This is a genomic window from Mesorhizobium sp. M0909 (genome assembly GCF_040319515.1).
Lineage (GTDB): Bacteria > Pseudomonadota > Alphaproteobacteria > Rhizobiales > Rhizobiaceae > Mesorhizobium.
On sequence record NZ_JAMYOA010000001.1, the window covers coordinates 390,280 to 444,169 of the forward strand.

The window sequence follows — 53,890 nt, forward strand, 5'->3', positions numbered from 1 at the left end:
GGAGATGGTCCGCTGAAACCGGCCATAACTGCGTTCGCTATAGGTGCGGCCGCCAACGCCTTCCTTGTGCTCCGAACGCTTCTCGCCCGTGATGGAGAGGGTGTTGTCGCGCAGCTTGAGCTCAACGTCCTTCTGCTCGAGCCCCGGCAATTCGGCGGTGACCTTATAGGCTTGGTCTGTTTCATATACGTCGACGCTCGGCCAAAGATCGCCGGCCGTAGTCGCTTCGGCCATTGGCGCAAAGAAGTCGTCGAACAGGCGATCGATCTGCCGGTGGAATGACGTAAGCGGATCTCGTCCGGATGGATAAAGACTTCGCGATGGCGTCCAGGACGCCAAGTCACGGTTTGCCATGGTTCTTCTCCTGTTTTTCCTGTTTGCATCGCTCGCCGCCATGTGATCGGCGACAGCAAATAAAACTCGTCCGCCCATGAGGATGTTCCGCACGCCGGCCGGGAAAGGCGGTCCGAAAAACCGCGGAATGCGCATCGGGGAACAACCGGCAGGTAGGACTGTTTGGTCACATCCGCCGTAATCGGATTTGAACGGAAGGAGGATTCGATGAACGCCACTGGACTCGACGTATTCGACAAAACACTGCAGACCACGAACATCTGGCTCGACGAGATCATGGACGAGATTGGACCGGATCGGCAGGTCGCCTGGCACGTTCTCGGAGCGGTGCTACACGCCCTGCGCGACCGTATGCAGCCGGATCTTGCAGCCCACCTCGGCTCGCAGCTGCCGATTCTGGTGCGTGGCGCCTTCAATGACCAATATCAACCTTCCAAGGCTCCCGAGAAGATGCGGTCGCTCGACGAATTTCTGGCCAAGATCAAGGCGGAGCTTGAATTCACCCGTCCGGTCGATTCCAAGGATGCATTCAGGGCCGTGTCCAAGGTGCTTGCCCATCATGTCGGAGAAGGACAGATGCACAAGGTCTGGGAATCCCTGCCAGGAGAGATCAGACGCGTCGCCGAAGCTCAGCAAGCGGCGTGAACGGCGCCGGCGCGGGTTTCTTGGTCGCAATCTTCTTGGGGAAACAGCAATGCCACTCACCCTTATCAGCCCGGCGTTCCCGGCAGGCGGAAAAATTCCCGAAAGGTATACGCGTGACGGCCAGAACGTCTCGCCGCCACTGAAGTGGTCCGGTGTTCCGGATGGTGCCAAGAGCCTTGTTCTTGTCGTGCTGGATCCCGATGCGCCAAGCGGGACTTTCGGACATTGGGCGGTATTCAACATCTCGCCCGATGCCGGCGAACTCGCCGAGGCAGCAGACGGCAAGCCCGGTCCGTCGGCACTCAGGCAAGGCACCAACGATTTCGGCAATGCCTATTACGATGGCCCGCAGCCGCCCGTAGGGCATGGCGTCCATCATTACCATTTCCGGCTGGCCGCGCTTGATGTGCCGAGCCTCAGCGTACCGGGACAGGCGGGCGTGCATCAGGTCTGGAAGCAAGCCCAGAAACACGCATTGGAGGAGACGGAGTTGGTCGGAACCTACGAACGGCCGGCGTGACGCGGAGGGCGTCGGTCGCCGCCTTCACAGCGTAATCTGGGCAAGCGGTTTTCGGGCAGGGCCGTGGATGACCGAACCATCGGCCGCGAAGATCGAGCCGTGGCAGGGACAATCCCAGGTGTGGTCCGCAGTGTTCCAGGTTACGGTGCAGCCCTTGTGGGTGCAAGTCGCCGAAACCGCCTGTAGTGCGCCTTCGGTGTCTCTCCACGCCGCAATCTTTTCCTCTCCCCTGACGATCACGCCCCCCATACCAGGCGCAATGTCGTGGGTGCTCGAGACGATCGATTGACTGCGGCCGTTCTTGTGGAAGTCCTCAGGATAGGGCCGGGCCGGATCGTAGAGTTTTTGCCATGGGCTCGGGCGGCCGCAGATCAGGTCGGCGATCATCGCGCCCACGGCCGTCCCGTTGGTGATGCCCCAGGCGTTGAAGCCAGTGGCAATGTGGAAGCCGGCTGCCTTGGCGGGATCGGGCTCGCCGGCATATGGAATCCTGTCTGCCGTATCATAATCCTCATTGCACCAGCGCCACGCGACGTCGCCGACCGAAAGGTTCTTTCTTGCCCATTTTTCCAGTTCGACAAACCGTTTGGCCACGTCGCCGTCCCAGCCGGTGTTGAACTTGGGGCCGAGCGTGACCAGCAGCGGCCCTTCGGCATCGTGGCCCGTGCGGATGGAATGCGTCGGATCGTCGATGCCGATGAACATGCCGTCGACAGTAAAGGGATCGTCGATCCGAAAGGCCATGGCGGTGTGGCAGCGCGGCTGCGTCCGGTTCGCCATGCCGATGGGGCTCTTCACCGTCATGTTGGTGGCGACGACGACATGCCCGGCATCAACGGCGCCGCCATCGGTGACGATGCGCCAGCGGCTTGCCTCGTCGATCGACGTGGCGCGGCTGTTTTCGAAGATCCGACCGCCATGGGCCGTCACCGCTTCCGCCAGGCCAACCAGATACATCGCCGGATTGAACTGCGCCTGGTCAGAAAACCGTAGCGCGGCGGCCGTTTCGAAAGGCAGCGGCGCGTGGTCGAGGATCTCGGCCTCCAGCCCGACCTGGCGCGCGGCCTCCGCCTCGGCCGCGACCTCCGCGCGCCGGCTTTCATTGCAGGTGTAGGTATAGGCGTCCTTGCCCTCGAGATCGCAGGCGATGGCGTACTCGCGAACCCAATCGCGGATCTGTCGGGCGCCGGCGGAATTCGCATCGGCGTAGACCTGGGCCAACTCCCGGCCGACAGTGTCGATGAGATGACGATAGATCAGTGCATGCTGCGTGGTGATCTTGGCCGTCGAGCGGCCGGTCACCTGTCCGCCCGTGCGCAGGCCTTCAACGACGACCACCGACCGGCCTGCCTCGCAAAGGCGAAGCGCCGTCGTCAGCCCGACAATTCCAGCACCCACGACAACGGCGTCCGCACGGATCGAACCTTCGAGCTGGGGGTAGTTCGTGGATCTGGCTGCCGCTACCCAACAGCTTCCCGGTTTTCCCAAGAGAATGGCCATTTCAACCGCGCTCCTTGCGTCTCGATGCACTTCCATCGACAACCGCGCCAGCAGGGGAACGTTCCCGAGCTTGGTTGCTTCTTTCAGTCATTGTCCCGCCACCCCGGGTCAGAAAAGCACCGGGAAGGCGCGAGGTGCAGGCCATCACCCAGGTGATCGCCTCGCGGTCGTATTCGTCGCCGGAGCGCCAGTCCTCGAAGAAGGCATTCAGCCTATCGACACGCCCCGGCCAGATGCCGGCGGCTTGCAGGCCGAGCGATACGCCGTAATTGGTGAAGGCGAACTTGGTATCGCGCAGCCATGGCGCGCGGCTGAAATAACCGGGCGGGTCGACCCACATCGTTTCCAGGGTTCGTAGCGAACGCCCCGTCTGGGCCTCGGCCCACGGCTCGTCGGGAAAGAAATGGGCGAGCCACAGCATCATGCCGAGGCCGAGGTCCTGGTCGACGTCGAGTGTGCGCCAATCGCGCTCCATCAGGTCACGCATCTGCGCGATCTCGGGCGCCAGTTCCTCTTCGTCGAGCATGCGATATGAGACGTAGCCGTCATAGGCATCCATGCTGCCGAGGCCGTAGCCGGGGTAAGGACCGCTCAAATCCTCCTGCATCTTCCAGATCACGCCGCGGCCGGGGACCACAAATGCCGGGTGAATGTCCCGCGCCAGCGTAATGCCGCGCTTGCGATATTCCGGCTTCAGATCGCCGAGACGCGCCAGGGCGAACAGCCACATCGCCAGATAGTGGAAATACTGGCCGTCGCGATCCGGCGCTTCGCCGATCCTCAATCCGCGCCGCCGGCCGAGCACACGCTCGACATCCACCACCAGCCGCTCGGCCTCGTCCAGCCAGCGCTCTTCGCCAAGTTCCGCATAAAGCGAGACGTAGAGCACGACCCCGAATGCATCGGTCCACAGATATCGCAAGCCGTTGGGCCAGATGCCTTCGGCGCGCATCCAGTCGAGTTTTTGCAGGACATAATCGACGTCACGCAGCATTGCGCCAAGCCCCGAATCCACGGCAGACTTTGCCGATGTTCGGCTCCATGCGATTGCGAGCATGCGGCATATCTGCCTCGGGTTGATCTGGCCAGATATCGCCAAACGATCTGATCGGCGGCGGGGTTCCTTGGTCGCTTCCACCGCCGCGACCGGGAACCCTCGACCTGATCATGAGTTTCGGGTCCAGGCGCTCACAACGGGATGCGGGAGGTTACCAGTCATTTTCGGAGCCTTTCAATCGAGGAGGCAAAGTTGCGACACCGCCAAATCAGAGTTGACGGAATTACTGTCTTCTTTCGCGAGGAAGGCCCGGCCGACGCTCCCGTGCTTCTGCTGCCGCACGGCTATCCCTGTTCCTCCTATCAGTTTCGAAGGCTGATGCCCGGACTGGCTGATCGCTGGCACACGTTCGCCCCGGACTTTCCTGGCTTCGGCTATAGCGCTACGCCCGACATGGCTGCATTCGGCTACGATTTCGAGACCTATGCCGGGTTTTTGGCGGCTTTCGCGGACACGCTCGGCCTGTCCCACTATGCGCTCTGGCTGCACGATTACGGCTCGCAGATCGGATTGCGCCACGCCATCGCCTATCCGGAGCGCGTTGCCGCGCTTATCATCCAGAACGGCGACATCTACGAAGACGTGCTTGGCCCGAAATACGCAGCCATCAAGGCGTATTGGAACGACAAGACGCCCGACAAGCATAGCCCGCTGGAAGAAGCGGTGAGCGAGGAGGGCTTCCGCCACGAGTTCATCGGTGAGGTTGGCGAGGTCGTGGCCGAGCGCGTGCCACCGGATCTGTGGAAACTCCATTGGCCTCTGATGGACACGCCGCCCCGTCGGCGGCTCGCGGTCGGCCTGATGGAGAAGCTGGAGGCGAACCTCAACTGGTTCCCGAAATACCAGGCTTATCTGCGCGAACGGCAACCACCGACACTGATCGTCTGGGGTCCTGAGGATGGCTACATGCCGGCCGCATCGGCCCGCGCCTACAAGCGCGACTTGCCGCAAGCAGAGCTCCATCTCCTCGATGGCGCCGGCCACTGGCTACTGGAAACCCATTTCGATGAGGCGCTTGCGTTGGTGCGCGACTTCCTCGCACGCGTTCACAGCCGAGCGCCGACGCAACCGTCAGGTAACCTGTTGAAAACGTGGTGATCCCGACAGGGATCGAACCTGTGACCTACAGATTAGGAATTTGGGTGCCGGGGCCGGCGTCCGGAAGCCCTCCAGGGAACGAACGCGCGGGTGGTGATCGCGAATTCGACCCTATGGAGATTTGACGAGAACTGCCAATACTCCTCAATGAGGCCCTCGCCGACATGGTCAGACACGGTCCAGGAACTCGAGCACCCGCCGCGTGAGCAGTGCGGTGGCAGCCGCGTCGTACGACGGGAGCGAGCTGTCGGCGAAGTAGTGCTGGTCGCCGGGATAGAGGAACAGCTCCGCGTCCTCGACCTTCTCCACGATCTCGCGAGCGGCGTCGATGTCGCCCTCGCCGATGAAGATCGGGTCGTTATCCATACCGTGGATCTGGATCGGGACGCCGTCCGGCCAGGGTCCGAACGCCCACTCGCCGCTAATCGGCAGACAGGAGTGGAAGAGCAGGGCTCCGCAGGCACCGGGTCGTGTCTGTGTGAGCTTCTGCGCCGGCAGTACGCCGAACGAGAATCCGGCGTAAACGAGCTCGGGCGTCAGTTCGCCGGCGACGCGGACGCCGCGCTCCCGCATGTCGTCGAACCCGATCTCACCGATGTAGGCGAGACCCTCGTCAATACTCTGGAATGTGCGTCCGTCGAACAGGTCCGGCGTATGCACGGTGTGCCCGGCTGCCCGCAGGTCGTCAGCGAACGCGCGCACGCCGGGAGTCAACCCTTGTGCGTGGTGGAACAGCAGGACCTCGGCCATGGGAGCCTCCAGGTGGGACGTGGATTGCGGCGACAATTGCGAATCGCTTCGCAGAACTGCAAGCGATTTCGGTGTGCATCGAAGAACTTCCAAATGATGACAAGCCTCGGCGCATCGTCTTTTCCCGGTGTGACGACGCGACGGCCGATCTACACCAACAGATAGGCGGCGACGAAAATGCTTCCGGCGTTACCCGCGTCCGCCAGACGGACGCACCGCGACGGTAGTGTCTGGTTCGAATTTCCGCCAAGGTCGACTCCGGCCGATGCGCGAAAGGCAGCTTGAAGGAGCGCCATGAAAGTCGCTTTAAGTGCCACGGGCGACCGCGACGCCGACTTTTTCAACATATCGGTGGAAACCGGAAGTTCGACGCGAACCCAACAGAGAGCTCGCCGGCTGTTCACAGCTGCTCTACGCGCTCGGTCCTCGACAAGCCGGCCAGAGAACTATCCTTCCTGAAGCGACGCGGGATCAAGGGGGCGCGTCGCCTGGCCGGACGTGACGCGCAGGAGCGGGCATCTTTGCAACCGCGACGATCACTCCGGCACGCCGGCAATACCCAACGCTTCGACGTAGTGCTCGGCGAACACCTTGTCCCGCCACGGGTTGATCTGCTTCTGCAGGCCGAGCGTGTAGGTCGGGAACGCCTCCATCAGCCGCCGCGCCGCCGCCTGCGCTTCGTCCAGCCGGTTGAGTTTGACCAGCGCCATGATCACCACCCGGTGCGAGGAGCCGTAATTCGGCATCTCGCGCAGCGCTCGTTCTCCCCAAGCCAGCGCCTCCTCGTAGCGTTCGAGCATCAGGTAGCTCATCCCGATGCCGGAGAGCGCGATGCCCTTCTCGGGGTCGACCGGACTCAGCCGCATCGCCCTGTGGAAGTGCTCGATCGCAACGAGGGGGTGGCCGGAATGGGCGTTCACCCAGCCGCTGCCCGTATGGCCCTGCGCGGAATTGGGGTTGAGGAGCAGGGACCGTTCGATCGTGTCCAGCGCCGTCTCGTAATCCTTGGCGCTGTAGGCGATCACCTGCGCGGCGAAACGCAAGCTTGTCGGGTCGTCTCGCGCGTCCGCCAGCACCTCGCGGGCCATGCGCACGGCGACGCGGATATCGTCGGGCTCGTGCCAGCACTGACTCACCGACAGGCTGCGGATATAGGCACCGAGTGCCTTCGCCAGGGTGAAGTCTGGGTCGATGCTGAGCGCCTCGTTGGTGAGCCGGCGCACGTCGGCGAAGCCTTCGCGCGTCATGCTGTAGAAGCGCGGCAGCGCACGAAGGTAGAGGTCGTAGGCACCGATGTAGTCGGTCGGCTTCATGCGCGCCTGCTTGATCTCCTGCAGCCGGATGCTCGGTTCGACAGCGCCGACGACGCTCTCGGTAACCTTGTCCTGCAGGTCGAAGATGTCGCTCACGTCGCCCTCGAAGCGGTCGGCCCAGACATGGTGTCCGCTGATCGCGTCCACCAACTGCCCACTGATGCGCACCCGCGATCCTGCTCTGCGGATGCTGCCTTCGAGCACGTAGCGGACGCCCAGTTCGCGCCCGACCTGGCGCAGATCCACCGCCCGGCCCTTGTAGGTGAACGACGAGTTGCGGGCGATCACGAAGAAGGAGTTCACCCGGCTCAATCCCGTGATGATGTCCTCCACCAGTCCGTCGGCGAAGTATTCCTGGTCGGGATCGCCGCTCATGTTGGTAAAAGGCAGAACCGCGATCGAGGGTTTCGCGGGCAGCGGAGGCGATGCAGCCAGCGAGGCGCCGGCGTCGGTCTCGACGCGGTAGGCGCGCACAGGCCGCTCGATGTTCTTGAGGCGCAGGTTGCCGAGCGGCGTGAAGCTGCAGTCGAGCTTGCCCTGAAGGTGGTCGTAGGCGGTGCCTGAGACGACCACGGTGCCGGGGTCGGCGATGCCGTCGAGGCGGGCTGCGATATTGACCCCGTCGCCGTAGAGGTCGCCGTCCTCCTCGCAGACCACGTCGCCGAGATTGACGCCGATGCGAAAGCGAATCCGCTCTTCCTCGGGCATCTCCGCCTCGTGTTCTGCCAGGGCCTGCTGGATCGCCATCGCCGAGGCCACCGCGTTGACGACGCTCGCGAACTCACACAGCATGCCGTCGCCGGTGAGCTTGACGATCCGACCCTGGTGCTCAGAGACCAGCGGTTCGAGCAGGTCCTTGCGGTAGATCTTCAGCCGCTCGAGCGTGCCGCGCTCGTCGCGCTCCGTCAGGCGGGAATAGCCGACCACGTCGCAAACCATGATCGCTGCGAGGTGGCGCTGCGTGGTCATTGCACCGCTCGACCAAGCGCCTGCGCGCGGGCCGCCCCGCGTCCATGTCCTGGCACCTTCCAGACGCCCCATGTGCATGGTATCCGTCTCTCCCAGTCGCCGCCCGTCGCCGATACAGAACGGAAAACGCAGCTCGACTTTGCCTTTACGAGATTTCGCTATCCCGCTTGCGAGGCGTGGAGCGATCCAGTCGCCGCGCTAACAGCCAACCGGGGATACGCCCACGCAGCCTCTGGGGACGCTGACACGCCACTCCTCCCAGAAGGCCGGAGATATTTACTGCCCTTGGTAACCGGTTGACGCCACCGTGGCGGTGTTTTTGTCACCGCGATGTAACAGCGAGATGCCTACGAACGCGCATCGGGCATCACACCAGACGTTCGCGCTTGGCTAGCGCGGAACGTCTGCCAACGAGCTTAGTGCCCGGCGGATAGAATCGCGCGAAAATGGCTTCTCGACAACTGGTCGACCGGCCCGTTCAAGGAAGCGCGCCGCAGCGCCGCCGAGCGTGTCGCCGGTAACGAAAACGAATCGCTCCGCCATGCCCGGGGTTGCCTGACAGGCCCAGTCGAACAAGGCGGGGCCGTCGATGTTCGGCATCCGCAGATCGCAAAAGATCACATCGAAAACAGCACTCATCAGCGCTGCCTTGGCACCGGCACCGTCCTCGACGATCCTGACGGCAAAACCTTCAGCCTCTAGTAGTTCTGCCACCGTTTCTCCAACCTCCCGCTCGTCATCGACCACAAGGGCGGTACAACCGATGTCCGCGACCGAGTGAGCCGCAACACCTTCGACTGAATCTGACGAAGTGCAGGCCTCCACCGGCAACAGCAATCGGAAATGCGCGCCGTCCGCACGGTCAAGCAGGGTCAGCCGTCCATTGTGCGACTGCACCACGCCGAGCGAGAAAGCGAGGCCGATCCCGGTGCCCGCACCCTGAGCCTTAGTGGTAAAAAACGGATCGAAAATGCGGTTCCGGATCTCGGCGGGCACACCGGGGCCATTGTCGGCGATCACGATCTGGAGGTCATTGCCTTCAAGCGACGTTTCGATCTCGATCCGCCGCGGTGCCGGTATCTCCTGCAGGGCGTGTTGCGCGTTGACGATCAGGTTGTAGAACACCTGATGCATCTGGTCAGGGTCGACTTCCAAAGGCGGCAGGCCCTCGGCGAGCCGGCACTGCACCTCGATGCCTGCCGTGCGCAAACCGTAGCCGGCGATGTCAAGAACTGCGCGGATCAGATCGTTGACGTCGGTACTGCGGCGTTCCGGCTGGCGTTGTCGCGCCATTGCCAGGAAAGTCTTCACGATGCGCGCGCAGCGCTCGGCGGCGAGTCTGATCTTGCCGGCCCGCTGTGCGTGGGCGGTTCCGGCTAGAAATTCTTCCAGCAACTGGGCCTGCGCGACGACGACCGCCAAGGGGTTATTGAGTTCGTGCGAAACGCCGGCAAGCAGCGAACCAAGTGCATTGAGCCGCTCGCTCTGCGCCAATGCCTCGCGCGACCGCGCCAGTTCGGCTTCAGCCGCCTTGGTTGCGGTGAGATCAAGAATGCTGCCGACGATCACCGGTCGGTCGTCCATCTCGATGTGGCGCCAACTCAGCGACACGGGAAACACGGAGCCGTCCAGACGCCGAAGTTGAGCCTCCACGCCGTCGGCGCGCGGCTGCTGACGTGAAAGGGCCTTGAGGCGCCGATAGTCTTCCCGTGTGGCGAACCAGCGGTGCTGGCGGAAGCGGTCCTCGTCACGCGGGCCTATACCCATGATCTCGCGGAAGGCGGGATTTGCGGTAATCAGGTGCCTCGTTCGCGAGTCTATGAACACGACCGGAACCGGATGATGGTGAGTGAGGTCTCGGAAGCGCCGCTCGCTTTGCTGCAGGCGCTCGGCCGCGCGCTTCTGCTCGGTGATGTCGATATCGAAGCCGCCGATGCGCGCCTGTTGCTGATCGGCCCACAGCACGGGAAAGCGAACGACAAGGCTCCAGGCATAGTCGACCGCGTTGCTTAGAAATTCCTCGATTGCAATCGCCTGTCCCGATTCCAGCACGCGGCGATCGTTTTCCGCGATCATCGCGGCCTCCTGCGGCCCGAAAATGTCGGCCGCGCTTAGTCCGATCGCGCTCTCGGCTGGCCGGCCGAAGACCTTTCCCATTTCCGGATTGGCGACCAGATAGCGTCCGTCGGTATCCTTCAGATACATGCCTACGGGAGCATGCTTCATGAATGCCGCCAAGCGGGCTTCGCTGGCACGCAGAGCTGCGTCGGCAGCGTGGCGCTGCGACAGGTCGCGCAAGCTCGCCGTGAAGAAACGACGTTTGCCGCTCCGGGCTTCGGTGATCGTGAGTTCCACCGGAAACTCGGTGCGGTTCGCTCGCATGGCAGTCTGCTCTGTGCGACGCCCGAGCAACCGCGGGGCGCCACCCGCAAGATAGGCGGCAAGCCCGTTTGCGTGCGCCTTGCGCAGATGCGGCGGGACAATGAGCTCCGAGATCTGTCTGCCGACCGCTTCAGCGCGCGAATAGCCGAAGGTCGCCTCGGCCGCCGCGTTGAATTCCACAACCAATCCGGCTTCGTCCGTGACGATCACGCAGTCGAGCGATGAGCGAACCACCGAAGCGAGGATCGCCTCTTGGAATGCGTTTCCGTCATCGTCTTCTTGCAAGGGCGAGCACTCCGTGACGACCGGTCGGAACGCTGGCCGTCGGGCTGGCAAGGATGACGATTATCGTGAGTTCCGGCAAGATGCCTGAATCCGACCGCAGTACGGTGCGGGGGTGGGGAAACGCTTGCACCAGCAGGACAAGGAGCGCCATTTGCTGACCCTCATGGCGCTTTTCGAAACCTGCCGTTCGCGCTATGACCTGATGCGACCCTTCTTTGCTCCGAGTGCCTGACCGCGATGCCGCGATCTCATGGTACACCGGAAAGCTGGATTTCAGCGTCGTGGATACCGTACCTTCTGGCGACGATATGACCTTCGTCTTTCTTTCGCCGGCAGTGGATGACGGCTTCCGCCTTGAGCTTCTGGCAGGCCCCGGCGCTGCCGAGCGCCCCGTATACGCGGATCTTGGCGCCAGCCTCGGCCTGTCGGGGTGGCATCACCTTTGCCTTCGCCTGGACGACGTCGACAAGGCCGTTGCCGAGTTGAAGCGCCGTAGCGTGAAAAATCGTGCATGAGCCATTCGATGTTCCGGCGATCAGCAGCCGCATCGCGTTCTTCTCCGATCCCTGGGGCAACATCTTCGAACTGATGCAGCCAGTCACCGCCTGATTATCGGCCAAGGAGTTAGCGTCAAAGGCGTCCTTTTCCTGCGCCATGTCTTACACAGTGGGTAGGCGCCCACACAGCCCAGCTCAGACACACGGACTAACTTCAGACGCGTATGGCCAAGGAACCGGTGGCGAGGGTAGCTTTGTCCGCAGAGCGGCTGTTCCGCGCGAGGGCGTCGGCTTCGTGATCCAGTTAAGGTTCTTTCTTCCGCAGGTCTTTGACTACGTCGAGAAAAGCTCGCAGTGCGGGCGGTACGGCTCGATGTCCGGGGTAGTAGACCGCAACTTCTTCCGGTGCTGGCGTCCACGCGGTCAGGACCTTGCGCAGCCGGCCATCGGACAACGCCGCTTCGGCGGCCCAATCCGCCACATAGGCGATGCCCAGACCCCCTATTGCAGCTTCGACCATCAGTTCCTCGTCATCAAGGACGATGGGGCCGTTTGCCCCGATCACCAGTTCCTGGCCTGCGCGTTCGAACTCCCATCGATAGAGCTTGCCGCTGGGCATACGGTGGCCGATGCAATGGTGGCGTTGCAATTCCTCGGGCGTTCCCGGCTCCCCGAAGCGATCGAGATAGGCGGGCGACGCGATACAGATGAACGTCAACGCGCGTGCAAACGGCACGGCGATCATGTCTTTGGGAATTGATGTGATGAGGCGTACGCCGGCATCGAACCCGCTGGACACGATATCGATGAGCCGCCCCTCGACGACGATGTCCACGGTCACGTCCGGATGGCGCTCCGCCACCTGCGGAAGGACCCGGCGAACGAGAAGCCCGGCCACCAATCGCGGTGCGTTGATGCGGACCGTGCCCGCGACATTGCCCCGGAACCCCGCGACGCTGTCGAGCGCCTCGTCCAGCGAGGCGAGCGCCGGCTGAAGACGGTCGAGCAACCGGAACCCGGCTTCTGTCGGCGAGACGCTGCGTGTGGTGCGGTTCAGAAGTCGCACGCCCATGCGTTCCTCGAGCGCACGCATCGCATGGCTCAATGTGGAAGGTGCCGTGCCGATTTCGTCCGCTGCGCGGCGGAAGCTGCGATGTGTGGCAACGGTGACGAAGGCGGTGAGATCGTTGAGCGACGGGCGGGGCATTGATGGGGATTTTGCATTATCCCATGCCGATTTCAACGGCTAATGCGCGCAATGCGACTGCCCTATCTCCCGCCTGGATCAATTGGAGAAATGAGAAATGGAAAAGACCTGGCTCATAACGGGTGTGTCTTCTGGTCTAGGCCGGCTGCTGGCGGAGAAGGCCCTGATCAGGGGAGACCGCGTCGTCGGTGCCAGCCGCAGCGAGGACGCACTTCCCGACCTGCGTGCAAGTTACCCCGAACGGCTCCGCATCGTCGCAATGGACCTCAAGGACCAGAGCTCGGTCCGCGCCGCGGTCGACCGCGCCTTCGCGGCATCCGCTCGGATCGACCTCGTCGTCAGCAATGCTGGCTATGGCCTCCTCGGCGCGGCTGAAGAGGCTGGCGATGTGCAGGTCCGGGACATCATCGACACCAATCTCATCGGCTCGATCGCACTCATCCGGGCGGCGGTGCCGCATCTGCGCAGCCAGGGTGGCGGCCGGATTTTACAGGTATCGAGCGAGGGAGGCCAGATCGCCTATCCGGCTTTCAGCCTCTATCACGCGACCAAGTGGGGTATCGAGGGATTCGTCGAGTCCGTGGCGCAGGAGGCTGCTCCCTTCGGCATCGAATTCAGCCTTGTGGAACCTGGGCCGGCGCGGACCGGGTTCGGCGGCAATCTCGCGCGGACCAAGCCGCTCGCGGCCTATGAGGGAACACCCGCCGGTCAGATCCGCGAGGCGCTGGGTGTCTCATGGGTGATCAAGGGCGACCCCGACCGCATGACGGACGCAATGATCCGGCTTGCCGATCAGGATGGTCCACTCCCGAAACGGCTGGTGCTTGGTGCCGAGGCCTATGCCGGCATCCGCAAGGCACTCGGCGGGCGCATCGAGGAGCTCGACCGGCAGAAGGACATCGCGGTTGCGGCGGATTTCACCGACGAGGAGCTGGCGCGGCTGTGACCCAACCTGTGCCGCCGATCCAGAGCCGCAGGCCACCGGCATGCAGCTCCGCCCGTTGATGCCCCAGGCTCCGGCCCGGCGCCGTTATTAAGACAGAAAGGAATACGAAATGCCTGCACGTGACGCCATTTTCCCGGCCAAACGCCACGCGTTATACGATATTCATCGATATTCCGCGGCCATTCGCTCTGGCGATCTTCTCTTCGTGTCGGGTCAGGTCGGGAGCCGTCAGGACGGCTCGCCTGAGCCCGTATTCGAGGATCAGGTTCGGCGGGCCTTCGCCAATATGCGTGAGGTCTTGGCCGCCGCCGGGTGTAGCTTCGATGACGTTGTCGACGTCACCACCTTCCACACCAACCCGGACGAACAGATCGAAACGGTGCTGGCTGTCCGCGCGGAAGAGATCGGCGCACCTCCCTACCCGAACTGGACGGCAGTGGGCGTCAATTGGCTCGCGGGTTTCGATTTCGAGATCAAGGTCATCGCCCGCATCCCTTTGACGACAAGCGGTCAGCCAGCGGACAAGGGATGATCGTTCACCCTGCAATTTCTGCATCGGCGATTTGGGCCGGTTTCAGACCGTCCGGTCAAAGGGGCTGGTTCAAGGATAGCTGCCATTCAACTCCCAACCCGGAGCGGACGTTAACTCCAATCAGCCGCAAGGGAGTTTTGATGGGGCGATTGCTGTTATTGACCCGCCAAGCGTGATCGTCCCTTCGTGCGAACAGTAGACAATCCAATCAACTTCCTCAGAGGTCCAATAACCCTCGCCGCTCGTGCCATAGACGAGGTGCCGTACCAATTGGCAAAAAAGTACGGCACCAATTCACTAAGTTATTGAAAACTTTGGTGATCCCGACAGGAATCGAACCTGTGACCTACAGATTAGGAATCTGCCGCTCTATCCTACTGAGCTACGGGACCACGCGGCCCGACACATAACCGCTTCGGATCGTTTCGCCAAGAGGCAGTTAGGCCGCTCGCTTCGGCTCCACCGCGAACGGACTCAGGCCGAGCCAGGTCTGCATTTTGCGCGCGATATCCCGGTCGCCCGTCAGAACGACTTTCGCCCCGGCCTTCTCGACGGTGATCAGTCCCATCCAGATTTCGGTCATGGTGTGCAGGTCGGTCGAGACGTAGAGATCGACATCGAAGCCCGGATCGTACCAGCAGAGGTCGACCTCGCCGTGCTTCTCGACGATCAGCCACCATGACCGCTTGGAGGCGGGGAGCTCCTGATACAGAAATTGTATCACCGTGCGCCCGTCGGGCAGCGGCGACGCGTTGAGATTGCGCCGCATGTCCCACATCAGCAGCGACGGATCGAGGTTCTTCAAGGACAGCCGGGACTCGACCCATTTCTGGCCCCAAAAACCCATTGCCTCGACGACGGAACGCAGATCCCTGCCTGCCTCGGTCATCCGGTATTCGAAGATGCCTTTCTCGCCGCGCACCTCCTTGCGCTCGACGATCCCGGCCAGCTCGAGCTCCTTGAGGCGTTGCGACAGAAGGGTCGGCGACATTTTGGGGACGCCGCGGCGCAGATCGTTGAAACGGGTCGAGCCCGCCACCAATTCGCGAAGCAGAACCATGGTCCAGCGAGTGCACAGCACCTCCGCGGCCATCGATAACGGGCAGAACTGTTTGTATCCGGACTGGGTCACGATGTTGCCTTCCCTCAAACTCTGGCGGAACCATAGGCCTTTCCCGGCAACGCCGCGAGTACAGAAACTGTACCGGCCCAGTACAGATGGCGGACTGGCTGGCGCCGGCCCTGACATGCGACCCCTCTGCCGCTGCACGGGATACCCCTGTGCACGACCAGGAGACATAACCCATGACCGCTTACGTTATCGCAGACATCAAGGTGAGGGACCCAAAGTGGATGCCGGCCTATGCCGCGTCGGTCCACGACCTCGTCCACAAGCACGGCGGCAGATATCTGTCGCGCAGCGGCAATGTGAAGACGCTCGAAGGCAAGCCGCTCGACACCACCCTGATTGCCTTGATGGCGTTCCCGACCGAGGCCGCGGCGCGCGCCTTTACCGACGATCCTGCCTACGCACCCTTCGTTTCGGCCCGTCAGGGCGGTAGCGACAGCCGTTTCCAGATGATCGACAATTCCGATCTGGCCGGAACCATCCCGTATTTGCCGAAGGGATGATCTCCCCCTGCATTCGTCGCATCGGGGCAGGGATCTCCCAGCAACAACAGCCACAGCGCCCACCTGCCGGACCTCCTTACTTCCGGCGGCCGGCCGGGCTGTGCTTTTCAAGAAGAATGGAATGACTATGACAATCAACTTTCGCAACAAGTTCCTCGCTGCCGTGGCGCTGCTGTCGGCCTGCACTGCGTTGGCGCAGGCGCATCAGGCAGCCCCCACCTCCGGTCCCAATCCGCTGGCCGACAAGGTGCGCGCCGCCAACAGCCGCTTCGAGAATGTGGCGGCGGCGACCGCCGAGGGCTATGCGCCCATTCCTTGCGCCAGCGGCATCACCGGCGGCGCCATGGGCATCCACTACGTCAATCCCGGCTACCTCAAGGACGACGCGGTCGATGTCGCCAAGCCTGAAGCCGTCATGTACGAGCCGATGGCCGACGGCACGCTAAAACTGATCGCGGTCGAATACATCACCTCGAAAGGCCCGGCCTCGCTCGATGGACATCTGTTCAATTTCAACAGCGCGCCCAACCGCTATGGCCTCGGACCTTTCTACGAGCTGCATGTCTGGGCCTGGAAGGGCAACCCGACCGGCGCGTTCGCCGATATGAACCCGAACGTGTCGTGCGAACCGACGACTGCTGCCAGCCAGTAAGCAGCCGAGCCAGGCGGCGCCATCGCCGCCTGGCCGCTCTGAATTGCGGGACAGCCAGCAACGGGCGCAAAGACGGCTCAGATAGCGGAACCTTCGGGATGCCAGCGCGCTTTAGTGTCCCGAAGGAGAGACCCGCATGAGCGCCACCAAAGAGTTCTTTGAAACCTGGCTGCAGGAGAATGTCGGCAATCTACCGGCCGAGAGCGAAGTGAGCGTCGCCGTCCTGGCGCAGCAATTCGAGCAGGATGCCGACGCTGCCGGCTATGGCCACGAGGTTCGCGAAGACGAACTCGGCAATATCCAGGAGGCGATCGAGGCAGCCCTGAAGAAGGCGAGGACAGGCGAAGAACCGCAACCCGCCGACGACAACGAGCTGGCGCCGGTCATGGAAGCGCTGGAGGTCGAGGATCCGAAGAGCGGGCCGTAAGCCAATGCCGAACGGCTATGCCGCCAGCGCCGTTTCCGCCAGCTTCACCCAATAGCTCATGCCGTGCGGGATGACCTCGTCGTTGAAGTCATAGGCCGGGTTGTGCAGGCCGGCGGTATCGCCATTGCCGATGAAGATGAAGGCGCCCGGCCGGGCTTCCAGCATGTAGGAGAAATCCTCGCCGCCCATCACCGGCTGGATGGCGCGGTGAACATGACTGTCGCCGGCGACGTCGGCCGCGATGTCGCTGGCAAAGACCGTCTCTTCGGGATGGTTGAAGGTGACGGGGTAGTTGGCGTTGTAATCGACCTCGATTGTCGCGCCGAAGGCAGCGCCCAGGCCTTGGCAAAGCGCGCGGATGCGTTCTTCGGCCTTCTTGGCAACCTCCTTCTTCAGCGTGCGTACCGTGCCGGCGATCTCGGCGCTCTCGGGAATGACGTTGTAGGCGTCGCCGGCATGGAATTTCGTCACCGAGACGACCACCGCCTCGACCGGATCGGTGCTGCGCGAGGCGATCGTCTGCAATGCGCCGACGAGCTGGCTGGTGATGACGATCGGATCGATGGTGCCGTGCGGCATCGCCGCGTGGCCGCCCCGGCCCTTGACGGTGATGGTGAATTCGGCGGTCGCCGCCATGATCGGGCCCGGCCTGATGGCGAACTGGCCGACCGGCAGGCCCGGCATGTTGTGCATGCCGAACACCTTGGAGATGCCGAAGCGCTCCATCATGCCGTCCTTGACCATCTCGTTGCCGCCGCCGCCGCCCTCTTCGGCCGGCTGGAAGATGACCGCGACCGAGCCGGCGAAATTGCGCGTTTCGGCGAGGTATTTGGCGGCACCCAAAAGCATCGCGGTGTGGCCGTCATGGCCGCAGGCGTGCATCTTGCCGGGGACCGTCGAGGCATAGGGTTTGCCGGTGATCTCGTTGAGCGGCAGGGCATCCATGTCGGCGCGCAGGCCGATGGTCGAGCCTTCGCCGTGGCGACCGCGGATGATGCCGACGACGCCGGTCTTGCCCAAACCCGTCACGATGTCGTCGCAGCCGAACGCCTTCAGCTTCTCGGTGACAAAGGCGGCGGTCTTGAAGACGTCGAAATTCAGCTCCGGCGTCTGGTGCAAATGGCGGCGCCAGCCGGCCACCTCGTCCTGCATTTCGGCGGCTCGGTTCAGGATCGGCATGATGGTTCCATTTCGCTGTTGGAGCAGGCGGTCTTGGCCTGCTGCTTTGCAATTGTGCCTGCTGCCTTGCAACCATGCACGCTGGTTTGCATTGTGCTGCTGCTTCCACATTGTGATCGGCAGCACTTTGCCATGTTGACGTCACATAGAGTAAATAGCACCGCGACTGTGGTCCGGGAACAGAGAGCCGGACCATTATCCTGGCGATCGTGTAACGAAATCTTACGGAGCCAGGTGCGACTGCGGCAAGAGGCTATTCGGTTTTCATGATGCGCTACAGGCATTTCCTCAAACTGTTGGTGGCGGGCGCGGTGGTGCTTCCGGCGCTGGCCGGGCCTGCCTTGGCCAATCCGACCATCCTGTTCGACCTGAACAGCGGCAAGATCCTGCAGCACCAGGAGGCGTTCAGGCGCTGGTACCCGGCATCGCTGACCAAGCTGATGACCGCCTATGTGGCGTTTCGGGCGATTGCCGCGGGTGAGGTCCAGCTCGATTCGCCGATCAAGGTAACGAAACATTCGGCCGGCGAGCCGCCGAGCAAGATGGGCTTCAAGCCGGGCTCGGTGATGCGGCTCGACAACGCGCTGAAGATGATGCTGGTCAAATCGGCCAACGATATCGCCATGGCGGTCGGCGAGAATATCGGCGGTTCGCAAGCAGCCTTTGCCGAACGCATGAACGCCGAGGCGCGGCGGCTCGGCATGAGCGGGTCGCATTTCGTCAATCCGAACGGGCTCTATTCGCCGGACCAGTATACGACAGCGCGCGATCTCGCTTTGCTGGTGATGGCGATCCGCAAGGACTTCCCGCAATATGCCCCCTGGTTCTCGATCGAAGGCCTTGCCGTCGGCAAAAAGGAAATCTCCAACTACAACCTCCTGATTGGCCGCTATCCGGGTGCCGACGGCATGAAAACGGGTTTCGTCTGCTCGTCCGGTTTCAACATGATCGGCTCGGCGACCCGCAACGGCCGCACCCTGGTCGCCGTGGTGCTCGGCGAACGGTCAGCCATTACCCGCGCCGAAACGGCGGCAAAACTGCTCGACCAGGGCTTTGCAACGCCGGCGCCGAGCTGGCTGACGGTCGCGGCGCTGCCCGCCTATGGCGACACGATGTCGGCCAACGACATGAATGACGAAATCTGCAAGAAGAAGCCGGTCGCGGAGCAGTCGGAAGCCGCGCCCGCGGTTGGCGACAAGGGCAAGGACGTGCCGAAATCGCCCTATCAGGAAAAGCTCGACCATGTGCCGACGCTGATCGCTGTCGGCCTCGGGGGCGCCACGGGACCGACGCCGAAGGCGATGCTCGACGCCTCCGGGCAGGAATATGCCGACGTGCCGCTGCCGACATGGCGGCCGGACCGGGCGCCGCCGTCCGGCGCCGAGCCTGTTGTGGCCGGATCCGCCACCGCCGCGCAGGTCCAGCAGCCGGCCAAGGCGTTGAACTAACCTGATGGCCGGCTTCCCGATCCCCGTTTCGGTGCTCACCGGCTTTCTTGGTGCGGGCAAGACGACGCTGCTCAACCGGCTGCTGCGGGATCCCGCGCTCGCCGACACCGCCGTCATCATCAACGAGTTCGGCGAGGTGGCGATCGACCATCTCCTGGTCGAGCAGGCCTCCGACGGCATCATCCAGCTCTCCGATGGCTGCCTCTGCTGTACGGTGCGCGGCGAGCTGGTCGACACGCTGGCCGACCTCGTCGACCGGCTGCAGACCGGCCGCATCGACCGGCTTGCCCGCGTCGTCGTCGAGACCACCGGGCTCGCCGATCCCGCCCCCGTGCTGCAGTCGATCATGGCGCATCCGGCCCTTGTCCAGGCCTTCCGGCTCGACGGCGTCATCACCCTGGTCGACGCCGTCAACGGCAATGCGACGCTCGATGCCCATGTCGAGGCGGTGAAGCAGGTGGCCGTCGCCGACCGCATCGTGCTCAGCAAGGCCGACCTGGCCACGGATGCGGGCGATGCCAAGGCGTTGCGGGCGCGGCTCAGGCAGCTCAACCCGGGCGCCGTGGTGCTCGACGCGAGCCAGGCAAGCGTGGCGACCCTGTTCGATTGCGGCCTCTACAATCCGGCCACCAAATCCGTCGATGTGCAGCGTTGGCTCGGCGAAGAAGCCGGCGACGACCATGACCACAGCGGACATGACCACAGCGGGCATGATGACGAGGGGCATGATGACGACGGGCATGACGGGGGCGATCACCATCACCATGGTCATGGTCATGGCCATAGGCACGATTCCCGCGTGCGTTCGCATTCGTTGGTTCACGACGGGCCAGTGCCGTTTTCGGCAATCGAGATGTTCCTCGATCTGCTGCGCTCGGCGCATGGCGAGCGCCTGTTGCGGATGAAGGGCGTCATCGAGCTTGCAGAAGACCCGTCGCGGCCGCTGGTTATCCATGGCGTGCAGAAGATCCTGCATCCGCCGGTGCAATTGCCGGCCTGGCCGGACAGCCAGCGCGGCACCAGGCTGGTGCTGATCACGCTCGACATGCCGGAAGACTATGTCCGCCGGCTGTTCGCCGCCTTCACCAACCAGCCGTCGATCGACACGCCGGACCGGGCGGCACTGGAGAGCAATCCGCTGGCCATCGCCGGATCGTGATCTCCCCCCTCGAGGGGGAGATGGCCGGCAGGCCAGAGGGGGTTGCCGCGCGTGAAGCGCCAACTTTCTCTTTGGTCGTACATGGCGTCGCGCCAGCCGAGGCAACCCCCTCTGTCGCCTTCGGCGAGATCTCCCCCTCAAGGGGGGAGATCACGCGCTCAGCCGCGCTCGACCAGGAAGCGGCGGCCGCCTGCGATCGCCGTCGTTTCGATCAGCCGATGGCCGCTCTCGGTGCAGAAGGCGGGAATGTCGATGACGGCGAGCGGGTCGGTGGTTTCGAGCCACAGGCGGCTGCCCGGCTGCATTGCAGCCAGGCGCTTTTTTGCCTTGAGCACGGGCAACGGACAGTTCAAGCCTTTGAGGTCGTAGACGGCGGCGGGGCTGGTTGAGGGCCTGTCTTCTTGGCCCCCATCTTCCTGTTCAACCATGAACCTCAGCCGCCAAACATGCCGAGCAGCTTCTTCTTCAGCCGTGTCGCCGTGCTTTCGGCGTCCGCAGCCTGCGTTTCCGCGACCGGAACGGCCTCCGCGGATGGCGCGACGGTTGCGGTCGCGACAGGCGCTTCGGCCGCCGCCTTGGCAGCATCCTTTTCGGCCAATGCCTGCGCCTTGGCGGCTTCCTTCTCGGCCAGGGCTTGCGCCTTGGCTGCGGCTTTCGCTGCCTTCGCCGCTTCTATCGCGGCAAGCCGCTGTTCCTCGGCCTTCTGCTTGGCAGCCTTTTCGGCGTCGAGCGCCGCCATCTTGCGGCCCGCCGGCGAATCGACGCGGCCCATGCGCGCCGTTTCGGTCACCGTGCCGTCCGGGTTGAGCGAGGGCGGCTCGATCGGCACGCGTTCGCCGCGCGCACGCCGTTTCGACCAGTCGGAAACGATGCTGGCTTCCTTGATCCCGGCGATGGTCGGCTTGGGCGCCGGCACGCTGGCCTTTATGGCGCCGTTGAAGGCCGCCTCATAGGTGCTCTGATAGGCGTTGATGGCGCTTTTCAGCGAATCGGGCTGGGTGGTCGGCGGACAGGGGCCGGTCGGATTGAAGGTCGAGCCGTCGGCTGCAACCTGGTTGAACACGTAGCGCTTCTCGCAGACGTCGACTTTCGGCGGCACCTTGGTGACCTCGAAATTGTCGTAGCCAACCTTCAGCATCTTCCAGAATTCGTAGTTCGGGTCGTTGCGATAGCGCGCCATATTGGCTGCAGTCATGCGGAACGGAAAAGCCTGGATCTGGAACTCGGTCTGGCCGCCCTGGAAGGCGTCTCGGCCGAAAGCGTAGATCTGCTCGATCTGCGCGTCGGTCATCGAATAGCAGCCAGACGACGAGCAGGCGCCATGGACCATCAGGTTGGAACCGGTGCGGCCATTGGCACGGTCATAGGCGTTGGGGTAGCCGATATTGAAGGACAGGTGGTAATTCGACCGCGGGTTCATCTGTGCCGGGCGGACCGTGTAAAAGCCTTCCGGCGCCTGCCGGTCGCCTTCGGTGAATTTCGGGCCGAGCTTGCCCGACCATTTGCAGATGTCGTAGCTCGCGACCAGGTCGTAGCGGCCGTTGGTCTTGGCCTTCCAGATTTCGAGCTTGCCTTCTTCCTTGAAGATGCGGGCCATCACCGAGGAGGTGCGGACCATGCCCTTGGCTTTCATTTCGGCCAGGATCTTGTCCGGCAGCGGCTTGTTGGCTTGCGGCGCAAAATCCTTCATCGAAGCGTCATTGCAGCCGGCGACGCCGATCGCAGCGATCAGAACTCCGGTGCGGGCAAGCTTGGCAAACATGGATATGGCTATCGTCTTCATTTCTGCGCCGCGGATGCCGCAGCTGCTAAACCGACCACTGACGGACTCTAAGCCCGTTAACCTTGAAAATTCCTTACCGCAAGCATGCGGCGCGTCCCCTTACGGCAAGCCCACTGAGCCGAATGCAGCGGCATTTTTGTGGCGAAACTGGTTCACGCCGCCACATTTCAGGCCGCGTGCCTGGGTTGGTTACAGATTGCGGCCCATCGCCAGGTATTTCTCGCGGCGATGCTCGCGGAAGTCGGTGTTGGCGCCGGAGAATTCCCTCATCGTCCTGGCGATGAGGTCGCCGGTGGCGGCGATCACCGTTTCGGGGGCGCGATGGGCACCGCCGAGCGGCTCGGCAATGATGGCGTCGATGATCTTCAGCTCCAGCAGATCCTGCGCCGTGATCTTCATATTGGTCGCCGCATCCCTGGACCGCGTGGTGTCGCGCCACAGGATCGAGGCGGCGCCCTCCGGCGAGATCACCGAATAGATGGCGTGTTCGAGCATGTAGACGCGGTTGGCGGTGGCGATCGCTATGGCGCCGCCCGAGCCGCCTTCGCCGATCACCACCGAGATCGACGGCACCTTCAGGCCAAGGCAGGCCGAAGTCGAGCGGGCGATGGCCTCCGCCTGGCCGCGCTCTTCGGCATTGACGCCGGGATAGGCGCCGGCCGTGTCGACCAGCGTCAGCAGCGGGATCTGGAAGCGGTCGGCGAGTTCCATCAGCCGCACCGCCTTGCGGTAGCCCTCCGGCCGCACCGAGCCGAAATTATGCTTCAGCCGGCTTGCCGTGTCGGAACCCTTCTCCTGGCCGATGATCGCCACCGGCTCGCCACGGAAGCGGGCGAAGCCGCCGACGATCGCCTGGTCCTCGCCGAAGTTGCGGTCGCCGGCGAGCGGCGTGAAATCGGTAAGCAGGCCCTTGATGTAGTCGATGCAGTGCGGCCTGTCCGGATGGCGCGCCACCTGCACCTTCTGCCACGGCGTCAGCGCCTTGTAGGCGTCGCGCAGCGCATCGCGCGAGCGCTTCTCGAGACGGGCGATCTCATCGCCGACATCGACCGCCTCGCCGTTCTCGGCAAGCTTCTTCAGCTCGAGGATCTTGCCTTCGAGATCCTGTACAGGCTTTTCGAAATCGAGGTAATTGTACATTCTTGGGCGGACCGGCAAGTCGGAAGGCAATGACTGACGCAAGCCTGAAAATGCAGGCTGGGCGCGGTGGAACGTCGTTCTCACATAGCGACATGACGCCTAGTCGGCAAGCGGATGATGATCGTTGACCAGACGCACCAGCCGCTCCTCCAGCACATGCGTGTAGATCTGCGTCGTTGAAATATCGGCGTGGCCAAGCAGCTGCTGCACGGCCCTGAGATCGGCGCCGTTCTGCAGCAGATGGCTGGCGAAAGCATGCCGCAGCACATGCGGCGATATCTTCGCCGCGGCAATGCCGGCCCGCGCGGCAAGCGCTTTCAGCTCGCGGGCAAAGACCTGTCTCGAGAGATAGCCGCTGTCGGCGGCGGCCGGAAACAGGAACGGGCTGTCGGCAAGAGCCGGCACCGCCGCCCGTGCGGCAAGCCAGGTCCGCATCGCCGTGCGCGCCTTGGCCGACAGCGGCACCATGCGCTCCTTGTTGCCCTTGCCGCGCACCATGAAGAAGCGGTCGTCGCGCTGCGCCACCGCCACAGGAAGGCCGACCAGCTCCGAAACGCGCAAGCCGGTGGCGTAGAGCACCTCGACCAGTGCGTGGAGGCGCAGCGCCGCGAGCGTGTCGCCGTCATGCATGGAGGGGTCCTTCGCCTCTTGCGCGGCGCGGTCGAGCAGCCGGCCGGTATCGGCTTCGCTCATCGTCTTCGGCAGCGGCCGGCCCTTCTTCGGGCTGTCCAGCGTGCCGGTCGGATCGTCGCCGCGCAGGCCCTCGGCATAGAGGAACTTGAAGAACTGCCGAATCGCCGACAATTTGCGCGCCTGCGAGGTGGCGGCGAAGCCGCGCGCGGCGATGTCGTCGAGATAGGCGCGGATGTCGGCGCTGGTGGCACCGGCAAGTCCGCCGGCGATCCCGGCGGAAGCGTCCTCGAGGTCGCGGCGATAGGACGAAAGCGTGTTTTCGGCGGCGCCGCGCTCGGCGCTCATCATTTCCAGGAAGGCTTCGATGCGGGCGGCGCTGTTCATTTTTTCGGATTGAGCTTTTCCGGAGGGATACGCACGCTCATTTCCGCCTTTCTCGGCTCGACGAACATGACCAAGGCGAACATCGCGCCATAGACAATGCCGGCCAGAATCGCGAGCGTCACGACAAAGCGAAACAGTGTTGGCATTAATTTTCGCCCGTCGTCTTATTCTGCATTTCCAACCCTGTGCCCTTATGAGACGCCAATCCGGGCAATTCAAGGGAGAAGCCATATCCGGTCTTGGGCGCGTTACGCTTGACGCAAACAGGCTTTTGATGTCGATACGCCGGCAAAGAGGCCCTAGAAGCATGAACGCGCTACCAGCAAATCCTTCGGGCGAGAGCCATGCCGCGCTGCTCGGCCGGCTGGGCGGCCGTTCCATCGTCTTTGTCGGGCTGATGGGCGCCGGCAAGACGGCCATCGGCCGCAAGGTGGCGGCGATGCTGGCGCTGCCCTTCATCGACAGCGATCAGGAGATCGAAACTGTTTCGCGCATGAGCGTCCCGGACCTGTTCGAGCGCTATGGCGAGGCTGAGTTCCGGGCACTGGAGCAGCGCGTCATCCTGCGTGTGCTGGAGCACGGGCCGCAGGTGCTGTCGACCGGCGGCGGCGCCTTCATGAACGCGCAGACGCGCGAGGCGATCGCCAGCCATGGCGTTTCGGTATGGCTGAAGGCCGAGATCGATCTGTTGATGGAGCGCGTTTCCAAGAAGCAGAACCGGCCGCTGCTGAAAAGCGCCGATCCGCGCGCCGTGCTGGAACGGCTGATGGCGGAACGCTACCCGGTTTACGCCGCGGCCGATGTCACCGTGCCGACCCGCGACGACCGCAAGGAGATCATTGCCGCCGAGGTGGTGGACGCGCTGCGCGGCCATCTCGGTGTTGCCGACATCGATGAGGTGCGGTCGTGAGCGCTGATGCAACGGTCTCTGTCGAAGTCGGGCTTGGCGAGCGTGCCTACGACATTTTGATCGGCCCCGGCCTACTGTCACGCGCCGGCGCCGAGATCTCGCGCCGCCTGCCGGGCACAAGGGCGGCGGTCGTCACCGACGAAAACGTCGCAGCCGCGCATCTCGCAACGCTTGCGGCCGGCCTGGCAAGCGGTGGCATCCAACATGCCGTCATCACGCTGCCGCCAGGCGAAAAGACCAAGAGCTTTGCGCATCTTGAAGAGGTGGTCGACGGCGTGCTGGCCGCCAAGCTGGAGCGCGGCGACGTCGTCATCGCGCTCGGCGGCGGCGTCATCGGCGACCTGGCCGGCTTTGCCGCCGGCATCGCGCGGCGCGGCATGAATTTCGTGCAGGTTCCGACCTCGCTGCTGGCGCAGGTCGATTCCTCCGTCGGCGGCAAGACCGGCATCAACAGCAAGCGCGGCAAGAACCTCGTCGGGGTGTTCCACCAGCCCAAGCTGGTGCTGGCCGATACCGAAGTGCTCGACACGCTGCCGATCCGCGAGTTTCGCGCCGGCTATGCCGAACTGGCCAAATACGGGCTGATCGACCGGCCGGAGTTCTTCGCCTGGCTGGAAGAAAACTGGCGCCAAGTGTTTGCCGGCGGGCCGGAGCGGGCTGCCGCCATCGCCGAGGCCTGTCGCGCCAAGGCCGACGTCGTTGCCCGCGACGAGTTCGAGACCGGCGACCGCGCCCTGCTCAATCTCGGCCACACTTTCGGCCATGCACTGGAGGCGGCGACCGGCTATGACGGCGCAAGGCTCGTGCATGGCGAAGGCGTCGCCATCGGCATGGCGCTGGCGCACCGCTTTTCCTCAAGGCTCAATTTGGCGAGCCCCGACGATGCGGCGCGCGTCGAGGCGCATCTTCGCGCCGTCGGCCTGCCCTGGCGCATGGCCGACATTCCGGGCGAATTGCCCGACGCCGAGCAGCTGTTCTCCTTCATCACCCAGGACAAGAAGGTGTCGCGCGGCGCGCTGACCTTCATCCTGACGCGCGGCGTCGGACAGGCCTTCATCGCCAGGGATGTGCCGGCCTCGGAAGTGCTGGCGTTCCTCAGGGAGAACCATCCGGGTCGGCAGGAAAGCCGCCCGGGATGAGTCAGGCCGGCTGGATCGCGGCAGCAGTGCTCGCCGGCCTCGGCCTGCTGGGCTTCGTCCTGCGCCGGCACCTGCTCGCCGCCTTCGGCTATGAGCTGCAGCGCATCGAGCCGCAGCGCTCGGCGCGCGAGGAACTGCGCGGCGCCGTCGACGATTTCCGCCGCGACGGCCAGGTGGTGCGCGAGGACCGCGCCCGCATCGGCGGCCTGTTCGACCTCGAGGAGCTCGAAGTGTCGGACGTCATGGTCCACCGCACGAATATGCGCTCGGTCAATGCCGATGACCCGCCCGAAGCGGTGGTTCGCGAGATCCTGCAGAGCCCGCACACCCGCATGCCGTTGTGGAAGGGTTCGCTCGACAACATTGTCGGCGTGCTGCACGCGAAGGATCTGCTGCGCGCCCTGAACGAGGTCGGCAACGATTTCTCCCGGATCGACGTGATGAAGATCGCGTCTAAACCGTGGTTCGTGCCCGACACCACGACGCTGCAGGAGCAGCTCAACGCCTTCCTGCGCCGCAAGGCGCATTTCGCCATCGTCGTCGACGAATATGGCGAGGTCGAAGGGCTGGTGACGCTGGAGGACATCATCGAGGAGATCGTCGGCGAGATCGCCGACGAGCACGACATCGACATCCAGGGCGTCAAGCAGGAGGCCGACGGCTCCGTCGTCGTCGACGGCACGGTGCCGATCCGCGACCTTAACCGGGCGCTGGACTGGAACCTGCCGGACGAGGAAGCCACCACCATTGCCGGCCTTGTCATCCACGAGGCGCAGTCGATCCCGGACGAAAAGCAGGCCTTTACGTTTCACGGCAAGCGCTTCGTCGTCATGAAGCGCGACAAGAACCGTATCGCGCGGCTGAGGATCAAGCCGGCGATGCTTGGCGAATGACAGTGCGCACCGTGTGGCAGCCTTGGGCAGTCAGGAGTCTATGACAATCGATCGGCGAAGCCTGCTTCTGGTGTCGATGGCGGCGCTGTTGCCGGGGCAGGCGGCGGCATTGCAGCTGCGTTCGCCGTTGCCCGAAACCTTCGACTATGGGCCGGCCAAGCTCGACATCTATTCCCGCGCGGGCGCAAGCGGCCTGCCGGTCGTCTTCTTCGTCCATGGCGGCGCCTGGCGGGTCGGCAGTCGCGGCAACGTCAATGCCAAGCCGCAATTCCTGCTCGACAATGGCTTCTGCTTCGTCTCGATCGACTACCGGATGCTGCCCGAGGCCGACGTCGCCACCCAGGCGGCGGATGTCGAACTGGCCTATCGCTACGTCCGCGCCAACATCGCCAGGCATGGCGGCGATCCGGACCGGATCGTCGCGATGGGCCATTCGGCCGGCTGCCATCTCGTCGCATTGACCGGCCTGCGCGGCGGCCTGCCCGGGGTCGCGGCGCTGATCCTCGACGACACCAGGGCTTACGACCTGGAGGCATTGGCCAGGAGCGGCGGCATGGCAGGGGTCTATGCCCGCGCCTTTCCCGATCCGGCGCAGTGGCGCGCGCTGTCGCCTGTCACCTATGTGGAAGGCCGCAAGCACCCGCCGACCTTCATCGCCCATTCACGGGCGAAAGCCCGCGCGGCGGACGCGCAGGCCTTCGCCGGGCGTCTGCGCGCCACCGGAACCAGGGTCACGCTGTTCGACGGCAGCGCCTATTCGCACATGTCGATCAATCGCGACTTCGGCACCGAAGGCGATGCATTGACAGCGGCGGTGATAGCTTTCCTGAGGGCGAGCCTCGGCTGATCTACCAGCGGGTCTTTTCGCCGGGCGCCGCCGGCTCGATCGCCAGGGCGTGGACGCCGGATTTCAACTCTTCGGCCAGCAGATCGTTGACTGCACGGTGACGCTCGACGCGGCTCATGCCGGCAAAGGCTGGCGCGACGATGCGGACGCGGAAATGCGTCTCGCCGGCGCCGTCGAAGGCAGCGTGATGGCCGGAATCCACGTGATGATGACCGGCATGGAGATGGCTTTCGTTGATGACGTCCAGCCGTTCCGGCGAAAACGCCTTTTTCAGCTTATCTTCCATCGTTGCCTGTATGGACATCGCCGCTTCCCTTCACCACATCTATGTCATCGCACAAATTCGCCATTCGCCGGTTTTATGCCGCGATTCAGCGGTTAGGGCGATCATCGCGAAAATGTCAATTCTTGTTTCGCATCCGCGAACGGCCCATAAATGGGTGAGATGAAGCCGTACCCAAAATATTTCGAAAAGATTCGTATCCGCCCGGAGAAGGACGCGGAGCTGAAGTCGCGTTCGCCGATCTGCCAGTGGGATGGCTGCAAGGAGGCCGGTACCCACCGCGCCCCGGTCGGACGCATGAAGGAAGGCGAGTATTTCCAGTTCTGCTTCGACCACGTGCGCGAGTACAACAAGGGCTTCAATTATTTCTCGGGCGTTCCCGACACCGAGATCGCGCGCTTCCAGAAGGAAGCCATGACCGGCCACCGGCCGACCTGGAAAATGGGCGTCAACGGCGCCTCGACACGCTCCTCGCCCGACTTCGCCCAGGCGCGTTCCGGCCGTGCCGGCTACTACAATCGCATGCGCGATCCCTTCGACCTGTTCAAAGGCCCGAAGGACCCGCGCGAAGCACGCGAGCGCAAGGCCAAGCCGCTTGAGGCCAAGGCACTGGAAACGCTTGGCCTTGATACAAAGGCAAGTGGCAAGGATATCAAGGCGCGCTATAAGGAACTTGTGAAACGCCACCATCCGGATGCGAATGGCGGCGACAGAGGTTCGGAAGACCGGTTCCGCGATGTGCTCCAGGCGTATCGCGTGCTCAAGCAGGCAGGTTTGTGCTGAGCGACCTTACGGTTCGTGTCGCTTTCCAACTTTCATAGGGTTGGAAAAGGCTCTAAGACCGCCCCCGAACAAAATCGATTACCAGCGAAACGCGGCGTTTCGCTTGTGGAGACGTGATAGAGATGAACAAGGTCGATCGCGACATCGCCAACTTGCCCGACACCACGGTGTCGGTGAAGGAGACATTCGGCTTCGACTCCAAGATGGTGGTGCCGGCCTATTCGGTGACGAGCGAGCATGTGCCCGACATCGATCCGGACTACCTGTTCGACAAGAACACGACGATGGCGATCCTCGCCGGCTTTGCCTATAACCGCCGCGTCATGGTGTCGGGCTATCACGGCACCGGCAAGTCGACGCATATCGAGCAGGTCGCCGCCCGCCTCAACTGGCCTTGCGTGCGTGTCAACCTCGACAGCCATGTCAGCCGTATCGACCTCGTCGGCAAGGACGCCATCGTCGTCAAGGACGGGCTGCAGATCACCGAATTCCGCGACGGCATCCTGCCCTGGGCCTATCAGCACAATGTCGCGCTGTGCTTCGACGAGTACGATGCCGGCCGCCCGGACGTGATGTTCGTCATCCAGCGCGTGCTGGAATCGTCGGGCCGGCTGACGCTGCTCGACCAGAGCCGGGTTATCCGCCCGCATCCGGCCTTCCGGCTGTTTTCGACCGCCAACACGGTTGGCCTCGGCGACACCACAGGCCTCTACCACGGCACCCAGCAGATCAACCAGGCGCAGATGGACCGCTGGTCGATCGTCACCACGCTGAACTATTTGCCGCACGACAACGAAGTGAACATCGTGCTGGCCAAGGCCAAGCACTATCGCGACGGCAAGGGCAAGGAGATCGTCAACAAGATGGTCCGTGTCGCCGACATGACGCGCTCGGCCTTCATCAACGGCGATTTGTCGACGGTTATGAGCCCGCGCACGGTTATCACCTGGGCCGAGAATGCCGAAATCTTCGGCAATATCGGCATGGCGTTTCGGCTGACCTTCCTCAACAAATGCGACGAGCTCGAACGCTCGCTGGTCGCCGAATTCTACCAGCGCGCCTTCGGCGAAGATTTGCCGGAATCGGCGGCGAATGTGGTGCTGGGCTAAGCAGAGTCTCGATGGCGGGTCCGGGCGACAACACGCGAAACAAATCCAAGACCGGCGCTGAGGCCGACAGCTTCAAGCGCGCGGTTACCGTCTGCATGCGCGCCATCGCCGGCGACAAGGATCTCGAGGTCGGTTTCGCCAAGGACCGGCCGGCGCTGGCCGGCAGCCGCGCCCGGCTGCCGGAACTGCCGAAGAAGGCATCAAAGGCGGACATCGCCATTACCCGCGGGCTCGGCGATTCCATGGCGCTGAAGCGCGCCTGCCATGATACGCGCATCCACACCAGGCTGGCGCCGGAAGGCAAACAGGCCCGCGCCATCTACGACGCGGTCGAGCAGGCCCGGGTCGAGGCGATCGGCAGCCGCGCCATGCAGGGCGTTGCCGACAATATCGGCTCGATGCTCGAGGACAAATACGCCAGGGCCAACCTCGCCGACGTCAAGGACAAGGCCGACGCGCCGATCGAGGAGGCGCTGGCGCTGATGGTGCGCGAAAAGCTGACCGGCCGCACTGTGCCGAAGAGCGGCGAACGGCTGGTCGATCTCTGGCGCCCTTGGGTCGAGGAAAAAGCCAGTGCCGATCTCGACGGGCTGTCGGCAAAGCTCGACGACCAGCAGGCGTTCGCCCGCGTCGTGCGCGAGATGCTCGCCTCCATGGAAATGGCGGAGGAGCTCGGCGACGACCAGGAGACGGAAGACTCCGAGGACAACGACGAAAACCAGCCGCAAGGCGAGGAGCAGAGCGAGGAGGGCGGCGAAGACGATTCCGGCTCCGAGCAGTCGCAGTCAGAGGATACCGAGGCATCGTCCGACGACGAGCAATCGGCCGAGACCGAAGCCTCCGACGCCTCCGCCGAGGATCTCTCCGACGACGACGATGCCGATGCAGAGACGCCCGGCGAGGCGCGCCGCAACGACAATCCCTTCACCAATCTGCCGAAAGAGATCGACTACAAGGTCTTCACCACCGCCTTCGACGAGACCGTAGGTGCGGAGGAACTGTGTGAGGAGGAGGAGCTCGACCGGCTGCGCGCCTTCCTCGACAAGCAGCTCGCCAACCTTTCGGGCGTGGTCGGGCGGCTGGCCAACCGGCTGCAGCGCCGGCTGATGGCGCAGCAGAACCGCTCCTGGGATTTCGACCTCGAAGAAGGCTATCTCGATCCGGCACGGCTGGTGCGCGTCGTCATCGACCCGATGCAGCCTCTGTCCTTCAAGCAGGAGCGTGATACAAAATTTCGCGACACCGTGGTGTCGCTGGTGCTCGATAATTCGGGTTCGATGCGCGGCCGGCCGATCACGGTCGCCGCGACCTGCGCCGACATTCTGGCGCGCACGCTGGAACGCTGCGGCGTCTCGGTCGAAATCCTCGGCTTCACCACCCGCGCCTGGAAGGGCGGACAGGCGCGCGAGAAATGGTTGAAGGAAGGCAAGCCGCCGAACCCCGGCCGTCTCAACGATCTGCGCCACATCATCTACAAATCCGCCGATCATCCGTGGCGGCGGGCGCGCCGCAATCTCGGGCTGATGATGCGCGAGGGCCTGCTCAAGGAAAACATCGACGGCGAGGCGCTGCTGTGGGCGCATAACCGGCTGATCGCGCGGCCGGAGCAGCGCAAGATCCTGATGATGATCTCGGACGGCGCGCCGGTCGACGATTCGACGCTGTCGGTCAATCCGGGTAATTATCTCGAGCGGCATCTGCGCGCCATCATCGAGCTCATCGAGACGCGCTCGCCGGTCGAGCTTTTGGCCATCGGCATCGGCCACGACGTCACCCGCTACTATCGCCGCGCTGTAACCATCGTCGATGCCGAAGAACTGGCCGGCGCCATGACCGAGCAGCTGGCCTCGCTGTTCGCCGAGGAAACCGTGCGCGACACGCGGCGCGGCGGCATACGGCGCGCCGGATGATTTTTTCCCGCGGCGGCTTTTGGCAGAAGCTTTTGGCCGCCATTGCGTTGTTAGGCATCGGTTTGGCGCCGGCTGTCGCTGCCGGCCCGGCCTCGGTCGAGCCGGCCGAGATCACGGCACGGCCGATCAGCGAATTCCACATCGGCCGGCCGGACAAACAGTTCGGGCCGCTTGAATTCGTCGGCGGGCTCGAAATGACCTCGTCGACGCGCGATTTCGGCGCGCTGTCGGCGCTTCGGTTCCTCAAGCCCGGCAGCGATTTCATCGGCGTCGCCGACACCGGCTTCTGGTTCTTCGGCACCCTCGTCCACGATGCCGACAAGCGGCCTTCCGGCATCCAGAATTTTCGCATGCAGCAGATGGTCGATGCGGCCGGCCAGCCGATCGACGAGAAATGGGCGGTCGATGCCGAAGGCCTCGCGGTCCAGGACGGCATTGCCACGGTCGGTTTCGAGCGCGATCACCGTATCGCAGAGTTCAAGATCGATCCGGATGACATGAGGGCGCCGTTCAGGCAATTGGACTTCCTGATCCCGGCCTGGGAACTTCGGCGCAATCGCGGCTTCGAGACCGTCACCCGCGCCCATCCTTACGGACAGCACGCGGGCGGGCTGGTCGTGGTGTCGGAAAAGAGCCTCGACAAGGCCGGTAACATCTTTGCCGCGATCATCGAAGGGCCGCACAAGGGCGTCTTCACCGTCAAGCGCAATGGCGATTTCGACATCACCGACGGCGCCTTCCTGCCGGATGGCGACCTGTTGCTTCTGGAGCGCAGTTTTTCGATGGCCGGCGGCGTCAAGATGCGGCTGCGGCGCATCTATGGCGAAAGCGTCGAGAAGGGCGCTGTCGCCGACGGGCCGGTGCTGCTCGAAGCCGACATGGGTTACCAGATCGACAATATGGAAGCGCTCGACGTCTGGACCCGCGACGATGGCGCGCTGATCGTGTCCATGATGTCCGACGACAATCACTCGATCCTGCAGCGCAATCTTTACCTGGAATTCATCCTGCACGAGGATTGACGCGCGATCGCGGGCTGCTGCAGGCGCTCGTCGCCGAGCTTCAGAAACCGCAGTAGTCGGTGTGCCGGGCGGAGCCCAAACAGCAATCCGCCCAAATTGCTTCCGCTAGGCTTTGCTCGCGAGCCAGATGACGTGACGGGCGCCGCGCTTGCCGTGAGCCCGCGCCTTGACCTCCTCGACCGTGAAGCTCGCCTGCTTGAGCCGCCGGGTGAAGCCTGCGTCAGGGCCCTGCGACCAGACCGCCAGCATACCGCCGGGCTTGAGAGCTGCTCTCGCGCTGTTCAGGCCGGCGCCGCCGTAGAGCGCGTCGTTGCCCTTGTAGACGATGCCCTGGGGGCCGTTGTCGACGTCGAGCAGGATCGCATCCCAGGCCGAGGCTTGCGATCGGATGAGCTGACCGACATCGGCCTCACGAATGCTGACGCGCGGGTCGTCAAGGCAGCCGCCGAACAGCTCGGCCATCGGGCCCCGAGCCCAAATCACGACTGCCGGCACCAGTTCGGCAACGGTGACCTGGGCCTCGTCGCCAAGCTCGGCCAGCGCCGCACGCAAGGTAAAGCCCATGCCGAGGCCGCCGATCAGGATGCTTGGGTTCCGGCGGCCGGCAATCCTTTGACAGGACAGTTTCGCAAGCGCCTCTTCGGAACCGCTGAGCCGGCTGTTCATCAGCTCGTTCGCACCAAGCATGATTGAGAATTCGCCGCCGCGCCGTTTCAGGCGAAGTTCCTGTCCGCCGTCAGGCGTTTTTGCCGAATCCAGTTGGAGCCAGGGGATCAAAGACTGCCCCTTTGTTCGACCATGATCTTGTCCGAAGACCGGTTCCCACTTTCCGCTAACGCGGACCTTCGGTTCCGGGTCATGGTCTAGGCCGCCAGTGCCGGCTGGCTCCAGCGGGCGGCAAGCAGCCGGTAGGGGATCAGCGCCACCACCGCTATGACCAGTTTGACGCTGAGATCGCCGAGCGCCCAGGATACCCAGCGCATCGTCTCGACCGGCAACACACCCATCAGCGGCGCGGTTTCCAGCGCAAAGCCGTCGTTCGGTCCGGCGAAGGCGAAAGCCGCCGCAAAGGCGACGGTGAAAAACACCACCGTGTCGAAGACAGAGCCGACCAGCGTGCCGACAACCGGCGCGCGCCACCAACTCTGCCGGCGCAACCGGTTGAACACGGTGACGTCGAGCAACTGCGCGGTGAGGAAGGCGGCGCCCGAGGCCGTGGCAATGCGCACCAGCCGGTCGGCGGCGGTCTCGAATTCGATCAGGCCGTGGCGAAACAGCAGCGGCGGGATGACGATCGAGCAGATCACCGCTGTCATGAAGCCGACAAAGACGATCCTGCGCGCCACCGCCGGCCCATAACGGCGATTGGCGAGATCGGTGACCAGGAATGAGAACGGATAGGTGAAGGCGCCCCAGGTCAGGATGTCGGCCAACGACAACCCGCCGATTGCACCCTGCATCGGGAACTGCACAAGGATGTTCGAGGCCACGACGACGAGCGCCATGGCCGCCACGAAGGGCAGGTACCGCGAGAGGAAGATCATTTTTTTATCCTGGGTAATGGAACCAGCGGAACGCGATCCGGAACCCCGGTCACGCCCTGGAAGGCGGCTGCCGCCGAAAAACTCAGGCGGCCGGCTGTTCGGCGAGCTTCTTGGCGATCTGCTTCTTCAACAGGCGGGCGCGCTGCGACAATTCCTTGGCATCGGCCTTGGCCAGGAAGGCATCGAGACCGCCGCGATGCTCGACCGAACGCAGCGCGTTGGCCGAAATGCGCAGGCGCACATTCTGGTTCAGCGCTTCCGAGATCAGCGTCACATTGACGAGATTGGGCAGGAAGCGACGCTTGGTCTTGTTGTTGGCGTGGCTCACATTGTTGCCGGACATGACTGCCTTGGCAGTGAGTTCGCAAGTGCGGGACATGATACTAACCTTCGGTTCTCGGTCCTGGCCAAACATTCGACCCGCGCCGGGTGGCGCGCGGTTTCGGTCAGGCGGCCTCATGGAAAAAGTTGGCGTTCCATAGTTGCATTTCGCCGAGGCGTCAAGCTTGGGGGTTGCTTCGGGCATGGGGAATCGCACTTTCGGAGTAGGTGTCGTCAGTGAAGCTGCTGATCGCCCTCTTCTGGAGGAGATGTTGCTGTCCCGCAGTTGTCTCAAGACCTGGGTTCCTCGCCCACCGCATGATGGTTGCGCTCTCCCCACTTTCGTGGGGCGAGGAGCCCAAGCCGGAGTGAAGCCGCAACCCTTTCCCTCATCCGGGCCGAGGCAGATCCGCAAATTCGTCGATGGCCGCATTTTGTTCTTGCTTTGTGCCGGCAGCTATGCTACTAATTTAAGTATGGTGCTGATTCGCACCGACGACCCGCCCGCCGAGGCGGGTTTTTTTCTGGCCCTGGACCCTCCCCAGCGTTCCCTGCCGACGCCGCCTTTCACATTAAGGCCGGAATTCAGCCTATAAGCGGTCGCACAGGGACATGCCAGACCGGAGCCGCCCGTCCGGTCGACAACCAAGGACCCGCCATGCCTCGTTCTTTCCTCCATGCCCTGGTCGTGCTGATGGCCGTCGCGCTGTCGACGACGGTTTCGGCCGCTGAGCCGCAATCCTTCACGGGCGAGTATTCGGTATCGTTCCTCGGCCTTTCCGTGGCCAAAGCGAAATTCTCCAGCCACTACGAGGGCGACACCTATTCGATCGAGGGCAGCGTCTCCGCTGCCGGCCTCGCCACTTTGTTCGACGATACGCGAGGTACGATCTCGTCGAAGGGCAAGATTTCGGGCAAGCGGTTGCAGCCGCAAGCGTTCCACGCCGACTACACGTCCGGCAAGAAGGCATCGATGATCGACATCCGGTTTGCCAACGGCGTCGTCACCTCGACCAAGGTCGTGCCTGAGCCGAAGAAGCGCAATCCCAACAACTGGATACCGCTGGCCGGCAGCGATCTCGTATCGGTCCTCGATCCGATGGCCGCGACCGTCATCCATGCCGACAGCCTCGACCAGGTCTGCGGGCGCACGGTGAAGCTCTATGACGGCGAAATGCGTGCCGATCTCAAACTGACCTACGAGTCCAAAGGGTCGATCTCGGTGGCCGGCTACAAGGGCGATACGGTCACTTGCAGGCTGGGCTTCGAGCCGGTGGCCGGTTACCGCAAGAACCGCAAGGCGCTGAATTACCTGAAGAAACGCAGCCGCATCATGGTGACGTTTGCACCAGTCGGCCAAAGCGGCGTATATGCGCCGATCCGCGCCACGGTCAGCACGCAAATCGGCCCGTTGACGATCAGCGCGGAGCGGTTCGAAGCAAACGAATAGGCGTGATGGTGCGCCGCCAACGATGGGCAGGGGGCGACGGCTATGGCGCGCGCAACACTGATCGGCTTCTCCGCGGTCGCCATGTGGGCGCTGCTGGCGCTGCTTACGGATGCTTCGGGCGCCGTGCCGCCGTTCCTGCTTTCAGCAATCACCTTCACGATCGGCACTTGCGTCGGGCTGGTTGCCCGGCTGTTGATGCCGGCAGCCGATGGCGCCGCGAAGATACCGCGCCAGGTCTGGGTGATCGGCATTGCCGGCCTGTTCGGCTACCACTTCTTCTACTTCACCGCGCTGCGCAATGCGCCGGCCGTCGAGGCCAGCCTGATCGCCTATCTGTGGCCGCTGCTGATCGTGCTGGGGTCGGCGCTGATGCCGGGCGAGCGGCTGGCCTGGAACCACGTCGCCGGCGCGCTGCTCGGCCTTGCCGGCACGGTCCTGATCGTCACCAAAGGCGGCGGGCTTGCCTTCGACGCGCGTTATGCCTTCGGCTACGCCATGGCCGGCGTCTGCGCGGTGCTGTGGTCGTCCTATTCGCTGTTGTCGCGGCGCTTCCCGTCGGTGCCGACCTCGATCGTGACCTGGTTCTGCGCCGCCACCGCGGCCCTTTCGCTGGTCTGCCACCTATTGCTTGAACAGACGGTGCTGCCCGCCGGCGCCGGCCAGTGGCTGGCCGTGCTCGGCCTCGGTCTGATGCCGGTGGGGGCGGCGTTCTATGCCTGGGACATCGGCGTCAAGCGCGGCAACATCCAGGTGCTGGGGGCGGCGAGCTATGCCGCGCCGCTGCTGTCCACCCTCGTGCTGATCGCCGCCGGCTTCGCCGAGCCGTCATGGCGCATCCTCGCCGCCTGCGTGTTGATCACCGGCGGCGCGGCACTGGCGGCGAAATCGCTGTTCCTGCGCAAGAGGGCTACGAGCGAGGCAAACGCTTGATGCCGTTTCCCGGCGGCATCGATGCCAATGCCAATGCGACGCTGGTATTTTCGCTGGCGGCGGCGGTGATTTACGCGTTCAGCCTCGGCATGCCGCCCCGCCTTTCGCGGTCGGCGGCAAGGACATTGGCGGTGGCGATGCTTGCGGTGCTGGTCGTGCAGCAGGGCGGTCCATGGCTGCTCGTCGCAGCACTCGGCGTCAGCGCCGTGGGCGACGCCCTCCTGTCGCGCGACGGCGAGAAGGCATTTCTCGGCGGCACCGCCAGTTTTCTTGCCGCGCATGTGCTTTACGTCGTGCTGTTCCTGCGTGCCGGCGGCGGCCTCGGGCTGCTTTTGGCCGAGCCGTGGCGAGCAGCGATCGTGCTGGCGATGGCCGTGTCGGTGCTGGCGATGGTTTTCGCGCTCCGGCGCCGCGTCGGCCCCGCCTTGCGTTTGCCGATCGGCGTGCATGCCGCGGCACTGCTTGCCATGGGCATTGCGGCGCTCACCCTGAACAGCGTCGGGGTCATCGGCGGCATCGTCCTGCTCATGCTGTCCGACGGGCTGCACGCCGCGGAAAAGTTCCTGCTGCCCGCCATCTCGCCGCATCGCATTTGGGTGCGCCATGCGGCATGGGCGCTGTATTACGTCGGCCAGCTGGCGATCACGCTGGGTTTCCTGCTGGGCTAGGTGCCTATGGCGTTCCCGGCAGCCAGCCTGGTTCGGCAAGTTCGAAGGCGGCGAAATCGAAACCCGGCGCCACGGTGCAGCCGACCAGGGTCCATTCGCCGAGGCTGCGTGCCGACTGCCACCAGCCTGCCGGTACGACGATCTGCGGCCGCTCGCCTGCGGCAAGCGACGTACCGAGGACCTCCTCGATGACGGGACCGCCTTCTCGATGTATCGACAGCGCCAGCGGCGCACCGTCATAGAAATGCCAGACCTCGGCCGCGTCCTTGACCCGGTGCCAGGCCGACAATTGGTCCTTCTCGAGGAGGAAATAGATCGCCGTCGAATGGCCGCGCGTGCCTGCCGCGCCGTCGCGAAAGGTCTCGGCATACCAGCCGCCTTCCGGATGCGGCTTGAGGCCGAGCAGAGCGATGATTTCGGCGGAACTGGTCATGACCCTAGCTCCTGGCGCCGCTCAGAAATTGTCCTTGCGCTTGCGGATCTCGGCGAACACTTCGGCGTCGGAGGCCTTCTCCAGGCCGAGATGTCTGCGGATCGCCGGATCGTGCCAGCGCAGGAACGGATTGGTCGACAGTTCCTCGCCGATCGTCGTCGGCAGCGTCGGCTTGCCGTCGGCGCGCAACGCCTCGACCTTGGCGGCGCGCTCTTTCAGCGCCGAATTGGTCGGGTCGAGGGTCAGCGCGAAACGGGCGTTGGCCAGCGTATATTCATGGCCGCAATAGACGACCGTGTCGGCCGGCAGCGCCGCGAGCTTCTTCAGGGATTCGTACATCACCGGCGGCTTGCATTCGAGCAGCCGCCCGCAGCCGAGCGCAAACAGCGTGTCGGCGGCGAATGCCACTTTCGACGCCGGCAGATGATAGGTGACATGGCCCGCAGTGTGGCCGGGCGTGGCGATGACCTCGATCCGCTCGTCGCCGAGGCGGACAACCGAGCCCTGTTCGACGGTTTCGTCGATGCCGGGAATCTTTGCCTTTTCGGCTTCCGGACCGACAATGCGCAGCTTGAAACGCTCCTTCAGCGCCAAATTGGCCTCGACATGGTCGAGATGGTGGTGGGTGGTCAGAATCATCGTCGGGGTCCAGCCGGTGCGCTTGATCGCCGCCAGGATGGGCGCCTCCTCGGGCGCATCGATGAGCGCCGTCTGGCCGCTTTTCGGGTCGTGCACCAGCACGCCGAAATTGTCGCTGCGGCACATGAATTGTTCGATCTCGACCGGCATCGCATCTCTCCCTTTGTTGCCGCAGACATAGGGCGCCTGCCAGCCGATGTCATCTGCCTTTGTTGAACTTGGACTGCTTCGAAGCTACCGTTCCGCGCATGCATTCAGACATTGTCGATCTCCGTTCTTTTTATTCGACCACGCTCGGCCGCCTGGCCGAACGCTCGATCACCATGGCGCTGTCCTCGATATGGGCCGTAGTGCCCAACGAGCGGCTGGTCGGTCTCGGCTATACCTTGCCGTGGCTGGAACGCTTCGGCAGCGATGCCGAGCGTGTCTTTGCCTTCATGCCGGCAACACAGGGCGCGGTGGTCTGGCCGGCGACGGGGCCGACGGCGACCGCGCTGGTGTTCGACGAGGAACTGCCGCTGGTCGATTCCTGCATCGACCGCATGCTGCTCGTCCATTCGCTCGAACATGTCGAGAACCCGCGCGAGACGCTGAACGAGATCTGGCGGGTGCTGTCGCCGGCCGGCCGTGTCGTCATCGTTGTGCCCAACCGGCGCGGCGTCTGGGCGCGCTTCGAGCATACGCCTTTCGGCAATGGCCGGCCGTTCTCGCGCGGCCAGCTCACTGAATTGCTGCGCGAAGCGAATTTCACGCCGGCGGCATGGTCCGATGCGCTGTTCTTCCCGCCGTCGCCGCGACGTTTCATGATGCAGTTTCACAATGTGCTGGAACGCGCCGGCCGGCGCTTCTGGCCGATCTTTTCGGGCGTTATCGTCGTCGAGGCGCAGAAGCGGCTTTATCAAGGCGTGCCGGTTGCCCAGCGCGCGTCCCGCCGCGTCTTCGTGCCGGTTCTCTCGCCGCATGGCGCGCCGACGCTTGGCCGGACTGTCGCGGGCCAAACGTCCGGCGCCGCCAGATGACGCGTTCGTGATCCGACGCAGGCTTTTTCTCACCTATCTGTCGCGGACGGGTTCGCTGCCCGATTGAAGGCATACGCAATCGGTTCTATGACCGGCGATTTCTATGACCGGGCTTCAGCACCGCTTCCGAATGCAAGGATTCACTCATGGCTGATCATCCGGATGTCGAGGCCAGCGCCCAGAAGCTTGCCACCTCGATCGAAGCCAGCAGCCTGCGTGAGCAGCTGGCAACAATCAAGATAGCGCTGACCACCTCGCCGGTGCGAAAGCAATTGTTTTGGGCCGCGATCGGCATCGTCGCCGTCATTGTCGCAACCTCGGTCGGGCAGATTCTGCTCAATCGCTGGAACCAGCCGTTCTTCGACGCGCTGGCGCGGCGCGACATGCCGGCCTTCCTGCATCAGCTTCTGGTCTTTGCGGCAATAGCCGGCGGGCTGCTTCTGTTTAACGTGGGCCAGACCTGGCTCGACCAGATGATCCGCCTGAAGCTGCGCGAGGCGCTGACGCTCGACCTGATCGGCGAGTGGATGCGGCCGGCGCGCGCCTTCCGGCTGGCCCATGCCGGCGCCATCGGCGTCAATCCCGACCAGCGCCTGCAGCAGGATGTCGCGCATCTCTCGGATCTTTCCACCGGCCTCGGCATCGGCCTGCTGCAGTCCTGCATCCTGCTTGCCTCATTCGTCGGCGTCTTGTGGTCGCTGTCTTCCGGCTTCGTCTTCCACATAGGCGCCCATTCGCTGGCCATACCCGGTTACATGGTCTGGGCGGCAATCCTTTATGCGGGCACCGCCTCCTGGTTGAGCTGGTTGGTCGGGCGGCCGCTGATCCGCTTCAACAACGATCGCTATACGCGTGAAGCGGAGCTGCGTTCTTCGGTGGTTCGCGTCAACGAGAATGTCGATGCCATCGCGCTGGCGCATGGCGAGGCCGATGCCAGGCGCCGCCTCGAATTCGATCTCGGCATGGTGCTGGGCGCCATGCGGCACATCTACCGCGCCCAGATCAATCTTTCCTGGGTCACCGACACCTACGGCTGGATCACTGTCGTCGCGCCGATCCTGGTCGCCTCACCGGTCTATTTTGCCGGCGATATCAGCTTTGGCGGTCTGATGATGGCAGTCGGTGCCTTCAACCAGGTCCATTCTTCGCTGCGTTGGTTCATCAACAATATCGGCGGCATCGCCGATTGGCGCGCTACGCTGATGCGGGTCGCCGACTTCCGCATCGCGCTTGGCGACACCGACGCGCTGCACCATACGGAAAGGCGCATTTCGTTCGGCGAAAACCCGGACGGCAGCCTGACCTTCGAGAAACTCGAGGTCGCCTCGCCGGAGGGATGCACCAAGCTTGCCGAGCCGCATGTCGAAATCCGCGCCGGCGACCGGGTCATGATCACCGGAGATCCGGGCGCCGGCAAGACGCTGTTCTTCCGGGCCATTGCCGGTCTGTGGCCATGGGGCAGCGGACGGATCGGCATGCCGGCCGGAGAAGCGCCGATCTTTGTTCCGCGTACTCCCTATTTCCCGCTCGGCAAGCTGCGCGAGGTGCTCAACCATTCAGGCGGCGCGGCGGAGGCGAGCGATGCCGAGATCTCGGAGGTGCTGGCCGATGTCGGGCTGCAACGCCTGTCGTCCTCGCTCGATCGCTCGGCGCGCTGGGAGCGTGAGCTCAGCGACGACGAGCAGCGTCTGCTGGCCTTTGCCAGGCTGGCCTTGCGACGGCCGAAATGGGTGATCATCGACGAGGCGCTGGATGCGTTCGACGGCCCGACGCTGAGGCAAGTGCTGTCGATGCTGGAGAAGCGCCTTCCCGACGCCGCGATCCTCAACATCGGCCGCGGCCAGCACAATGCCCGCTTCTTCCGGCGGGCGTTGACCATCGTCAAGGATGCCGGCCAACCGCCCCTCAAGCCGGTCCGTATCAGGGCAGGTGCCATCGAACCGCCTCCGGCCATCGCCTCGGCCGGCCGCAAGAAATAGAAGGGCAAGCTTTATTTCGCCGCGATCGCGGCGAAAAACTGTCGCGATCGTTTCAGATGGGAACGTTCCGATCGGCCATGCTTGACGCTCTCGCCCTGCTCGCCTGCCTTGCCTGCGCCCCGGCGGCACCTGCGGCCGCGCCGGCCAATGCACTTGCCGTCGATGTCGAGCTGGTGCTGGCCGTCGACATCTCGCAGTCGATGGATGAAAGGGAGTTTGCCCTGCAGCGCGCCGGCTATGTCGCGGCGCTGCGCCATCCCGACTTCATCAACGCCGTGCGTGCCGGCACCTCCGGCCGCATCGCCATCGCCTATTTCGAATGGGCCGGCACCATCCGCGACGACGCGGTCATTGCCTGGCAGGTCGTCGACAGCAAGGAGAGCGCCAACGCTTTCGCCGACAAGATCGCGGCCCGCCCGTTCAGGAGCTTTCGCGGCACCTCGATTTCCGGTGCAGTGGCCTTTGGCGCCGAGCTTTTCAATGGCACGGCCTTCACCGGCAAACGCCGCGTCATCGACGTCTCGGGCGACGGCCCAAACAATACCGGCTTGCCGGTCACGACGGCACGCGATGCGGCGCTGGCGAAGGGCATCGTCATCAACGGGCTGCCGATCCTGATCAGCCCGTCACCCACCTTCAGCCATCTCGACCGGTATTATGCCGAATGCGTCACCGGCGGGCCTGGCTCGTTCGTGCTGCCGATCTATGCTGCTTCCGAATTCGCCACCGCCACTCGTCGCAAACTGATCCTCGAGGTCAGCGGCATCGAGCATCCCAAGGTGGATCCGAGGACGATCCGCATCGACGCACCGATCGACTGCCTGCAAGGCGAGCGCGACCGGCGGTTTTTCTCGGACCCATATTTCCCGGAACTCGACCGATAAGGCTGGCCCAGGGGCAGGTTAGGCTGGTGGCAGGCCGAAGGCCGGGAACAGAGATGGCCCGAGCGGTCCTATGAAGATCGTCAAGGAAGCGATCCCGCCCTCGGCCGCGTCGAACACATGCAGGGAATGGGCCCGCCATTCAGGGCCATCGTGGCTGCGGGAATAAACCCCGACCGCCGGCTGGGCATTGGCCCGAGTGGCCAGCGTGCGGAAGCCGCCAAACCTCGGCCAGACGGTCTCGAAGAAACCGCGGATCGCTTCGCGGCCTTGATACCATTCGCGCCAAGGCGGCATTGTATAGATGGCGTCCTCGCGCAGCAGCTCGATCAAGCTGTCGAGATTGGCGGCCTGCCAGGCCTGCATGTAACGTTCGAGCAGCAGGCCTTCTTCGGGGCTGGGCCGTGATCGGCTGGCCGGCCGTCCCTGAGGATAGCGCGCCGCCAGCGTTGCGCGGGCGCGCTGCAACGCGCTGTTGATCGAAGCCGTCGATCCGCCCAGCAAACGCGCCGTCTCGACGGCCGACCATCCCAGGACGTCGGCAAGCAGCAGCGCGGCGCGCTGCCTGGGCGGCAGATCCTGGATCGCGGCGACGAAGGCGAGCTGGACGGCCTCGCGGCTCTCGTAACGGGCTTCCGGACCTGGCTCGCTGCCGGCAATGTCTGGAAGCTCGGCGTCGGGGTAGGGCTCCAGCCAGGCGATGTCGGCCACGGGCCCGCCTATGGCCGCCCCGTGCGAGGGCGGCCGTCCGGGTTCCCGGAGAATGCGATGCGCCCTCGACCTCGCCTTGATGGCGTTGAGGCAAGCGTTGGTCGCGATCATGTAGAGCCAACCGCGAACCGAACCCCGCCCGTCGAACTCCGACCTGGCGCGCCAGGCGCGAAGCAACGTGTCCTGGACGAGGTCGTCGGCCTCGTGCAGCGAACCCATCATGCGATAGCAATGCAGCTTGAGCTCGCGGCGATGGGCGGCCGTGACCTTCTCGAAGGCCAGCCGATCGAGGATCGGCTGGCGTGCTGGTTCCAGAGGTGGTTGAGCGCCTGTCATGCGGGCTGTGCGGTTACGAGTGAGCTTTGCATTACGCGCGCCTCAGGCGGCCGGTGCAAGCCCGCTACCGCTGACCATGAAGGAACTGCCTTGCGGCTGGCCGGTGGCGAGCGCGACCACCGCCCGTCCGACGTCGGCCGGGGTTTGCATGTCGGTCATGGCGGCGATGAAGTCCGCCGGCTGGATGCCCATATAAGCAGCGACGCTGTCGACGCCGGCCTTGCCCACGCCGGTTTCCGGCATGATGCGCATCGGCGCGAGCGCCATGAAGCGAAGGCCGAGGCCGAGCCGGTCGGCTTCCTTCTGGCTATGACCGGCCAGGAACATCTGCATGCGTTTTGCGCCGGCATAGCCGCCGGTATTGGGTGGCCCGCCGGTCAAGGCCGCGCCGCTGGAGATCAGAACGATACGGGTTCCCGGCTTGAGCGGACGCCGCAGAGCGGCCCGGCAAAACAGGAACGATGCCTTGACGTCCGTGTCCCAATTTGCGGAGAACGCCTTCCAGTTCTGTTCGTGCAGCGGCGCGGAAGGGGCCAGCGCGCCTGCACAGATTACCAGCACGTCCGGTTCCAGCTCGGCGAAGACCTTATCGGGGGCGGAGTCCACCGTCGCATCGACCACGAGCGTCTTCACGCCCGAGACCTCCCAGGCAAATTGCGCCAGGGCCTGTTTTCCGCGGGCCACGGCCAGCACCGTCGCCCTTTCCTTGAGGGCGGCCTCCGCGATGGAGCGGCCGACCCCACGGCTGCCTCCGACGACTACAACATTCTGACCTTGCAACGATCCCATGGATCACCTCTCTGCTCCCGGCCGCCGGCCCATCCAGGCGCGCTCATCGATAGGACAGCGCAGGCGTGCGGAAATCATCGGTGCCAGGCGGAAATATTTTTCAGGTGACAGCAGGGCTCGCGCACGGCCCTGTTCGGAGCAGCAACGGCAGAGGCGCGTCGGTTTGTATTCAGTGTCATTACCTCGGGGGTAATCGACCAGCGTGCAAGGTCTCGGCAAACTGCTCCCATCAAGCCGGTTGTCTGGCTTCGACCACCAGGGAGACAGCCATGACCGCCTACGCCGTCGCGCATATGCGCCAGGTCACGCCGGGGCCGCAGATCGTCGAGTACCTGCACAAGATCGATGCCACGCTGGAGCCGTTTGGCGGCCGCTTCATCGTGCATGGCAGCGAGGTGGAAGTCGTTGAAGACACCTAGCCGGGCCACCTCGTCATGATCGAATTTCCAGACATGCAGCAGGCGCGTGCATGGTACCGCTCGCCCGCCTATCAGGAGATCTCGCCGCTGCGCACCGACAATTCTCAGTCCGACGTGGTCCTGGTCGATGGCGTCCAGCACCCGCACAAGGCCACCGACGTTCTCGAATAAGGGGACGATCTGCGACGATTGGCTCTTATCGTTTCAGCAGAAACACCGCCTGCTGGCCGAAAAAATTCCAGAACCACCACGGCATCGAGAAGCCGATCCGCTGGCCATTGGCGTCGAGCGCGGTCGCCTTTTCCACCGTCGCGCCAAGCTCGTCGCACAGATTGACGAAATCGCGAATGGTGCAGAAATGGATGTTGGGGGTGTCATACCAGGAATAGGGCAGGTCCTTGGTCACCGGCATGCGGCCGTTGAACAGTAGCGAAAAGCGCACCCGCCAGTGGCCGAAATTTGGGAATGAGACGATGGCGCGGTTGCCGATCCTGAGCAGTTCGTCGAGCACTAATTTCGGATTGCGGGTCGCCTGCAAGGTCTGCGACAAGACGACGAAGTCGAAGCCCTTATCGGGATAGAATTGGAGATCCTTGTCGGCATCGCCCTGGATGACCGACAGGCCGCGCGCCACGCATTCGTTGACGCCGCGCTGCGACAGTTCCAGCCCGCGACCGTCGACCTTCTTGGTCGCCTGCAGCAATTCGAGCAGCAGGCCGTCGCCGGAACCGACGTCCAGCACCCGCGACTGCGGCGGGATGAGATCGGCGACGACCTCGAGGTCGACGCGCTGGGCGCGGTTGACGCTCATGGGCCCGCCTTCTGCCTGGCGCATGGCCCTGATCCGAAAAGTCTGCAACTTTTCGGGGTCATGCGCTGATGCCTGGCGCATGGCCCTGATCCGAACAGCCTGCAGCTTTTCGGGGTCATGCGCCGAGCCCTCTGGCCCGCGCCGCCGAGGCGATGAAGCCTTTGATGGCGGCGAACAGTTCCGGCTCGTCGAGCAGGAAGGCGTCGTGGCCACGGTCGGTCTCGATCTCAACGAACGATACCGAGGCGCCGGCCGCGTTCAGCGCGTGCACGACCGAGCGGCTCTCCTCGGTCGGGAACAGCCAGTCGCTGGTGAACGAAACCAGGCAGAAGCGCGTCTTGGTGCCGGCGAAGGCATCGGCCAGCCGGCCGCCATGGTCGGCGGCGAGATCGAAATAGTCCATCGCCCGGGTCATGTAGAGATAGGAGTTGGCATCGAAGCGATCGACGAAGGTCATGCCCTGATGGCGCAGATAGCTCTCGATCTGGAAGTCGGCATCGAAGCCGAAGGTCAGCGCTTCGCGGTCCTGCAGGTTGCGGCCGAACTTGCGGTGCAGCGCTGCTTCCGACAGATAGGTGATGTGAGCGGCCATGCGCGCCACCGCCAGCCCCTTTTCCGGCCGCTTGCCGTGCTCGAAATATTTGCCGCCATGCCAGTCCGGGTCGGCCATCACTGCCTGCCTGCCGACCTCGTGGAAAGCGATGTTCTGCGAAGAATGGCGGGCGCCGGTGGCGATCGGCAGCGCCGAGAAAACGCGCTCGGGATAGCTCGAGGCCCATTGCAGCACCTGCATACCGCCCATCGAGCCGCCCAGCACGCTGAACAGTTGTTCGATGCCGAAATGCTCGACCAGCATCAGCTGCGCGCGCACCATGTCGCGGATGGTGATGATCGGCAGGTCGAGCCCGTAGGGCTTGGCGGTGGCGGGATTGGTCGAGGCGGGGCCGGTGGAGCCGAGACAGCCGCCGATGACGTTGGACGAGATGACGAAGAAACGATCGGTGTCGATGATCTTGCCGGGGCCGATCAGCACTTCCCACCAGCCCGGCTTGCCGGTCACGGGATTGGTGTTGGCGACATGCTGGTCGCCGGTCAGCGCATGGCAGACGAGGATGGCGTTGGAGCGCTCGTCGTTGAGCGTGCCATAGGTCTGGTAGGCGATCTGGAACGGCGACAGCAGCGTGCCGGCGTCGAGCTTGAGCGGCTTGTCGGCGCCGAAACGCAACACCGGGCTCGACGGCTGGTCGGCCTCGTTGTTGGTTTTTCGCGCGCGCAAAGCGACCATCACATCTCCTTGCCCGGCCTTCAGTTGTCCACCGCCGGTCTGGGCAACAACCAGCCAGGGCAACAAAAAACCGGCCATGCCTTCGCAAAGCCGGTTACAAGATGCAAACGGCCCTTTAGCAAGTTGTTTAACGTGGCTGCAAGCCGACCGGCCAAATCACCACGGAACTTTCGCTGCTCTTCTAGGACCGACACATGGCTTCGTCAACGGCAAGTTCTTGATCCCGAATTGCCGCCCCTCGACATTCCGGGCCACGGCTTGTATTTCCGCTGCGGCCTCCGGACGGAGGCACTCTCGACGGATTTCATGGAATGAGCCAGATACCGGATCAGACACGTCCAAGGCCCCGCGCCGGCATCATGGACATCGAAGCCTATGTGCCCGGCAAGAGCGCGGCGCCTGAAGGTGTCGCCAAGGTCCACAAATTGTCGTCGAACGAGAACCCACTCGGTCCTTCGCCAAAGGCGATAGAGGCCGCGCGCGCGGTCGCCGACAAGCTCGCAGTCTATCCCGACGGCAGCGCCAGGCGCCTGAGGGAAGCGATCGCCGAGGTGCACGGGCTCAACCCGGCGAACATCGTCTGCTCCAACGGTTCCGACGAGATTCTGGGCCTGCTGGCGCAGACCTACCTCGCGCCCGGCGACGAAGCCATCATCACCGAACACGGCTTCATGGTCTACAAGATCTACATACAGTCGGCCGGTGCCGTCCCGGTGACGGTCAAGGAGACCGATGAACGCGCCGATATCGATGCGATCCTCGCCGCGGTGACGCCGCGCACCAGGGTCATCTTCCTTGCCAATCCCAACAATCCAACCGGCACCTACGTGCCGTTCCAGGAGGTGCGCCGCCTGCATGCCGGCCTGCCGCGAAACGTGCTTCTGGTGCTGGATGCAGCTTACGCCGAATATGTCCGGCGCAACGACTATGAAGCCGGCGTCGAGTTGGTGGGCAGCGCGGAAAACGTGGTCATGACCCGCACTTTCTCCAAATTGGGCCTGGGCGGGGCGCGGATCGGCTGGATGTATGCGCCAATGCACGTCATCGACGCAATCAACCGCGTGCGGGGACCCTTCAACGTCAATGCGACGGCAATCGAGGCCGGCATCGCGGCGATCCGCGACCGTGCCCACATCGAACGCAGCGTGGCGCATAACGAGACCTGGCTGGCATGGCTGACCGAGCAATTAAGCGGGCTTGGGCTGCGGGTGACACCGAGCGTCGGCAATTTCATCCTTATCCACTTTCCCGAGGACAAAAAGCATTCGGCGGCGGCTGCCGACGACTACCTCAGTGCGCGCGGCTACATATTGCGGCGCGTTTCCGGCTACGGCTTTCCGAACGCGCTGCGCATGAGCATCGGCACCGAAGAGGCCAACCGCGGCGTTGTCGCCGCTCTCGCGACATTCCTGAAAAGCTAGAACACCATGACCTCACCGATGTTCGAAAAGATCGCGCTGGTCGGCATCGGCCTAATCGGCTCGTCGCTGGCCCGCGTCATCCGCCGCGAGGGGCTCGCCGGCCAAGTCGCGATTTCGACGCGCAGCGAAGCGACGCTGGCGCGGGCAAGCCTACTCGCCCTCGGCGACACCTACACGACGGATGCGAAAGAGGCGGTTCGCGATGCGGATCTGGTCGTCGTTTCGGTGCCGGTCGGCTCTTCGGGTACCGTCGCCGCGGAGATCGCGCCGGCGCTGAGGAAGGGCGCCATCCTCACCGATGTCGGCTCGACCAAGGCATCGGTGATCGCGCAGATGCAGCCGCATCTGCCTGATGGCGTGCACTTCATCCCCGGCCATCCTTTGGCCGGCACCGAAAAGTCGGGACCGGATGCCGGTTTTGCCGAACTGTTCGAGAACCGCTGGTGCATCTTCACGCCGCTGCCCGGCACCGATGCCGATGCGCTGGAAAAGCTATCCGAATTCTGGCGCCGCTGCGGCTCCAACATCGACACGATGGACCCCCAGCATCACGACATGACGCTGGCCATCGTTTCGCACCTGCCGCACATCATCGCCTATAACATCGTCGGTACCGCCGACGATCTGGAGTCGGTGACCAAGTCCGAGGTCATCAAATACTCGGCTTCCGGCTTTCGCGACTTCACCCGTCTCGCGGCGTCCGACCCGACGATGTGGTGTGACGTTTGCCTGCACAACAAAGACGCCATCCTCGAAATGCTGGCGCGATTCTCGGAAGATCTGTCCTCGCTGCAGCGGGCGATCCGCTGGGGCGACGGCGAAAAGCTGTTCGACCTGTTCACCCGCACCCGCGCCGTCCGCCGCTCGATCATCGAGGCCGGCCAGGATATCGACGTACCGGATTTCGGTCGCCAGGCAGTCGAACACCCGCCGAAGGGATAAGCCGCGGCAGGCCAATCGCAGTCCAGACAGGCTTAGAGCGGTTCATCGTTTCCGCTCTATCTCTTTGTTTTTGCGCAATTCCGGACGGAAAACCGTTCACCCTTTTCCTGGAATTACTCTAGTCGAGCGGCTTGATCTTGCCGAGCGGGATGAAGCCGAGCGAGGCCTTGCCCCTGACGATCTTCAGCGGCATCGACGGCTGGTTGCCGAGCAGCGCCAGTCCGGCAAAGCCGGTTTGGATCTCTTTCTTCTGCTCGGGGATGGCGGTGGCAAGGATCGCCGCGACGGCCTTTGGATCATTGAGCTTGATCGTCAGATCGGCATTTATGAGACCGTCGTCATCGACCGACAGCGGTCCGGAAACGGTGATGCGCGCAGTTCCGGACGACAGATCGAGCTCGTGGATTTCGGCCGCGAGGCCGCGCAGGCTCTTCGGGTTTGCCATGATCAGCGTCACGCCGTTCTTCAGCGTCACATCGCCGCTGCCATCGAGCGGCGGCAAGACGCGCCCGTCGATGGCCGCCGCGTCGATTTCGAGATCGGTGAAATTGCCGGCATAGTCGATGTCCGGGCCGTTTGGGCGCAATTGCCCGCTGGCAGTTCCGGCGCTGAACAGCGAGACGGGATCGGTATCGTCTGCGGGATCGGTCTGGCCGGACAGGCCTTCTGCCTGCAGCGAGAGGCGTCTCGGCAGCGGCCAGGACAGCTTCATGTCGGCCCGCAGATCATCCCAGTCGATCCAGAGCGGGGTCATGCCGGGAACGGAGGTCCTGAGTGGCCCCCTGAGCTCGGCGGCAGGCGACAGAAGCCGCGTGATCTGGGTGGCAGCGTTGATCTTGCCTGTCGATGCCGCGACGTTGCGGCTGTCGTCCTCGTAAGCCAGACTGTCGCAGGAAAGGGTGAAGCTGAAGGGATAGCCGCTGACCGCGAGATTGGCACAGTCGGCCTTGATGCCCTTGTCATCGAGATCGGCGACCGCCTTGTCGGCGGCGCTCTCGACCAGATCCGCCAGGTAGAACCAGCCCGCGCTGTAGATGCCGAACAGCACGAGAATGAAAGCGGCAAGCCACAACAGGCGGCGACGCTGGCTGGGCGGCGGGCGCTCGTCACTTGACGTCATGCTGCGGCTTTCGTTAACGCGGGTGGCACGGGCGGGCTGTCGCTTGCGGCAACAACAGGTAGACGGACTGAAACACCACCGGTGGAGTGGTTCGTTACAATCAGGCTTGGCGATATGGGCGATTTTTGGGTTTTTGGCTACGGCTCACTGATCTGGCGGCCGGGATTTGCGCATGTCGAGACGCGGCGTGCCCGCCTGCATGGCTACCGCCGTTCGCTCTGCGTCTATTCTTTCGTGCATCGCGGCACGCGCGAGCGGCCGGGCCTGGTGCTCGGCCTCGACCGCGGCGGCTCCTGCATCGGGCTGGCGTTCCGGGTTCCAGGCGAGCTGCGCAACGAGGTCATCACCTATCTGCGCGAACGCGAGCTGGTCACCGACGTCTATCTCGAACGTGTGCTCAGCATTCGCCTCGACAAGAGTGAAACGGATGGGGGCGAGACGGTCGACGCCATCGCCTATGTCGTGGATCGCAGCCATGAACAATATGCTGGTGCGCTCGACCCTGCCGAGGCGGCGTCCGTCGTTCGCGGCGCCGTCGGCCAGTCGGGGAGGAATGAGGATTACGTGCTCAGCACGCTGGAGCACCTCGAAGCACTGGGTATAAGCGATCATTGGCTGGAAGACGTGACGAGACGGGTGGCGACGTAGCGCCTTTTATCGTTATCATGATGTTTTCGGTGCCGTGACGCGGGCTACATCCTGAAAATCTGTTTACCAAGATCGGCGCGATCCAGGCTGTTTGCCACCGCAAGCTTGAACTCGGTAAGCGCGTGGAGACCGCCGACAGGAACGTGGAAGCCCGGCTGGCCAAAGATGTCGATGATCTCGCGTAGGACAGGCCGGTCGGCTTCGGCAGGCGGCGAAAAGAAGTAGCGATAGATATTTGCCCTGATTTCGACGCCGCTCAGCAGCACATCGAAATTGTGCAGTTCGAAGCGCTCGGCACTCATTCCGCCATTGATCACCATCTGCCCGCCGAGCGCCAGGGTGCGGATCAATTCGCCGCTGACAGGTCCGCCGACATTGTCGACAATCCCGTTCAATCCGGCGCTGCCGGTGATATCCATCACCGCTTCCCGGATACTTGCCTTCAAGTCCGAAAGGTCAAGAATGGCAGAGGCGCCAAGCGTCTTCAGGTCGAAGCTCTGGTGCGAGCGCCGCACAAGCGCGATGACGTTGATGCCGCGTCGTTGGGCGAACTGCATCACCATTGTTGAAATCGACGAATAGCCGGCCGTGACAGCCAGCCACTGCCTGGGCCGGACACGGGAATCCGTCAGCAGATCCCACGCGGTAATGGGGTTCACCATCTGCCCGGCGCGTTCGACCGGATAGTCCGCAGGTAACGGGATCAGCCATTCGGCGGGAATGGCCGCGTACTCGGCCCAGCTGCCATAATAGCTGAACGCGACAAGCGTGCCCGGTTCCAGCAAGACGTTCGCGCCAACGGCTTCGACGATGCCGGCACCGTGGTTTCCCGCGATCTGCCGGGGAAAATGCGGCTTCTTCGGTTCGGGATAGAGGTCCTGGATAAACAGGAAGTCGCCCGGATTGATGCGAAGCCGAGACCATCCTGACCAGCACCTCGCCGTCGCCGATGCGCGGCATCGGCAGGTCGTCCATGTAGAGCACGTCGCGCGGCGAACCGATGGCGTCAAATACGATTGCTTTCATGCCGTTCTCCATAACAAATGATCCCAGGCCAACAGTCTGGGCCCGGCCGACCGCGTCGGCGCGGCGGAACCTACGGTCGGCTGGCAAAAGTCAGAATTGGCAGATTTGACAATCTATATGCCAAATTTGCCAGATCGTTTCTTCAGAGGCTGCTGGTTTGGATATCCGGGACCAGCGCCTTGAGCCGGACACGGCGCGGCGGGTCGCGGCTTTGTGAAGCGCCGGCGGGTTGGCAAAGAGGCTATGCGTTTGACGTTGCCACGGCGCGACATAGGTTAGCCCGGTCGGCGGCTCCCATCCGCCCCAGCATGAATCACCATGGAGATCAGTCTTGCAGAAACGTCGTCTCGGTCGAACCGACCTATCCATCGCGCCATTGGTTCTGGGCGGCAATGTGTTTGGCTGGACCGCCGATGAGAAAACCTCGTTCGACCTACTCGATGCCTTCATTGAGGCCGGTTTCAACGCCATCGACACGGCGGATTCCTATTCGCGCTGGATTGCCGGCCACCAGGGCGGCGAATCCGAAACCATCATCGGCAGATGGATGAAGAGCCGCGGCAACCGCGACAAGGTCGTCGTCATCACCAAGGTCGGTTCGGACATGGGGCAGGGCAAGAGGGACCTGTCCGCCGCCTATATCGAAAAGGCCGTCGACGCCTCCCTGAAGCGGCTGCAGGTCGATACCGTCGATCTCTATCTGTCGCATTGGCCCGACCCGGCGACGCCGTATGAGGAAACGCTCGGCGCTTATCAGAAACTGCTCGACAAGGGCAAAATCCGCTATGCCGGTGCCTCCAACCTCGACGCCGCCCAACTGCGCGCCGCACTCGACGTAGAAAGCCTGCGCGGCCTGCCGCGCTACGAGGTGCTGCAGCCGGAATACAACCTCTACGACCGCTCGTCCTTAGATGGTCCGCTGCGCGATCTGTGCGTGGCCGAGGACATCGGCGTCATCACCTACTTCAGCCTCGCCAAGGGATTTTTGAGCGGCAAGTACCGCAGCGAGTCCGACCTCGGCAAAAGCCCGCGCGGTGGCGGTGTGAAAGGCTATCTCAACACGCGCGGCATGCGCATCCTCTCAGCGCTCGATGCCGTGTCGGCCAGACATTCGGCCACGCCGGCGGAAG

At 63.7% G+C, this 53,890-nt stretch carries 57 protein-coding genes, 1 tRNA gene, 1 pseudogene and 1 riboswitch (2 of these 60 running past the window's edge); of the genes and pseudogenes, 32 read left to right on the forward strand and 27 right to left on the reverse strand.

Annotated elements, in window-relative coordinates:
* Positions 1–432 carry the 5' portion of an Hsp20/alpha crystallin family protein gene (locus tag NKH83_RS02035; RefSeq protein ID WP_352801851.1) on the reverse strand. 126 nt of this gene lie to the left of the window's left edge, so the window shows 432 of its 558 coding nt (coding positions 1–432); the start codon lies at positions 430–432; its stop codon lies off the left edge, out of view.
* Positions 433–561: 129 nt separating this feature from the next.
* Here NKH83_RS02035 and NKH83_RS02040 point away from each other — a divergent pair, with 129 nt between their 5' ends.
* Together NKH83_RS02040 and NKH83_RS02045 are read left to right on the forward strand one after the other, a co-directional pair.
* Complete coding sequence (locus NKH83_RS02040; RefSeq protein WP_352476225.1) at positions 562–999, forward strand: DUF2267 domain-containing protein; 438 nt, start codon at positions 562–564, stop codon at positions 997–999.
* Positions 1,000–1,048: 49 nt separating this feature from the next.
* Positions 1,049–1,519 carry a YbhB/YbcL family Raf kinase inhibitor-like protein gene (locus NKH83_RS02045; RefSeq protein WP_352476226.1) on the forward strand — a complete coding sequence of 157 codons (471 nt, stop codon included), beginning with the start codon at positions 1,049–1,051 and terminating at the stop codon, positions 1,517–1,519.
* 24 nt (positions 1,520–1,543) lie between these two features.
* Here the strand turns inward: NKH83_RS02045 and NKH83_RS02050 are convergent, their stop codons facing one another.
* Both NKH83_RS02050 and NKH83_RS02055 read right to left on the reverse strand, forming a co-directional pair.
* The gene (locus NKH83_RS02050) at positions 1,544–3,019 is read right to left on the reverse strand and encodes an FAD-dependent oxidoreductase (RefSeq protein ID WP_352801854.1); all 1,476 of its coding nucleotides are present in this window, start codon (positions 3,017–3,019) and stop codon (positions 1,544–1,546) included.
* 1 nt (position 3,020) lies between these two features.
* Positions 3,021–4,013, reverse strand: coding sequence for a hypothetical protein (locus NKH83_RS02055; protein ID WP_352476228.1), 993 nt, complete (start codon positions 4,011–4,013; stop codon positions 3,021–3,023).
* Between the two features lie 204 nt (positions 4,014–4,217).
* Here NKH83_RS02055 and NKH83_RS02060 point away from each other — a divergent pair, with 204 nt between their 5' ends.
* The gene (locus NKH83_RS02060; protein ID WP_352476229.1) at positions 4,218–5,174 is read left to right on the forward strand and encodes an alpha/beta fold hydrolase; all 957 of its coding nucleotides are present in this window, start codon (positions 4,218–4,220) and stop codon (positions 5,172–5,174) included.
* 168 nt (positions 5,175–5,342) lie between these two features.
* Here the strand turns inward: NKH83_RS02060 and NKH83_RS02065 are convergent, their stop codons facing one another.
* From NKH83_RS02065 to NKH83_RS02075, 3 genes are all read right to left on the reverse strand, one after another.
* The gene (locus NKH83_RS02065) at positions 5,343–5,924 is read right to left on the reverse strand and encodes a dienelactone hydrolase family protein (protein ID WP_352476230.1); all 582 of its coding nucleotides are present in this window, start codon (positions 5,922–5,924) and stop codon (positions 5,343–5,345) included.
* Positions 5,925–6,460: 536 nt separating this feature from the next.
* A complete protein-coding gene (locus NKH83_RS02070) occupies positions 6,461–8,206 on the reverse strand; it encodes an adenylate/guanylate cyclase domain-containing protein (protein ID WP_352801857.1) in 1,746 nt (581 codons plus the stop codon).
* A 390-nt stretch (positions 8,207–8,596) separates the two neighbouring features.
* Positions 8,597–10,873, reverse strand: a complete 2,277-nt coding sequence (locus NKH83_RS02075) for a hybrid sensor histidine kinase/response regulator (protein WP_352801859.1) — start codon at positions 10,871–10,873, stop codon at positions 8,597–8,599.
* Positions 10,874–11,097: 224 nt separating this feature from the next.
* On the opposite strand from NKH83_RS02075, the gene NKH83_RS02080 reads away from it, so the two are divergent.
* Together NKH83_RS02080 and NKH83_RS31580 are read left to right on the forward strand one after the other, a co-directional pair.
* Positions 11,098–11,388: a VOC family protein gene (locus NKH83_RS02080; protein WP_352801861.1), complete on the forward strand. Its 291-nt coding sequence runs from the start codon at positions 11,098–11,100 to the stop codon at positions 11,386–11,388.
* The gene (locus NKH83_RS31580) at positions 11,381–11,482 is read left to right on the forward strand and encodes a VOC family protein (RefSeq protein ID WP_502895514.1); all 102 of its coding nucleotides are present in this window, start codon (positions 11,381–11,383) and stop codon (positions 11,480–11,482) included. Before NKH83_RS02080 ends, NKH83_RS31580 begins: the two co-directional genes overlap by 8 nt.
* Before the next feature lie 192 nt (positions 11,483–11,674).
* On the opposite strand, the gene NKH83_RS02085 is transcribed toward NKH83_RS31580, so the two are convergent.
* A complete protein-coding gene (locus NKH83_RS02085) occupies positions 11,675–12,577 on the reverse strand; it encodes a LysR family transcriptional regulator (RefSeq protein ID WP_352801987.1) in 903 nt (300 codons plus the stop codon).
* Between the two features lie 97 nt (positions 12,578–12,674).
* Between NKH83_RS02085 and NKH83_RS02090 the strand changes: the two genes are divergently transcribed.
* On the forward strand, positions 12,675–13,523 hold the full coding sequence (locus NKH83_RS02090; protein WP_352649277.1) for an SDR family oxidoreductase: 849 nt from the start codon (positions 12,675–12,677) through the stop codon (positions 13,521–13,523).
* Between the two features lie 109 nt (positions 13,524–13,632).
* A complete protein-coding gene (locus tag NKH83_RS02095; protein ID WP_352801863.1) occupies positions 13,633–14,055 on the forward strand; it encodes a RidA family protein in 423 nt (140 codons plus the stop codon).
* A 315-nt stretch (positions 14,056–14,370) separates the two neighbouring features.
* Here NKH83_RS02095 and NKH83_RS02100 read toward each other — a convergent pair.
* Together NKH83_RS02100 and NKH83_RS02105 are read right to left on the reverse strand one after the other, a co-directional pair.
* A tRNA-Arg gene (locus NKH83_RS02100) sits at positions 14,371–14,447 on the reverse strand.
* Positions 14,448–14,494: 47 nt separating this feature from the next.
* Positions 14,495–15,187 (reverse strand): winged helix-turn-helix transcriptional regulator, encoded by a 693-nt coding sequence (locus NKH83_RS02105; RefSeq protein WP_352476437.1) that lies wholly within the window; start codon positions 15,185–15,187, stop codon positions 14,495–14,497.
* Positions 15,188–15,360: 173 nt separating this feature from the next.
* Here NKH83_RS02105 and NKH83_RS02110 point away from each other — a divergent pair, with 173 nt between their 5' ends.
* From NKH83_RS02110 to NKH83_RS02120, 3 genes are all read left to right on the forward strand, one after another.
* On the forward strand, positions 15,361–15,687 hold the full coding sequence (locus NKH83_RS02110) for a DUF1330 domain-containing protein (protein WP_352801865.1): 327 nt from the start codon (positions 15,361–15,363) through the stop codon (positions 15,685–15,687).
* A 127-nt stretch (positions 15,688–15,814) separates the two neighbouring features.
* Positions 15,815–16,339, forward strand: a complete 525-nt coding sequence (locus NKH83_RS02115) for a hypothetical protein (RefSeq protein ID WP_352476237.1) — start codon at positions 15,815–15,817, stop codon at positions 16,337–16,339.
* Between the two features lie 136 nt (positions 16,340–16,475).
* Positions 16,476–16,766, forward strand: coding sequence for a hypothetical protein (locus NKH83_RS02120; protein WP_352468681.1), 291 nt, complete (start codon positions 16,476–16,478; stop codon positions 16,764–16,766).
* A 15-nt stretch (positions 16,767–16,781) separates the two neighbouring features.
* Here the strand turns inward: NKH83_RS02120 and NKH83_RS02125 are convergent, their stop codons facing one another.
* On the reverse strand, positions 16,782–17,945 hold the full coding sequence (locus NKH83_RS02125) for a M20 aminoacylase family protein (RefSeq protein WP_352801867.1): 1,164 nt from the start codon (positions 17,943–17,945) through the stop codon (positions 16,782–16,784).
* A gap of 269 nt (positions 17,946–18,214) precedes the next feature.
* Here NKH83_RS02125 and NKH83_RS02130 point away from each other — a divergent pair, with 269 nt between their 5' ends.
* Positions 18,215–19,393: a D-alanyl-D-alanine carboxypeptidase family protein gene (locus tag NKH83_RS02130; protein WP_352649350.1), complete on the forward strand. Its 1,179-nt coding sequence runs from the start codon at positions 18,215–18,217 to the stop codon at positions 19,391–19,393.
* Positions 19,394–19,397: 4 nt separating this feature from the next.
* Positions 19,398–20,552 carry a CobW family GTP-binding protein gene (locus NKH83_RS02135; RefSeq protein ID WP_352801869.1) on the forward strand — a complete coding sequence of 385 codons (1,155 nt, stop codon included), beginning with the start codon at positions 19,398–19,400 and terminating at the stop codon, positions 20,550–20,552.
* Between the two features lie 158 nt (positions 20,553–20,710).
* Here the strand turns inward: NKH83_RS02135 and NKH83_RS02140 are convergent, their stop codons facing one another.
* From NKH83_RS02140 to NKH83_RS02160, 5 genes are all read right to left on the reverse strand, one after another.
* Positions 20,711–20,980: a sulfurtransferase TusA family protein gene (locus NKH83_RS02140; RefSeq protein ID WP_352801871.1), complete on the reverse strand. Its 270-nt coding sequence runs from the start codon at positions 20,978–20,980 to the stop codon at positions 20,711–20,713.
* A 5-nt stretch (positions 20,981–20,985) separates the two neighbouring features.
* Positions 20,986–22,314 carry a L,D-transpeptidase family protein gene (locus NKH83_RS02145; protein ID WP_254817064.1) on the reverse strand — a complete coding sequence of 443 codons (1,329 nt, stop codon included), beginning with the start codon at positions 22,312–22,314 and terminating at the stop codon, positions 20,986–20,988.
* Between the two features lie 210 nt (positions 22,315–22,524).
* Positions 22,525–23,475, reverse strand: a complete 951-nt coding sequence (locus NKH83_RS02150) for an acetyl-CoA carboxylase carboxyltransferase subunit alpha (protein WP_352801873.1) — start codon at positions 23,473–23,475, stop codon at positions 22,525–22,527.
* Positions 23,476–23,574: 99 nt separating this feature from the next.
* Entirely contained in the window at positions 23,575–24,492 is a 918-nt protein-coding gene (locus tag NKH83_RS02155) for a site-specific tyrosine recombinase XerD (RefSeq protein WP_352801875.1), read from the reverse strand.
* Positions 24,489–24,638, reverse strand: a complete 150-nt coding sequence (locus NKH83_RS02160) for a hypothetical protein (RefSeq protein WP_023677884.1) — start codon at positions 24,636–24,638, stop codon at positions 24,489–24,491. Before NKH83_RS02160 ends, NKH83_RS02155 begins: the two co-directional genes overlap by 4 nt.
* A gap of 161 nt (positions 24,639–24,799) precedes the next feature.
* On the opposite strand from NKH83_RS02160, the gene NKH83_RS02165 reads away from it, so the two are divergent.
* From NKH83_RS02165 to NKH83_RS02180, 4 genes are read left to right on the forward strand one after another with little or no spacing between them, the layout of a single operon-like run.
* Positions 24,800–25,402 carry a shikimate kinase gene (locus NKH83_RS02165; protein ID WP_352476242.1) on the forward strand — a complete coding sequence of 201 codons (603 nt, stop codon included), beginning with the start codon at positions 24,800–24,802 and terminating at the stop codon, positions 25,400–25,402.
* The gene (aroB, locus tag NKH83_RS02170) at positions 25,399–26,541 is read left to right on the forward strand and encodes a 3-dehydroquinate synthase (protein WP_352476243.1); all 1,143 of its coding nucleotides are present in this window, start codon (positions 25,399–25,401) and stop codon (positions 26,539–26,541) included. The genes NKH83_RS02165 and aroB overlap by 4 nt, the downstream gene beginning before the upstream one ends.
* Entirely contained in the window at positions 26,538–27,434 is an 897-nt protein-coding gene (locus NKH83_RS02175) for an HlyC/CorC family transporter (protein ID WP_352476244.1), read from the forward strand. Before aroB ends, NKH83_RS02175 begins: the two co-directional genes overlap by 4 nt.
* Before the next feature lie 40 nt (positions 27,435–27,474).
* Entirely contained in the window at positions 27,475–28,281 is an 807-nt protein-coding gene (locus NKH83_RS02180; RefSeq protein WP_352476245.1) for an alpha/beta hydrolase, read from the forward strand.
* Between the two features lies 1 nt (position 28,282).
* Here the strand turns inward: NKH83_RS02180 and NKH83_RS02185 are convergent, their stop codons facing one another.
* Positions 28,283–28,585: a BolA family protein gene (locus NKH83_RS02185; RefSeq protein WP_352476246.1), complete on the reverse strand. Its 303-nt coding sequence runs from the start codon at positions 28,583–28,585 to the stop codon at positions 28,283–28,285.
* A 132-nt stretch (positions 28,586–28,717) separates the two neighbouring features.
* On the opposite strand from NKH83_RS02185, the gene NKH83_RS02190 reads away from it, so the two are divergent.
* The 4 genes from NKH83_RS02190 (at position 28,718) to NKH83_RS02205 (ending at position 33,388) form a co-directional block, all read left to right on the forward strand.
* The gene (locus tag NKH83_RS02190; protein WP_254816626.1) at positions 28,718–29,347 is read left to right on the forward strand and encodes a J domain-containing protein; all 630 of its coding nucleotides are present in this window, start codon (positions 28,718–28,720) and stop codon (positions 29,345–29,347) included.
* A gap of 122 nt (positions 29,348–29,469) precedes the next feature.
* Complete coding sequence (gene cobS, locus NKH83_RS02195; protein WP_023721131.1) at positions 29,470–30,456, forward strand: cobaltochelatase subunit CobS; 987 nt, start codon at positions 29,470–29,472, stop codon at positions 30,454–30,456.
* 11 nt (positions 30,457–30,467) lie between these two features.
* Entirely contained in the window at positions 30,468–32,366 is a 1,899-nt protein-coding gene (gene cobT, locus NKH83_RS02200; protein WP_352476247.1) for a cobaltochelatase subunit CobT, read from the forward strand.
* On the forward strand, positions 32,363–33,388 hold the full coding sequence (locus NKH83_RS02205) for an esterase-like activity of phytase family protein (protein ID WP_352476248.1): 1,026 nt from the start codon (positions 32,363–32,365) through the stop codon (positions 33,386–33,388). The genes cobT and NKH83_RS02205 overlap by 4 nt, the downstream gene beginning before the upstream one ends.
* 105 nt (positions 33,389–33,493) lie before the next feature.
* On the opposite strand, the gene NKH83_RS02210 is transcribed toward NKH83_RS02205, so the two are convergent.
* The 3 genes from NKH83_RS02210 to rpmB all read right to left on the reverse strand — a co-directional run bounded on the left by NKH83_RS02210 (position 33,494) and on the right by rpmB (position 35,311).
* Positions 33,494–34,165, reverse strand: coding sequence for a spermidine synthase (locus NKH83_RS02210; RefSeq protein ID WP_352476249.1), 672 nt, complete (start codon positions 34,163–34,165; stop codon positions 33,494–33,496).
* An 86-nt stretch (positions 34,166–34,251) separates the two neighbouring features.
* Entirely contained in the window at positions 34,252–34,932 is a 681-nt protein-coding gene (locus NKH83_RS02215) for a queuosine precursor transporter (RefSeq protein WP_352476250.1), read from the reverse strand.
* Positions 34,933–35,014: 82 nt separating this feature from the next.
* A complete protein-coding gene (gene rpmB / locus NKH83_RS02220; protein ID WP_006328411.1) occupies positions 35,015–35,311 on the reverse strand; it encodes a 50S ribosomal protein L28 in 297 nt (98 codons plus the stop codon).
* A gap of 310 nt (positions 35,312–35,621) precedes the next feature.
* Here rpmB and NKH83_RS02225 point away from each other — a divergent pair, with 310 nt between their 5' ends.
* The 4 genes from NKH83_RS02225 to NKH83_RS02240 all read left to right on the forward strand — a co-directional run bounded on the left by NKH83_RS02225 (position 35,622) and on the right by NKH83_RS02240 (position 38,301).
* Positions 35,622–35,849: a hypothetical protein gene (locus tag NKH83_RS02225; RefSeq protein WP_352801880.1), complete on the forward strand. Its 228-nt coding sequence runs from the start codon at positions 35,622–35,624 to the stop codon at positions 35,847–35,849.
* 62 nt (positions 35,850–35,911) lie between these two features.
* Positions 35,912–36,703 (forward strand): DUF3108 domain-containing protein, encoded by a 792-nt coding sequence (locus NKH83_RS02230; RefSeq protein ID WP_352649297.1) that lies wholly within the window; start codon positions 35,912–35,914, stop codon positions 36,701–36,703.
* A 42-nt stretch (positions 36,704–36,745) separates the two neighbouring features.
* Complete coding sequence (gene yddG / locus NKH83_RS02235) at positions 36,746–37,633, forward strand: aromatic amino acid exporter YddG (RefSeq protein ID WP_352476252.1); 888 nt, start codon at positions 36,746–36,748, stop codon at positions 37,631–37,633.
* The gene (locus tag NKH83_RS02240) at positions 37,633–38,301 is read left to right on the forward strand and encodes a lysoplasmalogenase family protein (RefSeq protein WP_352476253.1); all 669 of its coding nucleotides are present in this window, start codon (positions 37,633–37,635) and stop codon (positions 38,299–38,301) included. The genes yddG and NKH83_RS02240 overlap by 1 nt, the downstream gene beginning before the upstream one ends.
* Positions 38,302–38,305: 4 nt before the next feature.
* On the opposite strand, the gene NKH83_RS02245 is transcribed toward NKH83_RS02240, so the two are convergent.
* Both NKH83_RS02245 and gloB read right to left on the reverse strand, forming a co-directional pair.
* Entirely contained in the window at positions 38,306–38,734 is a 429-nt protein-coding gene (locus tag NKH83_RS02245; protein WP_352476254.1) for a cupin domain-containing protein, read from the reverse strand.
* Between the two features lie 21 nt (positions 38,735–38,755).
* Entirely contained in the window at positions 38,756–39,523 is a 768-nt protein-coding gene (gloB, locus tag NKH83_RS02250; RefSeq protein WP_352476255.1) for a hydroxyacylglutathione hydrolase, read from the reverse strand.
* A gap of 98 nt (positions 39,524–39,621) precedes the next feature.
* On the opposite strand from gloB, the gene NKH83_RS02255 reads away from it, so the two are divergent.
* The 3 genes from NKH83_RS02255 to NKH83_RS02265 all read left to right on the forward strand — a co-directional run bounded on the left by NKH83_RS02255 (position 39,622) and on the right by NKH83_RS02265 (position 43,255).
* Positions 39,622–40,392 (forward strand): class I SAM-dependent methyltransferase, encoded by a 771-nt coding sequence (locus tag NKH83_RS02255; protein WP_352801883.1) that lies wholly within the window; start codon positions 39,622–39,624, stop codon positions 40,390–40,392.
* 146 nt (positions 40,393–40,538) lie between these two features.
* Positions 40,539–42,371, forward strand: a complete 1,833-nt coding sequence (locus NKH83_RS02260) for an ABC transporter ATP-binding protein/permease (protein ID WP_352801885.1) — start codon at positions 40,539–40,541, stop codon at positions 42,369–42,371.
* Positions 42,372–42,448: 77 nt separating this feature from the next.
* Positions 42,449–43,255, forward strand: a complete 807-nt coding sequence (locus tag NKH83_RS02265) for a DUF1194 domain-containing protein (protein ID WP_352801887.1) — start codon at positions 42,449–42,451, stop codon at positions 43,253–43,255.
* 18 nt (positions 43,256–43,273) lie between these two features.
* On the opposite strand, the gene NKH83_RS02270 is transcribed toward NKH83_RS02265, so the two are convergent.
* Both NKH83_RS02270 and NKH83_RS02275 read right to left on the reverse strand, forming a co-directional pair.
* A complete protein-coding gene (locus NKH83_RS02270; protein ID WP_352801889.1) occupies positions 43,274–44,299 on the reverse strand; it encodes an RNA polymerase subunit sigma-70 in 1,026 nt (341 codons plus the stop codon).
* Between the two features lie 42 nt (positions 44,300–44,341).
* A complete protein-coding gene (locus NKH83_RS02275) occupies positions 44,342–45,088 on the reverse strand; it encodes an SDR family NAD(P)-dependent oxidoreductase (protein WP_352801891.1) in 747 nt (248 codons plus the stop codon).
* A gap of 269 nt (positions 45,089–45,357) precedes the next feature.
* On the opposite strand from NKH83_RS02275, the pseudogene NKH83_RS02280 reads away from it, so the two are divergent.
* Positions 45,358–45,678, forward strand: a pseudogene (locus NKH83_RS02280) (DUF1330 domain-containing protein).
* A gap of 25 nt (positions 45,679–45,703) precedes the next feature.
* On the opposite strand, the gene metW reads toward NKH83_RS02280, so the two are convergent.
* Together metW and metX are read right to left on the reverse strand one after the other, a co-directional pair.
* Positions 45,704–46,318, reverse strand: a complete 615-nt coding sequence (metW, locus tag NKH83_RS02285) for a methionine biosynthesis protein MetW (RefSeq protein WP_254817066.1) — start codon at positions 46,316–46,318, stop codon at positions 45,704–45,706.
* 115 nt (positions 46,319–46,433) lie between these two features.
* A complete protein-coding gene (metX, locus tag NKH83_RS02290; RefSeq protein WP_254816640.1) occupies positions 46,434–47,603 on the reverse strand; it encodes a homoserine O-acetyltransferase MetX in 1,170 nt (389 codons plus the stop codon).
* Positions 47,604–47,698: 95 nt separating this feature from the next.
* Positions 47,699–47,776: riboswitch (SAM riboswitch) on the reverse strand.
* 138 nt (positions 47,777–47,914) lie between these two features.
* Here metX and hisC point away from each other — a divergent pair.
* Both hisC and NKH83_RS02300 read left to right on the forward strand, forming a co-directional pair.
* Positions 47,915–49,024, forward strand: coding sequence for a histidinol-phosphate transaminase (gene hisC / locus NKH83_RS02295; RefSeq protein ID WP_352801894.1), 1,110 nt, complete (start codon positions 47,915–47,917; stop codon positions 49,022–49,024).
* Between the two features lie 6 nt (positions 49,025–49,030).
* Complete coding sequence (locus NKH83_RS02300) at positions 49,031–49,966, forward strand: prephenate/arogenate dehydrogenase family protein (RefSeq protein ID WP_352801896.1); 936 nt, start codon at positions 49,031–49,033, stop codon at positions 49,964–49,966.
* A 118-nt stretch (positions 49,967–50,084) separates the two neighbouring features.
* Here the strand turns inward: NKH83_RS02300 and NKH83_RS02305 are convergent, their stop codons facing one another.
* Positions 50,085–51,086 carry a DUF2125 domain-containing protein gene (locus tag NKH83_RS02305; protein WP_352801899.1) on the reverse strand — a complete coding sequence of 334 codons (1,002 nt, stop codon included), beginning with the start codon at positions 51,084–51,086 and terminating at the stop codon, positions 50,085–50,087.
* A gap of 114 nt (positions 51,087–51,200) precedes the next feature.
* Between NKH83_RS02305 and NKH83_RS02310 the strand changes: the two genes are divergently transcribed.
* Positions 51,201–51,734: a gamma-glutamylcyclotransferase gene (locus tag NKH83_RS02310; RefSeq protein WP_352801901.1), complete on the forward strand. Its 534-nt coding sequence runs from the start codon at positions 51,201–51,203 to the stop codon at positions 51,732–51,734.
* Positions 51,735–51,778: 44 nt separating this feature from the next.
* On the opposite strand, the gene NKH83_RS02315 is transcribed toward NKH83_RS02310, so the two are convergent.
* Positions 51,779–52,744, reverse strand: a complete 966-nt coding sequence (locus tag NKH83_RS02315; RefSeq protein ID WP_352801903.1) for a zinc-binding dehydrogenase — start codon at positions 52,742–52,744, stop codon at positions 51,779–51,781.
* 347 nt (positions 52,745–53,091) lie between these two features.
* Between NKH83_RS02315 and NKH83_RS02320 the strand changes: the two genes are divergently transcribed.
* Positions 53,092–53,890, forward strand: the 5' portion of a protein-coding gene (locus NKH83_RS02320; protein ID WP_352801905.1) for an aldo/keto reductase. It continues 149 nt past the right edge of the window; only the first 799 of its 948 coding nucleotides appear in the window; the start codon lies at positions 53,092–53,094; its stop codon lies beyond the right edge, outside the window.

Excerpts from the sequence above, each read along its gene's own strand:
- NKH83_RS02135 (WP_352801869.1), top strand. The coding sequence starts at position 19,398 with ATGGCCGGCTTCCCGATCCCCGTTTCGGTGCTCACCGGCTTTCTTGGT.
- NKH83_RS02060 (WP_352476229.1), top strand. The coding sequence starts at position 4,218 with ATGCGGGAGGTTACCAGTCATTTTCGGAGCCTTTCAATCGAGGAGGCA.
- NKH83_RS02050 (WP_352801854.1), bottom strand. The coding sequence starts at position 3,019 with ATGGCCATTCTCTTGGGAAAACCGGGAAGCTGTTGGGTAGCGGCAGCC.
- NKH83_RS02240 (WP_352476253.1), top strand. The coding sequence starts at position 37,633 with ATGCCGTTTCCCGGCGGCATCGATGCCAATGCCAATGCGACGCTGGTA.
- NKH83_RS02120 (WP_352468681.1), top strand. The coding sequence starts at position 16,476 with ATGAGCGCCACCAAAGAGTTCTTTGAAACCTGGCTGCAGGAGAATGTC.
- cobS (WP_023721131.1), top strand. The coding sequence starts at position 29,470 with ATGAACAAGGTCGATCGCGACATCGCCAACTTGCCCGACACCACGGTG.
- NKH83_RS02065 (WP_352476230.1), bottom strand. The coding sequence starts at position 5,924 with ATGGCCGAGGTCCTGCTGTTCCACCACGCACAAGGGTTGACTCCCGGC.
- NKH83_RS02230 (WP_352649297.1), top strand. The coding sequence starts at position 35,912 with ATGCCTCGTTCTTTCCTCCATGCCCTGGTCGTGCTGATGGCCGTCGCG.
- NKH83_RS02175 (WP_352476244.1), top strand. The coding sequence starts at position 26,538 with ATGAGTCAGGCCGGCTGGATCGCGGCAGCAGTGCTCGCCGGCCTCGGC.
- NKH83_RS02140 (WP_352801871.1), bottom strand. The coding sequence starts at position 20,980 with ATGGTTGAACAGGAAGATGGGGGCCAAGAAGACAGGCCCTCAACCAGC.
- NKH83_RS02070 (WP_352801857.1), bottom strand. The coding sequence starts at position 8,206 with ATGACCACGCAGCGCCACCTCGCAGCGATCATGGTTTGCGACGTGGTC.
- NKH83_RS02155 (WP_352801875.1), bottom strand. The coding sequence starts at position 24,492 with ATGAACAGCGCCGCCCGCATCGAAGCCTTCCTGGAAATGATGAGCGCC.
- gloB (WP_352476255.1), bottom strand. The coding sequence starts at position 39,523 with ATGCCGGTCGAGATCGAACAATTCATGTGCCGCAGCGACAATTTCGGC.
- NKH83_RS02085 (WP_352801987.1), bottom strand. The coding sequence starts at position 12,577 with ATGCCCCGCCCGTCGCTCAACGATCTCACCGCCTTCGTCACCGTTGCC.
- NKH83_RS02305 (WP_352801899.1), bottom strand. The coding sequence starts at position 51,086 with ATGACGTCAAGTGACGAGCGCCCGCCGCCCAGCCAGCGTCGCCGCCTG.
- NKH83_RS02150 (WP_352801873.1), bottom strand. The coding sequence starts at position 23,475 with ATGTACAATTACCTCGATTTCGAAAAGCCTGTACAGGATCTCGAAGGC.
- yddG (WP_352476252.1), top strand. The coding sequence starts at position 36,746 with ATGGCGCGCGCAACACTGATCGGCTTCTCCGCGGTCGCCATGTGGGCG.
- cobT (WP_352476247.1), top strand. The coding sequence starts at position 30,468 with ATGGCGGGTCCGGGCGACAACACGCGAAACAAATCCAAGACCGGCGCT.
- NKH83_RS02130 (WP_352649350.1), top strand. The coding sequence starts at position 18,215 with ATGCGCTACAGGCATTTCCTCAAACTGTTGGTGGCGGGCGCGGTGGTG.
- NKH83_RS02270 (WP_352801889.1), bottom strand. The coding sequence starts at position 44,299 with ATGACAGGCGCTCAACCACCTCTGGAACCAGCACGCCAGCCGATCCTC.
- NKH83_RS02245 (WP_352476254.1), bottom strand. The coding sequence starts at position 38,734 with ATGACCAGTTCCGCCGAAATCATCGCTCTGCTCGGCCTCAAGCCGCAT.
- NKH83_RS02160 (WP_023677884.1), bottom strand. The coding sequence starts at position 24,638 with ATGCCAACACTGTTTCGCTTTGTCGTGACGCTCGCGATTCTGGCCGGC.
- NKH83_RS02095 (WP_352801863.1), top strand. The coding sequence starts at position 13,633 with ATGCCTGCACGTGACGCCATTTTCCCGGCCAAACGCCACGCGTTATAC.
- NKH83_RS02205 (WP_352476248.1), top strand. The coding sequence starts at position 32,363 with ATGATTTTTTCCCGCGGCGGCTTTTGGCAGAAGCTTTTGGCCGCCATT.
- NKH83_RS02275 (WP_352801891.1), bottom strand. The coding sequence starts at position 45,088 with ATGGGATCGTTGCAAGGTCAGAATGTTGTAGTCGTCGGAGGCAGCCGT.
- NKH83_RS02090 (WP_352649277.1), top strand. The coding sequence starts at position 12,675 with ATGGAAAAGACCTGGCTCATAACGGGTGTGTCTTCTGGTCTAGGCCGG.
- NKH83_RS02180 (WP_352476245.1), top strand. The coding sequence starts at position 27,475 with ATGACAATCGATCGGCGAAGCCTGCTTCTGGTGTCGATGGCGGCGCTG.
- rpmB (WP_006328411.1), bottom strand. The coding sequence starts at position 35,311 with ATGTCCCGCACTTGCGAACTCACTGCCAAGGCAGTCATGTCCGGCAAC.
- NKH83_RS02115 (WP_352476237.1), top strand. The coding sequence starts at position 15,815 with ATGACAATCAACTTTCGCAACAAGTTCCTCGCTGCCGTGGCGCTGCTG.
- hisC (WP_352801894.1), top strand. The coding sequence starts at position 47,915 with ATGAGCCAGATACCGGATCAGACACGTCCAAGGCCCCGCGCCGGCATC.
- NKH83_RS02040 (WP_352476225.1), top strand. The coding sequence starts at position 562 with ATGAACGCCACTGGACTCGACGTATTCGACAAAACACTGCAGACCACG.
- NKH83_RS02055 (WP_352476228.1), bottom strand. The coding sequence starts at position 4,013 with ATGCTGCGTGACGTCGATTATGTCCTGCAAAAACTCGACTGGATGCGC.
- metW (WP_254817066.1), bottom strand. The coding sequence starts at position 46,318 with ATGAGCGTCAACCGCGCCCAGCGCGTCGACCTCGAGGTCGTCGCCGAT.
- NKH83_RS02185 (WP_352476246.1), bottom strand. The coding sequence starts at position 28,585 with ATGTCCATACAGGCAACGATGGAAGATAAGCTGAAAAAGGCGTTTTCG.
- NKH83_RS02190 (WP_254816626.1), top strand. The coding sequence starts at position 28,718 with ATGGGTGAGATGAAGCCGTACCCAAAATATTTCGAAAAGATTCGTATC.
- NKH83_RS02145 (WP_254817064.1), bottom strand. The coding sequence starts at position 22,314 with ATGTTTGCCAAGCTTGCCCGCACCGGAGTTCTGATCGCTGCGATCGGC.
- NKH83_RS02125 (WP_352801867.1), bottom strand. The coding sequence starts at position 17,945 with ATGCCGATCCTGAACCGAGCCGCCGAAATGCAGGACGAGGTGGCCGGC.
- NKH83_RS02110 (WP_352801865.1), top strand. The coding sequence starts at position 15,361 with ATGACCGCTTACGTTATCGCAGACATCAAGGTGAGGGACCCAAAGTGG.
- NKH83_RS02215 (WP_352476250.1), bottom strand. The coding sequence starts at position 34,932 with ATGATCTTCCTCTCGCGGTACCTGCCCTTCGTGGCGGCCATGGCGCTC.
- NKH83_RS02310 (WP_352801901.1), top strand. The coding sequence starts at position 51,201 with ATGGGCGATTTTTGGGTTTTTGGCTACGGCTCACTGATCTGGCGGCCG.
- NKH83_RS02260 (WP_352801885.1), top strand. The coding sequence starts at position 40,539 with ATGGCTGATCATCCGGATGTCGAGGCCAGCGCCCAGAAGCTTGCCACC.
- metX (WP_254816640.1), bottom strand. The coding sequence starts at position 47,603 with ATGGTCGCTTTGCGCGCGCGAAAAACCAACAACGAGGCCGACCAGCCG.
- NKH83_RS02255 (WP_352801883.1), top strand. The coding sequence starts at position 39,622 with ATGCATTCAGACATTGTCGATCTCCGTTCTTTTTATTCGACCACGCTC.
- NKH83_RS02045 (WP_352476226.1), top strand. The coding sequence starts at position 1,049 with ATGCCACTCACCCTTATCAGCCCGGCGTTCCCGGCAGGCGGAAAAATT.
- NKH83_RS02300 (WP_352801896.1), top strand. The coding sequence starts at position 49,031 with ATGACCTCACCGATGTTCGAAAAGATCGCGCTGGTCGGCATCGGCCTA.
- NKH83_RS02265 (WP_352801887.1), top strand. The coding sequence starts at position 42,449 with ATGCTTGACGCTCTCGCCCTGCTCGCCTGCCTTGCCTGCGCCCCGGCG.
- NKH83_RS02165 (WP_352476242.1), top strand. The coding sequence starts at position 24,800 with ATGAACGCGCTACCAGCAAATCCTTCGGGCGAGAGCCATGCCGCGCTG.